The 52,753-nt window shown below is 61.0% G+C and carries 47 protein-coding genes; 12 read left to right on the top strand and 35 right to left on the bottom strand.

Features of this window, described 5'->3' with window-relative positions; all coding sequences use genetic code 11:
• The 3 genes from OKC27_RS16745 to trhA all read right to left on the bottom strand — a co-directional run.
• Positions 1-1,634: retention module-containing protein (locus tag OKC27_RS16745; RefSeq protein ID WP_270806516.1), on the bottom strand; the 1,634-nt coding region annotated here is incomplete at its 3' end.
• Between the two features lie 231 nt (positions 1,635-1,865).
• The gene (locus tag OKC27_RS16750) at positions 1,866-3,527 is read right to left on the bottom strand and encodes a putative transporter (RefSeq protein ID WP_021229463.1); all 1,662 of its coding nucleotides are present in this window, start codon (positions 3,525-3,527) and stop codon (positions 1,866-1,868) included.
• A 127-nt stretch (positions 3,528-3,654) separates the two neighbouring features.
• Positions 3,655-4,290, bottom strand: coding sequence for a PAQR family membrane homeostasis protein TrhA (trhA, locus tag OKC27_RS16755; protein ID WP_182938137.1), 636 nt, complete (start codon positions 4,288-4,290; stop codon positions 3,655-3,657).
• Between the two features lie 174 nt (positions 4,291-4,464).
• Between trhA and OKC27_RS16760 the strand changes: the two genes are divergently transcribed.
• The 3 genes from OKC27_RS16760 (at position 4,465) to OKC27_RS16770 (ending at position 6,963) form a co-directional block, all read left to right on the top strand.
• A complete protein-coding gene (locus OKC27_RS16760) occupies positions 4,465-5,988 on the top strand; it encodes an aminotransferase class V-fold PLP-dependent enzyme (RefSeq protein WP_182938138.1) in 1,524 nt (507 codons plus the stop codon).
• Positions 5,989-6,078: 90 nt separating this feature from the next.
• The gene (locus tag OKC27_RS16765; protein WP_182938139.1) at positions 6,079-6,642 is read left to right on the top strand and encodes a septation protein A; all 564 of its coding nucleotides are present in this window, start codon (positions 6,079-6,081) and stop codon (positions 6,640-6,642) included.
• Between the two features lie 24 nt (positions 6,643-6,666).
• Entirely contained in the window at positions 6,667-6,963 is a 297-nt protein-coding gene (locus tag OKC27_RS16770; protein WP_005335344.1) for a YciI family protein, read from the top strand.
• 80 nt (positions 6,964-7,043) lie between these two features.
• Here the strand turns inward: OKC27_RS16770 and cysQ are convergent, their stop codons facing one another.
• The 11 genes from cysQ to rpoE all read right to left on the bottom strand — a co-directional run bounded on the left by cysQ (position 7,044) and on the right by rpoE (position 16,775).
• Positions 7,044-7,811, bottom strand: a complete 768-nt coding sequence (gene cysQ / locus OKC27_RS16775; RefSeq protein WP_420000829.1) for a 3'(2'),5'-bisphosphate nucleotidase CysQ — start codon at positions 7,809-7,811, stop codon at positions 7,044-7,046.
• A gap of 202 nt (positions 7,812-8,013) precedes the next feature.
• Complete coding sequence (pdxJ, locus tag OKC27_RS16780; protein ID WP_005335389.1) at positions 8,014-8,751, bottom strand: pyridoxine 5'-phosphate synthase; 738 nt, start codon at positions 8,749-8,751, stop codon at positions 8,014-8,016.
• A gap of 140 nt (positions 8,752-8,891) precedes the next feature.
• Positions 8,892-9,599 carry a DNA repair protein RecO gene (gene recO, locus OKC27_RS16785; protein WP_182938140.1) on the bottom strand — a complete coding sequence of 236 codons (708 nt, stop codon included), beginning with the start codon at positions 9,597-9,599 and terminating at the stop codon, positions 8,892-8,894.
• The gene (gene era, locus OKC27_RS16790) at positions 9,600-10,499 is read right to left on the bottom strand and encodes a GTPase Era (protein WP_005335393.1); all 900 of its coding nucleotides are present in this window, start codon (positions 10,497-10,499) and stop codon (positions 9,600-9,602) included.
• Positions 10,496-11,167, bottom strand: coding sequence for a ribonuclease III (gene rnc, locus OKC27_RS16795; RefSeq protein WP_058058543.1), 672 nt, complete (start codon positions 11,165-11,167; stop codon positions 10,496-10,498). The genes era and rnc overlap by 4 nt, the downstream gene beginning before the upstream one ends.
• Entirely contained in the window at positions 11,168-12,091 is a 924-nt protein-coding gene (gene lepB, locus OKC27_RS16800) for a signal peptidase I (protein WP_182938141.1), read from the bottom strand. It abuts the gene before it with no gap.
• A gap of 3 nt (positions 12,092-12,094) precedes the next feature.
• Complete coding sequence (gene lepA / locus OKC27_RS16805) at positions 12,095-13,888, bottom strand: translation elongation factor 4 (protein WP_182938142.1); 1,794 nt, start codon at positions 13,886-13,888, stop codon at positions 12,095-12,097.
• Positions 13,889-14,004: 116 nt separating this feature from the next.
• The gene (locus OKC27_RS16810) at positions 14,005-14,466 is read right to left on the bottom strand and encodes a SoxR reducing system RseC family protein (RefSeq protein ID WP_058053241.1); all 462 of its coding nucleotides are present in this window, start codon (positions 14,464-14,466) and stop codon (positions 14,005-14,007) included.
• 100 nt (positions 14,467-14,566) lie between these two features.
• On the bottom strand, positions 14,567-15,547 hold the full coding sequence (locus tag OKC27_RS16815; RefSeq protein WP_042657248.1) for a MucB/RseB C-terminal domain-containing protein: 981 nt from the start codon (positions 15,545-15,547) through the stop codon (positions 14,567-14,569).
• Between the two features lie 21 nt (positions 15,548-15,568).
• Positions 15,569-16,171: an RseA family anti-sigma factor gene (locus OKC27_RS16820; protein ID WP_182938143.1), complete on the bottom strand. Its 603-nt coding sequence runs from the start codon at positions 16,169-16,171 to the stop codon at positions 15,569-15,571.
• Positions 16,172-16,193: 22 nt separating this feature from the next.
• Positions 16,194-16,775, bottom strand: a complete 582-nt coding sequence (gene rpoE / locus OKC27_RS16825) for an RNA polymerase sigma factor RpoE (protein ID WP_042062096.1) — start codon at positions 16,773-16,775, stop codon at positions 16,194-16,196.
• A 182-nt stretch (positions 16,776-16,957) separates the two neighbouring features.
• On the opposite strand from rpoE, the gene nadB reads away from it, so the two are divergent.
• Positions 16,958-18,565: an L-aspartate oxidase gene (gene nadB, locus OKC27_RS16830; protein WP_042062095.1), complete on the top strand. Its 1,608-nt coding sequence runs from the start codon at positions 16,958-16,960 to the stop codon at positions 18,563-18,565.
• A 169-nt stretch (positions 18,566-18,734) separates the two neighbouring features.
• Here nadB and OKC27_RS16835 read toward each other — a convergent pair whose 3' ends face one another.
• Both OKC27_RS16835 and OKC27_RS16840 read right to left on the bottom strand, forming a co-directional pair.
• On the bottom strand, positions 18,735-19,127 hold the full coding sequence (locus OKC27_RS16835) for a protein YgfX (RefSeq protein ID WP_182939789.1): 393 nt from the start codon (positions 19,125-19,127) through the stop codon (positions 18,735-18,737).
• 19 nt (positions 19,128-19,146) lie between these two features.
• Complete coding sequence (locus OKC27_RS16840; protein ID WP_033136300.1) at positions 19,147-19,416, bottom strand: FAD assembly factor SdhE; 270 nt, start codon at positions 19,414-19,416, stop codon at positions 19,147-19,149.
• Between the two features lie 111 nt (positions 19,417-19,527).
• On the opposite strand from OKC27_RS16840, the gene ygfZ reads away from it, so the two are divergent.
• A complete protein-coding gene (gene ygfZ, locus OKC27_RS16845; RefSeq protein WP_182938144.1) occupies positions 19,528-20,436 on the top strand; it encodes a tRNA-modifying protein YgfZ in 909 nt (302 codons plus the stop codon).
• Positions 20,437-20,442: 6 nt separating this feature from the next.
• Here ygfZ and OKC27_RS16850 read toward each other — a convergent pair whose 3' ends face one another.
• Positions 20,443-21,324 (bottom strand): LysR family transcriptional regulator, encoded by an 882-nt coding sequence (locus OKC27_RS16850; protein WP_042080104.1) that lies wholly within the window; start codon positions 21,322-21,324, stop codon positions 20,443-20,445.
• A 128-nt stretch (positions 21,325-21,452) separates the two neighbouring features.
• On the opposite strand from OKC27_RS16850, the gene OKC27_RS16855 reads away from it, so the two are divergent.
• On the top strand, positions 21,453-21,899 hold the full coding sequence (locus OKC27_RS16855) for a PACE efflux transporter (RefSeq protein WP_182938145.1): 447 nt from the start codon (positions 21,453-21,455) through the stop codon (positions 21,897-21,899).
• Positions 21,900-22,048: 149 nt separating this feature from the next.
• Here the strand turns inward: OKC27_RS16855 and OKC27_RS16860 are convergent, their stop codons facing one another.
• Positions 22,049-22,405 carry a hypothetical protein gene (locus OKC27_RS16860; protein WP_005362699.1) on the bottom strand — a complete coding sequence of 119 codons (357 nt, stop codon included), beginning with the start codon at positions 22,403-22,405 and terminating at the stop codon, positions 22,049-22,051.
• Positions 22,406-22,648: 243 nt separating this feature from the next.
• On the opposite strand from OKC27_RS16860, the gene cutA reads away from it, so the two are divergent.
• The 3 genes from cutA to OKC27_RS16875 all read left to right on the top strand — a co-directional run bounded on the left by cutA (position 22,649) and on the right by OKC27_RS16875 (position 25,299).
• Positions 22,649-22,966, top strand: a complete 318-nt coding sequence (cutA, locus tag OKC27_RS16865) for a divalent-cation tolerance protein CutA (RefSeq protein WP_139407258.1) — start codon at positions 22,649-22,651, stop codon at positions 22,964-22,966.
• Entirely contained in the window at positions 22,963-24,753 is a 1,791-nt protein-coding gene (locus OKC27_RS16870; RefSeq protein WP_270806517.1) for a protein-disulfide reductase DsbD, read from the top strand. The genes cutA and OKC27_RS16870 overlap by 4 nt, the downstream gene beginning before the upstream one ends.
• 132 nt (positions 24,754-24,885) lie before the next feature.
• Entirely contained in the window at positions 24,886-25,299 is a 414-nt protein-coding gene (locus OKC27_RS16875) for a hypothetical protein (RefSeq protein ID WP_182938147.1), read from the top strand.
• Between the two features lie 54 nt (positions 25,300-25,353).
• Here OKC27_RS16875 and OKC27_RS16880 read toward each other — a convergent pair whose 3' ends face one another.
• From OKC27_RS16880 to OKC27_RS16930, 11 genes are all read right to left on the bottom strand, one after another.
• On the bottom strand, positions 25,354-25,824 hold the full coding sequence (locus tag OKC27_RS16880) for a hypothetical protein (protein WP_270806518.1): 471 nt from the start codon (positions 25,822-25,824) through the stop codon (positions 25,354-25,356).
• Between the two features lie 336 nt (positions 25,825-26,160).
• Positions 26,161-27,465, bottom strand: coding sequence for an NAD(P)/FAD-dependent oxidoreductase (locus tag OKC27_RS16885; protein WP_148140687.1), 1,305 nt, complete (start codon positions 27,463-27,465; stop codon positions 26,161-26,163).
• A gap of 159 nt (positions 27,466-27,624) precedes the next feature.
• Entirely contained in the window at positions 27,625-28,704 is a 1,080-nt protein-coding gene (fbaA, locus tag OKC27_RS16890) for a class II fructose-bisphosphate aldolase (RefSeq protein WP_042062080.1), read from the bottom strand.
• Between the two features lie 115 nt (positions 28,705-28,819).
• The gene (locus OKC27_RS16895; RefSeq protein ID WP_075113155.1) at positions 28,820-29,983 is read right to left on the bottom strand and encodes a phosphoglycerate kinase; all 1,164 of its coding nucleotides are present in this window, start codon (positions 29,981-29,983) and stop codon (positions 28,820-28,822) included.
• 61 nt (positions 29,984-30,044) lie between these two features.
• Positions 30,045-31,055, bottom strand: a complete 1,011-nt coding sequence (epd, locus tag OKC27_RS16900; RefSeq protein ID WP_075113154.1) for an erythrose-4-phosphate dehydrogenase — start codon at positions 31,053-31,055, stop codon at positions 30,045-30,047.
• 60 nt (positions 31,056-31,115) lie between these two features.
• Complete coding sequence (locus OKC27_RS16905) at positions 31,116-32,045, bottom strand: ROK family protein (protein WP_075113153.1); 930 nt, start codon at positions 32,043-32,045, stop codon at positions 31,116-31,118.
• Positions 32,046-32,155: 110 nt separating this feature from the next.
• The gene (gene hemE / locus OKC27_RS16910) at positions 32,156-33,223 is read right to left on the bottom strand and encodes a uroporphyrinogen decarboxylase (RefSeq protein ID WP_075113152.1); all 1,068 of its coding nucleotides are present in this window, start codon (positions 33,221-33,223) and stop codon (positions 32,156-32,158) included.
• Positions 33,224-33,405: 182 nt separating this feature from the next.
• Positions 33,406-34,185, bottom strand: coding sequence for an NAD(+) diphosphatase (gene nudC, locus OKC27_RS16915; RefSeq protein WP_075113151.1), 780 nt, complete (start codon positions 34,183-34,185; stop codon positions 33,406-33,408).
• A 222-nt stretch (positions 34,186-34,407) separates the two neighbouring features.
• Positions 34,408-37,572, bottom strand: coding sequence for a bifunctional proline dehydrogenase/L-glutamate gamma-semialdehyde dehydrogenase PutA (gene putA / locus OKC27_RS16920; RefSeq protein WP_182938149.1), 3,165 nt, complete (start codon positions 37,570-37,572; stop codon positions 34,408-34,410).
• A gap of 324 nt (positions 37,573-37,896) precedes the next feature.
• Positions 37,897-38,502, bottom strand: a complete 606-nt coding sequence (locus tag OKC27_RS16925; RefSeq protein ID WP_005335443.1) for a TIGR04211 family SH3 domain-containing protein — start codon at positions 38,500-38,502, stop codon at positions 37,897-37,899.
• A gap of 146 nt (positions 38,503-38,648) precedes the next feature.
• Positions 38,649-39,401 carry a potassium channel family protein gene (locus OKC27_RS16930; RefSeq protein WP_232093570.1) on the bottom strand — a complete coding sequence of 251 codons (753 nt, stop codon included), beginning with the start codon at positions 39,399-39,401 and terminating at the stop codon, positions 38,649-38,651.
• Between the two features lie 101 nt (positions 39,402-39,502).
• Between OKC27_RS16930 and OKC27_RS16935 the strand changes: the two genes are divergently transcribed.
• The 3 genes from OKC27_RS16935 (at position 39,503) to glnE (ending at position 44,314) form a co-directional block, all read left to right on the top strand.
• A complete protein-coding gene (locus OKC27_RS16935; RefSeq protein WP_182938151.1) occupies positions 39,503-40,753 on the top strand; it encodes a methyl-accepting chemotaxis protein in 1,251 nt (416 codons plus the stop codon).
• An 82-nt stretch (positions 40,754-40,835) separates the two neighbouring features.
• The gene (locus tag OKC27_RS16940) at positions 40,836-41,282 is read left to right on the top strand and encodes a GNAT family N-acetyltransferase (protein WP_182938152.1); all 447 of its coding nucleotides are present in this window, start codon (positions 40,836-40,838) and stop codon (positions 41,280-41,282) included.
• Positions 41,283-41,440: 158 nt separating this feature from the next.
• The gene (glnE, locus tag OKC27_RS16945; protein ID WP_182938153.1) at positions 41,441-44,314 is read left to right on the top strand and encodes a bifunctional [glutamate--ammonia ligase]-adenylyl-L-tyrosine phosphorylase/[glutamate--ammonia-ligase] adenylyltransferase; all 2,874 of its coding nucleotides are present in this window, start codon (positions 41,441-41,443) and stop codon (positions 44,312-44,314) included.
• Between the two features lie 90 nt (positions 44,315-44,404).
• Here the strand turns inward: glnE and OKC27_RS16950 are convergent, their stop codons facing one another.
• The 6 genes from OKC27_RS16950 to OKC27_RS16975 form a co-directional block, all read right to left on the bottom strand.
• Entirely contained in the window at positions 44,405-46,606 is a 2,202-nt protein-coding gene (locus OKC27_RS16950) for a glycoside hydrolase (RefSeq protein ID WP_182938154.1), read from the bottom strand.
• A gap of 107 nt (positions 46,607-46,713) precedes the next feature.
• Positions 46,714-47,460 (bottom strand): DUF2861 family protein, encoded by a 747-nt coding sequence (locus OKC27_RS16955; protein ID WP_232093571.1) that lies wholly within the window; start codon positions 47,458-47,460, stop codon positions 46,714-46,716.
• A 50-nt stretch (positions 47,461-47,510) separates the two neighbouring features.
• On the bottom strand, positions 47,511-48,158 hold the full coding sequence (locus OKC27_RS16960; protein WP_182938156.1) for a response regulator transcription factor: 648 nt from the start codon (positions 48,156-48,158) through the stop codon (positions 47,511-47,513).
• Complete coding sequence (locus tag OKC27_RS16965; RefSeq protein ID WP_182938157.1) at positions 48,155-49,537, bottom strand: ATP-binding protein; 1,383 nt, start codon at positions 49,535-49,537, stop codon at positions 48,155-48,157. Before OKC27_RS16965 ends, OKC27_RS16960 begins: the two co-directional genes overlap by 4 nt.
• A 145-nt stretch (positions 49,538-49,682) precedes the next feature.
• Entirely contained in the window at positions 49,683-51,845 is a 2,163-nt protein-coding gene (locus OKC27_RS16970) for an AsmA family protein (protein WP_182938158.1), read from the bottom strand.
• Positions 51,846-51,996: 151 nt separating this feature from the next.
• Positions 51,997-52,500 (bottom strand): NUDIX hydrolase, encoded by a 504-nt coding sequence (locus OKC27_RS16975; RefSeq protein WP_182938159.1) that lies wholly within the window; start codon positions 52,498-52,500, stop codon positions 51,997-51,999.
• Between the last annotated feature and the right edge of the window lie 253 nt (positions 52,501-52,753).

Here is a 52,753-nt window from a genome sequence, read left to right on the forward strand (position 1 = left end):
GCACTCAGGGTCACGCCGTTGCTGAAGGTGACCTTGCTGCGGTCGAAGTCACCCTCACCCGCACTCACGCCCGCCAGGCTGAAGCTGTGACTGGTCGCCTGCTCGCTCGCCGCGCTCAGGGTCACCTTGAAGGTCAGGTCTTGGCCCTCTTCGGCTTTCGCGCCCTCGTTGTTCACCGCCACCTCTTTGATGGTCGGCAGCGCGTCGTTGTCGACGATGGTACCGATGGCGTCTTTGCCGCCGACGGCCAGCTTCAGGGTCTCGTCCGCTTCATCCACGCTGTCGTTGATGGTCGGCACGGTCACGGTGAAGCTGCTGACACCGGCCGGCACCAGCACACTCTTGCCATCCGCACTCAGGGTCACGCCGTTGCTGAAGGTGACCTTGCTGCGGTCGAAGTCACCCTCACCCGCACTCACGCCCGCCAGGCTGAAGCTGTGACTGGTCGCCTGCTCGCTCGCCGCGCTCAGGGTCACCTTGAAGGTCAGGTCTTGGCCCTCTTCGGCTTTCGCGCCCTCGTTGTTCACCGCCACCTCTTTGATGGTCGTAGGGTCAACACTACCTTGGTCAATAGCATTACCTGTGTTGCCGGCCGGATCGGTCACAGTGGCGGTGACGGTATAAGAGCCTTCCGCCAGCGGGGTGGTCACATCCACGCTGTAACCACCACCCGACTGCACGGTGACAGTCAGGGTTTGCTGAGTGCCATTGGCGTCGGTCACGACCAGAGTGACAGTGCTGCCTGGAACCGCATTGGTAGTACCTGTGATAGTCGGTGTGGTGTCATTTGTATTGTCAGGCGCATCGACAGTGATCACTGGAGCTGTTACATCCACACTCCCTGAATCAGTCGCACTTCCGGAATTACCCGCAGGATCTGTCACTGTGGCGGTCACGGTATAAGAACCCTCGGCCAGTGGGGTAACCACATCTACGGTGAAGGTGCCAGCGGGTGTGACGGTAGCGGTCAGGGTTTGTTGATTACCGTTTGCATCGGTAACCAGCAGGGTGACGATGTTGCCAACGGGAGCATCCGTGGTTCCGGTCAGGGTCGGAGTGGTGTCATTGGTATTGTCTGGCGCTACCACAGAAATGGTGGGCGGAGTCAGGTCAAATACTTCATCCTCGCCAGCAGCACCAAGCGGTAGTTCACCATTGGTGTTGTAGGTGGTATCGAAGGTAGCTTCAGCAATGGTTGCGGAACCGGTACGGTCGATGGTGACAAAACCGCCGTTGCCACTGGCACCAGCGACGCCTCCAATACCGCCACCACCGGCGGCCGGTGCACCGCCTGCGGCAGAGGCTTCAAAGGCCTGGGTCGGGTCAGCGCCACCCAAAATGGCCTGTTGCAGGGCATTGATATCATCAGGAGTGCCAGCGGCACCATTTTGCGCCAGCTGGGGAGCATCCCCCTCTTCGGCAGGCTCACTCTGCTCGCTGGCCGGTTGCACAGTGAACGACTGTCCGCCGCCCATGAAACTGGCGCCATCCGGCGACATGATCACCGCCCCTTTCGGCAGCACATCACCTTCAGCTAACAGCTTCCGGCTGCCATCTGCGGCCACCAGATAAATTTGTCCTTTAAGTTGGGTTACGGTTACGCCCTGTTCCAAGGTAACGGCATTGGTGATCATGTTCTCTCCTGAATCCTGATTTGAATGCAATAAGCCACAGCCTACTTTGCAGACTGAGGGGAAAAATAACCAGCTCGAAAATTCGAAAGGATAGACCGATTTGAGGCTGAACTGTTCAGCCAGACAGAAGTGTATAAAACGAGGTTGCGAGAATGGCAAAAACTAAAATTATCAATAAATTACAGAGTAATGACGGGAGCATGACAAAGCATGCTCCCGTCAGGATTAACCCTATACACCCGCCCAGAGGATGATAGCCAGCAGCTGTGGCGAGATGATCCGCAGGAACATCACCAGCGGGTAGACAGTGGCGTATGAGAGCGCACTGGCGCCACTGGTCGGGTGCATTGCGTTGGCAAAGGCCAGCGCGGGAGGGTCTGTCATGGAGCCGGCCAGCAAGCCGCACAGGGTCAGATAATTCATCTTGCCGTAGAGGCGCGCCAACACACCGACCACCAGCAGCGGGATCAGGGTGATCGCCATGCCGTAGAGCATCCAGGCCGGGCCATCACCATTGATCAGGGTATCGACGAAGCCGGCACCGGACTTGAAGCCGACCACCGCCAGAAACAGCACGATCCCGATCTCCCGCAGCGCCAGGTTGGCACTGGGGGGCATGAACCAGTAGAGCTTGCCGATGCTGCCGATCCGCGACAGGATCAGCGCCACCACCAGCGGCCCACCCGCCAGACCCAATTTGAGAGCGGCCGGGAAACCGGGCAGATAGAAGGGGATGGAGCCGAGCAATACGCCAAGGCCAATCCCGATAAATACCGGCAACATCTGCACCTGCTGCAGTTTTTGCTGCACGTTGCCGACCACATTGGTCACGGCCTCGATGGCATCGAGGCGCCCCACCAGGTTGAGAATATCGCCAAACTGCAGGCTGGTCTGACTGGTCGGCACCAGTTCGATACCGGCACGGTTGAGACGGGAGATAACCACGTCATAGCGCTGTTTGATGTCCAGATCGCGGATCTTCTTGCCAAGAACCTGCTCGTTGGTCACCACTACCCGCTCGACGCGCAGATCGGTGCCGCGGGTCGAGAGCGAGGTCTCCACCTCCTCCCCCAATACCAGCAACACCTTGTGCAGCGCGTGGCGCTCACCCACCAGATGTAACAAGTCACCCAGTTCGATACGGGATTCCGGCCGTGGCACCATCAGCTCGTCGCCCCGTTTGAGCCGTGAACAGATGACATCAGACTCGTCGAGACTCGGGATCTCGCTCAGCATCAGGCCGTGCATGTTGGGGTTGCGTACCGCGATGTTGATGGTCTGCAAGCTCTCCTTGGTTTTACCGGTTTGCAGCTCGAACTGGGCGGCTTCATCGTCGATCTTGATGCGAAAGAAGACCCTGACCAGCCACATGGTGAGCAAAATGCCACAGATGCCAAACGGATAGGCAACCGCATATCCCATCCCCATCAGGCCGGTAGAACCGGGCGCGGCGCCCAGCTCGGCCAGGATCTGCTGGCCCGCACCGAGGGATGGCGTATTGGTGACGGCACCGGAGAAGACCCCCAGAATGACCGGCAACGGCACATCGAAAAATTGATGCAAGCCAGCGGCCACCACGCAGCCAAGGATGACCAGCAAAGCGGCAAACGCGTTGAGTTTGAGACCCGAACTGCGCAATGACGAGAAGAAACCCGGCCCGACCTGGATGCCGATGGTATAGACAAACAGGATCAGGCCAAATTCTTGAATAAAGTGAAGCGTTTGTGCATCCAGCGCGAGATCGGAGGCGCCTGCAAAGTGACCCACTATGATGCCGCCGAACAGCACCCCCCCTATTCCCAAGCCAACGCCATAGACTCGCCAGTTTCCCAGCCAGAGTCCTAGCACTGCCACCAGCGACAACATGCTGATGGAAAGCGCGATTTCACTCATTTCGTGCATCCTTTGCGAATTGAACTGGCCCTAGCTTGTCAGCAAACGCTGATGCCAACTGTGTGATACCGCACGAATTTATCCTTTTACGCGCCAAAAATACCAATTAAGGGCTAGTTGCAAGACGTTAGGCGACGTAGCCGTAAATGGCCATAAAGTGACAAACGCTGCCACCCAGCACAAAGAGATGCCAGATGGCGTGGTTATAGGGGATCTGCTTGGCCACATAGAAGATGACCCCGAGGCTGTAGATAAGGCCGCCAAGCCCGAGCAGCAGCAGCCCCTCACCGACCAGATGGATATAGAGCTGGTAGATGACCACCAGCGACAGCCAGCCCAGCATCAGATAGGTGAACAGCGACAACTTCTTGAAGCGGTTGATGAATATCAGCTTGAACACCACCCCGGCCAGCGCCAGTCCCCAGATCACCACCATCAGCCCGCGCGCCAGCGGCGTATCGAGCGCCACCAGCAGGAAGGGGGTATAGGTACCGGCGATCAACAGATAGATGGCGCAGTGATCAAACACCTTGCACCAGCGTCGCGCCTTGCCCTCCGCCATGCTGTGGTAGAGGGTCGAGGCGAGATAGAGCAGCACCAGACTGCCACCATAGAGGCTGTAGCTCACCAGCGCTTGCGTGCCCTGCCCCCACCCCTTGATGAGCAGCAGCACCAACCCGGCAATACCCAGCAACAATCCCGCTCCGTGGCTCAGCCGGTTGGCCAGCTCTTCCCGGGGGGAGTAATCCATCACACCACTCATAACATTCACTCCGTCATCATTGGCGACACTCTACCCAGCACCATTTCAGAGTACAAGTGTTCGCTTAAAAAATGGGGTGGCTGTCACCCGCCCCCCTTTGGTGTATGCTCTGCCGCCGATGCCCGACAGAAGCGGCATAGACACCTACCCCGGTGACCTGGTCTGGAGAACCTGATGAAGTTGACTGAGCTGTTTGCACAAGCGGATCCCGCCTTTGGCGAGGCGATGAGCACCTTGCTGGAGACCTTCCACCACTCCGACGACAGTCAGGCCCCCTACCAGCGCGACCTGTTCACCCATCAGCTCGACCAGTCCAGCATGCCCGCCAGCGGCTGCTCGACCGAGGCCTATCTCGCCCGGCTGGCTACTCTGGTACCCGGCGCCTCTCACCTCACCTCGCCACGCTACATGGGTCATATGACGGCACCATTGCCGGCCTTCACTGCCGAGCTCTCCCGTCTGGTGGTGATGCTCAACCAGAATCCGATGAAGATGGAGTCCTCCCGTCTGCTCAGCTTTCTGGAGCGGGAGGTGCTGGCCAAGCTGCACCGCCTCATCTACGGCATGGACGATGCTTTCTACGGCGAACAGATGCATGCCAAGGATGCCGCCCTCGGCGTCATGACCAGCGGCGGCACCATCGCCAACGTCACCGCCCTCTGGCTGGCCCGCAACCGCGCCTGCGGCGACAACCTGTTCGCCCTCTACGAGCAGGGCTATCGCGGCGCCGTCATTCTAGGTTCACGGCTGATGCACTACTCCTTCGACAAGGGGATGGATTTGCTGGGGCTGGGCGCTCGCAGCGTCTGGCGCCTCGAGACCGACGAGCAGAACCGGCTCAGTCTGGCTGCGCTGGAACAGGCGCTGCTCCAGTGCAAAGAGCAGAAATTGAAGGTGCTGGCGCTGGTCGGCGTGGCGGGCAGCACCGACTTTGGCTCCATCGATCCGCTGCCGGAGCTGGCTGCCATCGCCGAGCGCGAGCAGATCCACTTCCACGTGGATGCCGCCTGGGGTGGCCCTACCCTCTTCTCCCCCCGCTATCAAAACCTGCTGGCCGGGATCGAGCACGCCGATACCGTCACTCTGGATGGCCACAAACAGCTGCTGGTGCCGCTCGGTACCGGCATGCTGCTCTGCCGCCAGCCCGACCTGATGATGGCGGTCAAACGGGAGGCGCCCTACGCCATTCGTGCCACCTCGTTTGATCAGGGCCGCTTTACGCTTGAGGGCACCCGCCCGGCCAATGCCCTCTATCTGGATGCCGCCTTCCAGCTGTTCGGCCAGCAAGGCTATGCCGACCTCATCGAGGCCAACTACGACCGGGCCCGACTGATGGCCGAGCTCATCACCAGTAATCCGGCCTTCGAGCTGATGTCTGCTCCGGTGATGAACCTGCTCTCCTATCGCTGCATCCCGCCCCATCTGCAGGGCAAGGTGCTGGATGAAGCGGCCAACGAGCAGATCAACGACTTCAACGTAGCGCTGCAAAAAGCCCAGCGCGCCGAGGGGCACAGCTTTGTCTCCCGTACCCAGCGCGCCGTGGTGCGCTACGGTGCCCAACCCCTCACCCTGCTGCGCGCCGTGCTGCTCAACCCCCTGATTGAAGAGCGCCATATCCGCGACCTGCTGGCCGATCAGCAGCGACTGGGGATCTCCATTGCTCGCCAACTGTTTGGCGGCAGCGCGGAACCGGCGTAAAAATGAGCGGTCTTATTCATTTGCCGTTGTCCACCGTGCAGGTAGACTGGGCAAAATTTGCAGGCCATCTTTGAGGACTAGGCGTCAGAAATGAAGCAATTTATTGAATTTATTCCACTTATCGTTTTTTTTGCGGTCTACAAGTTCTACGACATCTACATGGCGACCGGCGCCCTGGTGGTGGTCACCGGTCTGCAGCTCGCCTACAGCTGGATCCGCTATCGCAAGGTCGAGAAGATGCAGCTATTCACCTTCCTGCTGGTCGGCTTCTTTGGCGGTCTCACCGTATTCTTCCACGATGACACCTTCATCAAGTGGAAAGTGACCGTCATCAACGCCCTGTTTGCGCTGGGTCTGCTCATCAGCCGGTATGGCTTTGGCAAGAATCTGATAAAGCAGATGCTGGCCAAAGAGCTGCAGGCACCCGACGCCATCTGGGATCGGGTCAACCTCGGCTGGGCCGGTTTCTTTGCCGTCTGCGGCCTGCTCAATCTCTACGTGGCGTTCAACCTGCCGCAAGAGATGTGGGTCAACTTCAAGGTGTTCGGCCTGCTGGGGATGACGCTGGTCTTTACCCTGCTGAGCGGCGTCTATCTCTATCGCCACATCCCTGCCGAGCAGTTGTCCCAGCAAAAAGACGAACCAAAAAAATAACCCTCATCAGAAAAGGATTGTCTCATGTGGTATCTCATCTACTCAGAAGATGTTCCCGATAGCCTGCCACTGCGCAAGCAGGTTCGCCCTGCCCATCTGGCTCGCCTGCAAGCCCTGCAGGATGAAGGTCGCCTGCTGACCGCGGGTCCTAATCCTGCCATCGATGCAGAGGATCCGGCCGATGCCGGTTTTACCGGCAGCACCGTCATCGCCGAGTTTGCCTCGCAGGCGGACGCCAAAGCCTGGGCTGATGCCGACCCTTATGTGACCGCCGGTGTTTACGCCAAGGTCACCATCAAGCCGTTCAAAAAGGTCTTCTGACCACAAAGCGAATAGCGAAATAAAAAAGGCCAGACTGGAAGTTCATTCCAGTCAGGCCTTTTTGCATCCCGATATCTCGTTTATGCCTTGGCGACAAACCAGGGATTGAGGATCTCGGGCTTGTTGTAGGCAAGGGATGAGCCATCGAGTTGGGTGACGCTGCCACCCGCCCCCTCCAGCACAGCCTGCGCCGCACCGGTGTCCCACTCGCAGGTGGGGGCGAGACGTGGATAGAGCTCGGCGCCCCCCTCGGCAATGATGCAGAACTTGAGGGAGCTGCCCATGGAGACCAGCTCGATCTCGCCAAAAGGAGCCAAGAAATCGAGGGTCTCCTGCGACAGGTGGTTGCGACTGCCCACCACTCGCCACGCCTCGCCTTCACGATGAGGCCGGGTCTGGATAGGCTCGCGCTTGCCATCGGCGATGCGCCAGGCACCGAGACCCTTTCCGCCATACCAGAGCTTGTCCAGCACAGGGGCATAGACCAGCCCCCAGCGCGGCGCCCCCCCTTCAATCAGCGCGATATTGACGGTGAACTCGCCGTTGCGGGAGACAAACTCCTTGGTGCCGTCGAGGGGATCCACCAGCCAGTAGCGGGACCAGCCGTGGCGCGCCGCCATCACCTCGGGGCCCGACTCCTCTGACAATACGGGGATGTCTGGGGTCAATCGCGCCAGCGCCTGCACAATCACCTCATGAGCCCCCTTGTCGGCCGCCGTGAGCGGGCTCTCGTCGCTCTTGTACTCCACCGCGAAGGGCTGGCTATAGATGGCCATGATGGCCGCTCCCGCCGCGCGGGCGACAGGTTCAAGTTCGGTGATATCGGGGTGGTACAGGGGATGATCCATAACAATCTCGTCCAACTCACAGGGTCAACCAGTGTAACCCTTTTGACATCAACTGCTTATAGCCGATTGTGCTGGGTTATTACAGCTCGGTGGCCGCCAGCCCATTGCCCTCACTTGAACAACACCTGAAATAACAAAGGACGCCGTGGCGTCCCTTGTTATTTCTAGCGACCGGTCTCAGGCCGCGGGCCTATTTTGCAACTCAGATCCCCTGACGGGCTTCCTGCATCAGCAGGCGCATATCGCTCACGGCTTTGGCCAGACCATCGAAGGCGGCACGGCCGATGATGGCGTGGCCGATGTTGAGCTCATAGAGCTCGGGGATAGCAGCGATAGCCTTGACGTTGTGGTAGTGCAGGCCGTGGCCGGCATTGACCTTCAAGCCCTTGCCAGCGGCATAGGAGGCACCGGCGGCGATGCGCTTGAACTCGGCGTTGCGCTCGGCATCTGTGGTGGCATCGGCATAACGGCCAGTGTGGATCTCGATAAAGGGGGCACCACTCTCGGCAGCCGCATCGATCTGGATGGGATCGGCGTCGATAAAGAGGGATACCTGGGCCCCCACCGCGGAGAGACGGGCAACGGCGTCAGTCACCTTGTCCAGCTGACCGGCCACGTCCAGACCGCCCTCGGTGGTCACTTCGGTGCGCTTCTCAGGCACCAGACAGACGAAGTGGGGCTTGATGCGGCAGGCGATGCCGATCATCTCTTCGGTCACCGCCATCTCCAGGTTCATTCTGGTCTGGATAGTCTGGCGCAGGATCTCCACGTCGCGGTCGGTGATGTGGCGGCGATCTTCACGCAGATGCACGGTGATACCATCGGCCCCTGCTTGTTCAGCAACAAAAGCGGCCTGCACCGGATCCGGATACTGGGTGCCACGGGCGTTACGCAGGGTGGCAATATGGTCGATGTTCACACCCAGATAGATTTCACTCATTGAGAACTCCTTGAAAAGCTTCATCTGTTGACTGCGCGGCTACCGCGCGGATATCCATATATCAGCTAGTAGGTTCGATTAGCGCAGCGTAATCGGACGTAGGTAACATTCTTACCGTGCCGGGTAACGCAGCAGGACGGTTAACCCAAGCTATTGCGGCGTTTTAAAAACAGCTCCCGACTCTTTAACTGGCGCTTGCCCAGATAGGGTTGCAGTGCCAGTCGGCTGAAACGTTTGGCCGCCTGCAGCAAGGGAGGGGTATCGAAACGTCCCTCGGCAAAGGCGAGCAGGTGGGCACCGAGAAACAGGGTACGGGGATCCGGCGCCCGCTCGCAAGCAACAAAGCCCAATTCACGCTCGAAGCCATAGAGCAGGGTCGGCTCGATGGGCGACTCGTCGTCCGCCGTGTATTCGAAATCCACCGCATAGCCGAGCGCCTGCAACAGCAGGAACTCGAAGCGGCGCAGCGGCAGCTCCGGCATCTCGCCATCGGCCAGCGCCATGATGGCACGGGCATAGGCATCGAACACCTCGGGGAACGGTGTGTGCGCTTCCAGCAGGTAGTAAACCAGCTCGTTGAGATAGAGGCCGTAGAAGAGGCGATCGCCGCCGAGTCGCAGGGAGTGATCCGGGCATTCGACCTGGGTGAGGTTCTTGAGATCGCCCTTGCCGCGCCAGGCGATGGTGAGCAGGGTAAAGGGTTGCAACAGCCCCTTGAGAGGGGAACGTGGCCCGCGAGAACCGCGAGCCACCAGAGTAAATCGGCCACTATCCTGGGTGAAGACCTCGACCAGCTGGCTGGTCTCCCGATAGGGCCGACTGTGGATGACGAAAGCCGGGGTCAGCAATCAGTCGTCACCATACCCGAGGCTGCGCAGGGCGCGCTCATCATCAGCCCAGCCCGACTTGACCTTGACCCACAGCTCGAGGTGCACCTTGTTCTGGAACAGACGTTCCATATCGAGGCGCGCTTCGGTGCCGATGGTCTTGATCTTCTCGCCCTTGTTGCCGATGACCATCTTCTTCTGGCCATCGCGCTCGACCAGGATCAGGCCGTGGATGTGGTAGAGGCCGTTCTCTTCCACCTTGAAGCGCTCGATCTCCACCGTCACCGAGTAGGGCAGCTCCTCACCGGTGAAGCGCATCAGCTTCTCGCGGATGATTTCGGAGGCCATAAAGCGGGAGGAGCGGTCAGTCACGTAATCTTCCGGGAAGAAATGGACGTTTTCCGGCAGCAGATCCTTGGCCCACTCGCGGATCTTCTCCACGTTGGTGCCCTTTTCGGCACTGATGGGCAGAATATGGGCGAAGTTCATCTGTTGGCCCAGCCACTCGAGGTGGGGCAGCAGATCTTCTTTCTCTTTGACGTTGTCGATCTTGTTGACCGCCAGCACCACCGGGCACTTGAGATTGCGCAGCTTGCCCAGCACCATCTCGTCGTCTTTGGTCCAGTGGGTACCGTCGACCATGAACACCACCATGGCCACATCACCCAGCGAACTGGTGGCGGCACGGTTCATCAGGCGGTTGATGGCCCGTTTCTCTTCAATGTGCAGACCCGGGGTGTCGACATAGATGGTCTGGTAGTTATCCTCGGTGTCGATCCCCAAAATCCGGTGACGGGTGGTCTGGGGCTTCTTCGAGGTGATGCTGACCTTCTGGCCAAGCAGCTTGTTGAGCAGGGTGGACTTGCCCACATTCGGTCGGCCCACGATGGCAACAAAGCCGCAGTAGGTAGTATCTGTCATGACAGTTTTTCCAATGCTTGCTGCGCAGCGGCCTGTTCGGCCTTGCGACGGCTGGTGCCGACCCCTTTGATCGGACCATCCAGACCTTCCACGTCACACTGGACGGTGAACTCCTGGTTGTGGGCCTCACCCTTGACGTTGGTCACAGTGTAGGTTGGCAGGGATTTGCGGCTTCCCTGCAAAATTTCTTGCAGACGGGTCTTGGGATCTTTCTGCTCGATGCCCGGCTTGATCTCTTCCAGGCGGCTGGCGTACCAGCTCAGCAGCAGTGTCCGCACCGTCTCAAGATTGGTATCCAGATAGACGGCACCGATCACCGCCTCGACCGTGTCGGCCAGAATGGATTCACGGCGAAAACCGCCGCTCTTGAGTTCGCCGGGACCGAGGATCAGGTGATCCCCGAGGTCAAACTCCCGGCCCAGTTCGGCCAGGGTCTTCTCGCGCACCAGGGTGGCGCGCATCCGGCTGAGATCCCCTTCCGCCGCTTGCGGGAAGCGGTGGAAGAGATCGTCGGCAATCACCAGACTCAAAATCGAGTCACCCAGAAATTCCAGTCGTTCATTGTGACGGGAGCCGGCGCTGCGGTGAGTCAGCGCACGGGTCAGCAGTTCCAGATCCGCAAAAACATGCCCGAGACGGGACTGCAGTCTGTTCATCTTGATATTCATTTACTTGATTCCGCCAATGCGGTTGAAGCGCACACCTGTCGGTATCCAACTTGGCAGCAGGGAGCCTTCTTCGCGCTCGAATTCAAAACTTATCCAGATAGCGACCGCCTTGCCGACCAGATTCTGCTCGGGCACAAAGCCCCAGAAGCGGCTGTCGGTGCTGTTGTCGCGGTTGTCGCCCATCACGAAATACTGGCCTTCCGGTACGACCCATTCGTCGGGGTAGGTGCCGGGCTGGCGATAGTAACGGCCAACCATGTCGGGCATCAGCGGATTGCGCAGGGTCTCGTGGGAGACATCACCCAACTGCTCGGTATAGCGGTCAAGGGGGATCCCCATCTGGGTAAATTCGCCTCTTTGTTCAAACTTGACGTCGAGCTTCTTGAAGCCCGGGCACGTTTTCCCTTCCTGCTCCTCGCACTTGGGCCGGATCATCAGCTCCTTGTTGCGATAGATAACCCGATCACCCGGCATGCCGACCACCCGCTTGATGTAGTCAACGCGCGGTTCAAGGGGGTACTTGAACACCACCACGTCGCCGCGCTTGGGCTCGCCAGTCTCGAGGAACTTGGTGTTGGTCACCGGGTCCCGCAGACCATAGGCAAATTTTTCCACCAGGATGAAGTCGCCCACCAGCAGGGTGGGCATCATGGAACCTGACGGGATCTGGAACGGTTCAAAAATGAACGAACGCAGGATCAGCACAAAGGTGATGACCGGGAAGACCCCGGCGGTCTGCTCAATCCAGACCGGCACAGGGGCCACCTTGGCTAGGGTCTTCTCATCCAGGTGGGCACCGCCATGGGCACGAGCCACGGCAATCTTGGCGGCGCGCTGCTTGGACCAAATCATCTTGTCCAGACACCAGATAACACCGGTGATCGCGCAGACCACCACCAGGATCAGGGAAAACGTGCTTGCCATCTATTAATCCTTTCCGACGTGGAGAATCGCGAGGAAGGCTTCCTGCGGCACGTCGACACGGCCGAGGGACTTCATCCGCTTCTTACCTTCTTTCTGCTTGTTCAGCAGTTTCTTCTTACGACTCACGTCACCACCGTAGCACTTGGCGGTCACGTCTTTACGCAGCGCCTTGACGGTACTGCGGGCGATGATCTGGTTGCCGATGGAGGCCTGAATAGCGATGTCGAACATCTGGCGCGGGATCAGCTCGCGCATCTTCTCAACCACCTGGCGACCGCGATACTGGGCGTTCTCCTTGTGGGTGATGATGGCCAGCGCATCGACCCGCTCACCGTTGATCATGATGTCCAGACGGACCATGTCAGAGGTTTCGAAGCGCTTGAAGCCGTAATCCAGCGAGGCGTAACCGCGACTGGTGGATTTCAGGCGGTCGAAGAAGTCGAGTACCACTTCTGCCATCGGGATTTCATAGGTCAGTGCCACCTGCTTGCCGTGATAGACCATGTTGGTCTGCACGCCACGCTTCTCGATACAGAGGGTGATCACGTTGCCCATATACTCCTGCGGCAACAGGATATGGCACTCGGCGATCGGCTCACGCATCTCTTTGATATTGTTGACCGCAGGCATCGCCGACGGGCTATCGATGTGGATGGTCTCGCCGTTGTTCAGCTCGATTTCATAGACCACGGTCGGCGCCGTGGTGATCAGATCCAGATCGTATTCCCGCTCCAGACGCTCCTGAATGATCTCCATGTGCAGCATGCCAAGGAAGCCGCAACGGAAGCCGAAGCCCAGCGCAGTGGAGCTCTCCGGTTCGAAGAATAGGGAGGCATCGTTGAGCGACAGCTTGTCGAGGGCGTCACGGAACGACTCGTAGTCATCGCTGGAAATGGGGAACAGACCGGCATAAACCTGCGGCTTCACCTTCTTGAAACCGGCCAGCGCCTTGTCGGCACCGTTCTTGGCCTGGGTCAGGGTATCGCCCACCGGCGCGCCGTGGATGTCCTTGATACCGCAGACAACCCAACCTACCTCGCCGCAACCCAGACCCTGGGTATCCACCTGCTTGGGCGTGAAGATACCGATACGATCGACACCCCATACCTGGCCGGTACTCATCACCTTGATCTTGTCGTTCTTCTTCAGCGAACCGTTCTTGACCCGCACCAGCGAGACGACGCCCAGATAGGAGTCAAACCAGGAGTCGATGATCAACGCCTGCAGCGGGGCATCCGGATCACCTTCCGGTGCCGGGATGCGGGCAACGATCTCTTCCAGCACCAGATCGACACCGAGGCCGGTCTTGGCGGAGCAGCGTACCGCGTCCATCGCATCGATGCCGACGATATCTTCGATCTCCTCGGCAACCCGCTCCGGTTCTGCCGCAGGCAAATCAATCTTGTTCAGCACCGGCACCACTTCCAGCTCCATTTCCATGGCGGTGTAGCAGTTGGCCAGAGTCTGTGCCTCAACCCCCTGGCCGGCATCCACCACCAGCAGCGCCCCTTCACAGGCCGCCAAAGAGCGGGAGACCTCGTAGGAGAAATCCACATGGCCCGGGGTGTCGATAAAGTTCAGCTGGTAGGTGTTACCGTCTTGTGCCTGGTAGTTCAGGGTCACACTCTGTGCTTTGATGGTAATGCCGCGCTCGCGCTCCAGATCCATGGAGTCAAGCACCTGAGCCTGCATCTCGCGGTCGGACAAGCCACCGCAAGTCTGGATCAGACGGTCCGACAGGGTCGATTTACCGTGGTCGATGTGCGCAATAATCGAAAAGTTACGAATGTGTTTCATCGAGCAAGAGTCACTCAAAATTGGTTAAGGTCAGTTATGGAGGCGCGATTTTACTGGATAACCCGGCTGACGGCCATTCTTTAGTCGCCAGCGCCAGTGAAATAGCGCCTGTTCGGTCAGGGGAGGATGCGGACAGGAACCACCACGCCAAGCATCTGCGGGCCGTAGCGCCCCTGATCCAGGCGGTTGGAAAAGTAACGAACCAGTAAAAAGCCCAGCACGCCCCCCAGCAGGCAGCAGAGAATGGTGATCCCCTCCCCGCCCGAGAGCAGCGGCGCCAGCCAGAGCTGCCCCAACAGGGCCCCCACCAGCAAGCAGAACAGCGGCAGCACATAGACCAGCGCCGCCCCGCGCAGCAGACTCGCCTGCGGGATGCCGAGCCTCACTTGCTGGCCAATCCGCACCTCGACGGTCAGCCTGACCCGCAAGCGGGGAGCTTTCAGGGGAAATGCCTTGGCCACGGTGCCGGTACCGCAACTGGATTGCTGCTGGCAGCCACTGCAGGCGGAGCGCCGCTCGCACTCCACCCAGGCATGGTCACCCTCAATGGCCACCACGGTCGCCAGCTCTTCACTCATCTCGTTCACGGCAACACCTCGTGCTCATGCAATGGCAGGATCTGAACACGACTTGCAGTCTGCGGCAAGCTGGGCACCACAGTCAGCCCAGAGCATGGACTCACTGCACGGCCTCGTTGCGGGCCAGCGGCTGGACCGACTCGGCGATGCGCTTGGCGGTCTCGGCAGGCACTTCCCCGACCACTGTGATCTCGACCCCCACTTCGTTGACATAGCTCACCAGCGAGGTCGCGCCCTGGCGGATCAGCTGCTGGCGCACCGCCTGCTTGGGATCCACCCGGGAGACATAGACAGAGAGATCCACCAGCCCGTCAGAGAGCATCATGTAATCCACCGGCATACTGGTGGTCACCAGCTGGTGCCGGTCTTGCGACAGCACCTTGAAGCCATCGGGCAGCCAGGTGATCTGCCAGTTCAGCGCCTGCTGCGGCGCCGGATAGGCATCCTCCAGCGCCAGCGCCGGAGGCTGCTTGCTGTTGGCCAGCTTCACCAGCCAGGGGGCCGGTTTGCTCTGCAGATCCAGCTCGACACCGAGTACCTGCTCCACCAGATTGCCTTCCCGCTCGACCATGTCGATCCGCAGCAGTAAGTGGCTCTGCTCGTCAATCCAGAGCACGAAACCATATTTGTCGGCCTCTTTAGGCACCAGCCTTACCACCTGCGCCACCACACCGGCGACCCGGCTGCGACCGGCCAGCACCGGATCATAGCTCTCCAGCACCTGGGCCAGCGGCATCTTCACCAGGGTCGACCAGATGCCGGGGAAGCGGGCATCCTTCAGGGTGTAGGGATCGTGGCTGTTTTCAAAGAAGGTGTATTCGTTCTGGCGCTGGAGATACTCGATCGCCTTGCCATCGAGATAACTGAGGTGGGCCACTTCCTTGCCGTTGATCACGGCATGGCTGATCCGGATCGGTTCAAGACGCCCCTGACGGGCCTTGACCATGGACAACTCGAAATTCTGTTGCTGCACGGCACTCTGCATCTGCTGCAACAAGGCCTCGGCCGACTTATCGTCGGCCGAGGCCTTGGCACTGATCAGCAGGAGAGAGGCCAGCAAAATACGGCTGGACTGGCGCACGTTTGTATCCCTGACAATTCGTTATTGTTGGATCTGCCTGTCTTGCAACAGGCGCTGCTGCAACTGGTGGTCACGCAGGAAGGCGTTGATCCGCTCCCGCTGCTCCTGCATCTGCTGTTCGGTCAGCCCTTGCTGACGGGCACGGGCGCCATCCTGTTGCGGATAGTGAACACTCACCGGCGCCGCACTGCCACCGATAGGGATGGTATTGAGCACCGGATTGGCCGGAACGCCATCCTGTCCCTGATACTGCTGCACGCCGAAGATAACGGCAGCAGCCACGGATGCCGCAATGGCATATTGACCGAGTTGCTGACCGACCCGGCGGAACAACGGAACCACATTGGAATCTGTCTTGACCGGTGCAATGGCAGGTTGCTGCACAGGAGCCGTCTCAACCGGCTTGGGTGCCAGTATGGTGGGCTCATCCTCCAGCGCAGCCATGATGCTGTCACTGAGATCCAGTTGCAGATTGACCGGCAGGTCACCCCGCATGGCATCGCCGATCAGGTGGTAACGACCCCAGGTAGCTTGCAAGTCGGAGTCCATCTCCAGCTCGTTCAGTACCTCTGCGTCAATCAGGTCACCATCCATCAGGGCAGAGATTTGCTCTTTATTTGCCATAAGTTAACCCGTCTTTCCCCAGTTAATTCTCGATCAGAGGTTGCAGCTTTTTATCGATTGCTTCCCTCGCCCGGAAGATACGGGATCTGACCGTACCCACTGGGCAATCCATGATTTCGGCAATCTCTTCGTAGCTCAGCCCTTCCAGTTCGCGAAGGGTGATAGCTGTCCTCAGGTCTTCCGGCAATGCCTCTATGGCTGAAAACACCGTGCGCTTGATCTCGTCAGTCAGCGCCAGGTTTTCGGGGGTTGAGACCTCTTGCAAGGCTTCGCCACCACCATAAGACTCCGCTTCGTCAGCCTCCACATCACTGCTGGGCGGCCTGCGCCCCTGGGAGGTCAGATAATTCTTCGCCGTGTTCACGGCAATTCGGTACAACCAGGTATAAAAAGCACTTTCGCCACGGAATGTCGGCAATGCACGGTAGGCTTTTATGAAGGCCTCTTGCGCCACATCGGGCACATCACCGGGATTGTTGACATACCTGGCAACCAGGTTGACCACCTTTTGCTGGTATTTTTTTACCAACAGGTTGAAAGCTGCTTTATCGCCGCGCTGGACCCGTTCAACCAGCTGTTCGTCCAGTAGATTCTGGTCGCTCATCAGAGCCGTAAAACCCCCATCAGGTTATCGTTCTTCTTTTCCGGCCCTTCCTAAGCGCACAAGTTCAGACAGGGAGAATCAGAGAAAGTTCGCTTCAATTGAAAAAAATGTGATGCAGGCTGCATCCTCGCCCTCGCTTGGGCTACCATGGTGCCAGTTCTTAATCCAGGCTAATGATACTTATGAAAGCAAGTGTTGAATACCTTTGCGATGTACTGATCATTGGCAGCGGTGCCGCTGGTCTGTCCCTCGCGTTGCGATTGGCAGACCACGCCAAAGTCCTGGTTCTGAGCAAGGGGCCCATCAGTGAAGGGGCCACTTTCTATGCGCAAGGAGGCATCGCTGCCGTTTTCGACGAAACCGACAGCATCGAATCCCACGTGAGCGACACGCTCAACGCTGGCGCCGGGTTGTGTGACCCGGCAGTGGTAGAGTTCACCGCTCGCCACGCCCGCGAATCCATCCAGTGGCTCATTCAGCAAGGCGTCCCCTTCGATCAGGAGGAGAACGCCGACGGTGAATCCCACTATCACCTGACCCGCGAAGGGGGCCACAGCCATCGCCGCATCTTCCACGCGGCGGATGCCACCGGCAAGGCGGTGCAGCTCACCCTGATCGATCAGGTCCGTGCCCACCCCAATATCCAGCTGATGGAGCGCTTCAACGCGGTCGACCTCATCACCACCCGCAAGCTCAATCTGCCGGGCAACAAGGTGCTGGGTGCCTACGTCTGGAACCGCAACGCCGAGCAGGTCGAGGTGATCCGCGCCCGTTTCGTGGCACTGGCCACCGGTGGCGCTTCCAAAGTCTACCAGTACACCTCCAACCCGGATGTGAGCTCTGGCGATGGCATCGCCATGGCGTGGCGGGCCGGTTGCCGGGTGGCGAACCTGGAGTTCAACCAGTTCCACCCCACCAGCCTGTTCCACCCCGATGATCCCAACTTCCTGCTGACCGAAGCGCTGCGTGGCGAGGGGGCCTATCTGCGCCGCCCGGACGGCAGCCGCTTTATGCCGGAGTTTGACGAGCGGGCCGAGCTGGCACCGCGCGATATCGTCGCCCGCGCCATCGACCACGAGATGAAGCGGCTCGGGGCGGATTGCATGTATCTGGACATCAGCCACAAACCGGCCGATTTCATCATCAAGCACTTCCCGACCATCTACGAGCGTTGCCTCGCGGTCGGTATCGACATCACCAAGGAGCCGATGCCCATCGTCCCTGCCGCTCACTACACCTGCGGCGGCGTGATGATCGACAACAACGGCCAGACCGACATCCCCGGCCTCTACGCAATCGGCGAAGTGACCTATACCGGTCTGCACGGCGCCAACCGCATGGCCTCCAACTCCCTGCTGGAATGCGTGGTCTATGCCCATCAGGCGGGGGCCGACATTCTGGCCAAGCTGCCGATGAGCGTGGAGCCGCCGCACCTGCCGGTGTGGGACGAGAGCAAGGTGGAAGATTCCGACGAACTGGTGGTGATCCAGCATAACTGGCACGAACTGCGGTTGATGATGTGGGACTACGTGGGAATCGTGCGTACCAACAAACGCCTGGCCCGCGCCAAGCGCCGCATCGACCTGCTCAAACAGGAGGTGCAGGAGTACTACGCCAACTTCCGCGTCTCCAACAACCTGCTGGAGCTGCGCAACCTGCTGCAGGTGGCCGAGCTTATCGTCAACTGCGCCCTGCAGCGCAAGGAGTCTCGCGGCCTGCACTACAACCTGGATCATCCGGATATGCTGCCGGACTCCAAACCGACCGTGCTGACCCCGGAGCGGGATTAATCCCCTTCCCGCCAAGCATTACAGCAATCAGTGACCCCGCCCCGGCGGGGTCACTTTTTTCAGCCGATTTTTTACAGCCACTTTTTTCAGCAACAAAAATAGTGCCACCAGCCATATGGCCGCCGCTCACCACGATAAATCAGCGCATGATCATCACGGGAAACGGGTGTCAGCGCCGGGACGGCAGAAAGTGGATGGCTCGCGCCAGCAGGCGGTAGTGTTCGGGGGGAAGGGCGTCGGAGAAGAGCCACAGTTGCCGTGGCGACACTGGTTCACTCTCTTGCGGCTCGGGGCAAAGCGCCAGTCTGAGCACGCCGGGCAGAATGCGGCTTTTCTTGCCGAGCTGATAGCGGCGACCTTGCCACTGCAGCCACTGGCCATCCCAGATAAGCTCGAACGGGGGCTCGGCGAGCGCGCGCCAGCTCAGCCAGAGCGACACCAACCAGACAGGCAGCAACAGCGCCCACTGCCAACCGGCAATCAGGCCCGCCACCGGCCAGAGCAGCAACAGAAAGAGGGCCACCAGCAAACATTGCTGATGGCGGGAGAGGCGAACCGTCATGATCACCCGCTCCACGGTATTACCCCTGGCGGTCGTGGCGCGCCTGATTGCGCTCCAGGATCATCGGGATCATGGCGGCAAATGCGGGATCGGCAGGGACACCATGACCCATGCACCATTTGAACAGATCCGGATCGTCGCTCGCCAGCAGGCGGATGAAGGTCTGCTGATCGGCGTCGCTCAGGGAGTCGAACTCGTGTTCGAAAAAGGGCATAAAGATCACATCCAGCTCGAGCATACCGCGACGGCAGGCCCACTTCAGGCGGGATTTTTCAACTGGGCTCAACATGGCACTCTCCTTACAAAGACCGGGGGATGGTACCAGCTGGATTTTCCGGCTGACAAACATTAGTTACGTCTTTACCATGCAGCTCACATACTTTCTCTCTGGAATACCATCGTGAGCCTGCAACCACCTGTTTTTCCTGCCGAGCCGACCCGCTTCCCCCTGACCAAGCTGGCCATCACCCGTATCAGCGGCCAGGATCGCGTCAAATATCTGCAAGGTCAGATCACCTGTGATGTCAACGCCCTGCAACCGGGGCAACAGACCCCGGGTGGCCATTGTGATCCCAAGGGCAAGTTGTGGAGCAATTTCCGCCTGCTCTGCCTCGAGGACAGCCTGCTGCTGCTGACCAGCCCCTCGGTGCTGGAGCGTCAGCTGCCGGAGCTGAAGAAATTTGCCGTCTTCTCCAAGGTCGAGATCGCCGCCGACGAACGCCACGCCACAGGTCTGGCTGGCAAGGGCACAGATGCGTGGATCGCCGCGCAGTTTGGCCTTGAGCAGAGCGGTCTTATCGACGGCGGCATGGCGGTGAAGATCGAACAGGATCGCTGGCTGCTGGTGAGCAATCAGCAAGCCGACGCCCTGCCGCAAGGTGACGAGTCACTCTGGTGGGGGCTCGAGATCAAGGCGGGCCTGCCGCACATGGAAGCAGTGCATCAGGGGGAGTTCATCCCGCAGATGCTCAACCTGCAGGCGCTGGATGGCATCTGCTTCAACAAGGGTTGCTACATGGGGCAGGAGACGGTGGCACGCGCCAAATATCGCGGCGCCAACAACCGCGCTATGTTTCTGCTGGCAGGCACTACCGGCGAGCCGGTCGCCAGCGGCGATACCCTTGAACTGCAACTGGGTGACAACTGGCGTCGTAGCGGTATGGTGCTCAACGCCTGGCAACAGGCCGGGCAGGTGTGGCTCACCGCCGTGCTGCCGAAAGATACCGAGGCTGACGCCCAATTCCGCCTCAAGCAGGACGAAGGCTCCCGCCTCACCCTGCAACCCCTGCCTTACACCCTGACCGAGTAAGGTCGGCTAGCGAGGCACGCGTGCCAGCAGTGCCTCCTTCAGCCAGCGCCCCGCCTGCCCAAGCGGGCGGGCGCGATGCCACTGCAGCTCCAGCGCCAGCGCGTGGCTGGCGATAAAGTCCGGCTCCAGCACCACCACTTCGCCCCGCTTCAGCGGCTGATGCAGCAGAAATTCCGGAATGGCGGACCAGCCGAGGCCCCGCTTGACCAGCTCCAGCACCCCGAGATCCCCCTCGACCCACCACACCTGAGCCGAGATACGAAAGCGCTGACGCTCGCTCCCTTCCCGTCGGCCGGTCACCATCAGCTGGCGCGCGCCCTGCAGATCGACCTCCCGCAGCGGCTGCTTGCGGGCCAGCGGATGATCCGGTGACACCACCAGCGGCATGGTCACCTCCCCCAGCGAACGGGCGACGATCTCCCGCTGAGGGTGCACCTTCTGATAACTGATGCCAAGCTGGGCGCGGCCGGTCACCAGCATCTCGGTCACATCCTCCATCAACGGGAAGAGCAGCTCCAGCTCCACGGTCGGATAGCGGGTGGCGAACTCCTCCAGCAGGGTGCCGAGCCAGGGAAGGTGAGAATCATCATCGATGGCCAGGGTGAGGCGCGTCTCCACCCCGGCCGCCAGCTCCCCGGCAATGGATTGCAACCGTTCACTCTGTGCCAGCAGGATCCCCGCCTCCTGCACCATGCGAGCGCCCGCCTCCGTCAGCTGCGGATAGCGGCCGCTGCGGTCAAACAGGGTGAGCGCCAGATCGATCTCCAGATTAGCGATGGCGCTGCTCACCACCGACTGCGCCTTGCCCAGCTTGCGGGCGGCGGCAGAAAAAGAGCCGGTTTCGGCAGCCGCCAGCAAAATCCTCAATTGTTCCAGTGATGGCGTCATCCTATGGCCCTCCAACAAGCCACCTTGTCATCTATCTGTTTTAGCGATGGATACCAACATGAATCTATCGCGAAAGTTCTATAGATTAACCTGCAATTCGTGAATGAACCTGATTGAGAGAGTGACTTATGCGTACCCGTAACGATCGACTGCGCCATGCTATCGGCTTTGAATTGATCGGCCTGTTCATCGCCGCCCCACTGGCCAGCTGGGCGACCGGCATTCATCTCAGCCACATGGGACCGCTGGCGATCTTCTTCTCGATCCTCGCCACGGTCTGGAACTACATCTACAACGTCGGCGTCGACAAGCTGCTGCTGAAGTTTCAGGGCCATGCCCACAAGAGCATGTGGCAACGGGTGATCCATGCGATTGGTTTCGAGGGGGGGTTATTGCTGGCCGCCATGCCAATTATGTCTTTGTGGCTTGGCATTACACTGCTGGAGGCTTTCTTCCTGGATCTCGGCTTTGCGATCTTCTATCTGGTTTATGCCTTCGTCTACAACCTGAGCTATGACAAGATCTTCCCCATTCCCCGCGAAGTGCCGAACGGCATGCCGCAAGGTGCCCGCTAAAGCGCGAATCGGGTGGACCGGAACCAAGAAGTAAAGGTCAATAGAGGTAACAATACGGCCCCATCATGGCAGACATGATGGGGCCGCAAGAGGGATTAGCGGGGGCAGGCCGGCTGATTCAGAAGTAAGGATTCAGACCTGCCCGTCACTCATGCCTGGGCCTTGAGCTCTTCGCCGCTCTCGTCGGCAGCGGCAGCCTCTTCAGGCTGCGCCTGGGCGGCCTGCAGCGCTTCCAGTTCGCTCTGATAATCGCTCAGGATCTGCTGGGCAACCGCCATATCGCCCTTGTGTTTGCGCTCGAACAGATGGTGCTGCACCACGCCGTTGAGATACTCCACCGTGATAGGCTGCTCCAGGGTGGCCATCAGCTCCTCTTTCTCCAGCTCGGCATTGATTTCATCGGCGGTCGTGCGCAGCAGCCCGGCCAATTGAACCAACATGCGGCGCTCACCTTCGCGCAGCAGGCTCAACATGCGGTTTCTCTGCTGCTCATTCTGTTGGGTCATACATTTCCTTACGTCAATTGGGAACAAGCCCGCTCATTCTGCCCTGTCCCCATGACAGCGTCTATCTCATGCCCCCCACTAATTTTTGGCGCTGGCTCACAAATGGCTACAGATGCTATTTGAAGCGGCTCTGGGGTATAGTAGCCGCTGATTTTCGGGCGCTTTTTCACCTTCATCCGCAAGAGAGGGATGACACGGCAAGGGCGCCTCCCGGTTTACCCCAACGAGGTGAAGATCCGCTTTATGACCGACGCCATTGTGGTGCTCTGCACCTGCCCAGATCAAACCAGTGCCGACCTTCTCTGCGAACAGCTGCTGAACCAGCGGTTGGCCGCCTGCATCAATCAGCTGCCGGGCGTCACCTCCGTCTATCGCTGGCAAGGCAAGGTGGAGCGCGCCACCGAAATTCAGCTCATCATCAAATCCCGCCAGTCGCGCTTTGCCGAGCTGCAGGCATGCATTCAAGCCCATCACCCCTATGAGGTGCCCGAGCTGCTGGCCCTGCCGGTGAGTGCCGGACTGCCCGCCTATCTCGACTGGCTAAACGGGGAGACCGCATGACATTCGCCCGCTTGCTCTCTCCCCTGTTGCTGCTCTGTGCCCTGCTGATGACAGCGGTGGGCAGCTTTCCTGCCCACGCCAGCGGCGCCGATCTGCTCAGCTCGCTGGGCATTGAAGCCAATGCCAAACCCAAATTTTTGCAGGTCGATGAGGCCTTTCAGATCGAGAGCGAACAGCGCGGCGATCAGCTGCTGCTGACCCTCCACATCGCCGACGATTACTATCTCTATCGCCACAGCCTGCGCTTCAAGGGGAACAACCTCACCTTCAGCGAGCCGACCCTGCCGGAAGGCACCGAGCACGAGGATGACTTCTTCGGCAAGACCCGGGTCTACTACCAGCAGGTAAGCATCGCGGTACCGCTAAAAGAAGTGGGCGACGGCGCCACCCTGCGGGTGCGCTATCAGGGCTGCACCGACGGCCTCTGCTACCCGCCGACCGACAAGCTGATCGATGTGACCCCGCTGGTCACGGCAACCACAGCGTCCACGGTTGAAACGGCACAAAGCGTCGCCCCCGTGAGTCAGCAGGATCAGCTGGCGGCAGCCCTCGGCCATCAGGGGTTCTGGCTCAGCATCGTCGCCTTCTTCGCGCTGGGGCTGGGGCTCGCCTTTACCCCCTGCGTCTTCCCCATGTACCCGATCCTGACCGGCATCATCGCCGGCGCCGGTCATCACCTCTCCACCGGCCGCGCCTTTCTGCTCTCCCTGGTCTATGTACAGGGGATGGCGGTGACCTACACCTTGCTGGGGTTGGTGGTCGCCTCGGCGGGTCTGAAATTTCAGGCGGCGCTGCAACACCCCTATGTGCTGATCGGCCTCTCGCTGATGTTCGTGCTGCTGGCCCTCTCCATGTTCGGACTCTACACCCTGCAACTGCCGAGCAGCCTGCAAACCCGCCTCTCCGGCCTCTCCAACCGCCAGCAAGGCGGCTCTGTGGTCGGGGTCACCATCATGGGGATGATCTCCGGGCTGGTTTGCTCCCCCTGCACCACGGCACCACTTTCGGGGGCGCTGATCTATGTGGCCCAGAGCGGCGATCTCTGGCTCGGCGGCGCGGCGCTCTATGCCCTGTCGCTGGGGATGGGGCTGCCGCTGCTGCTACTCGGCACCTCGGGCGGTAAACTGCTGCCCAAGGCAGGCGCCTGGATGGACGTGATCAAGCAGTTGTTTGGCTTTGCCCTGCTGGCGGTGCCGATCCTGCTGATGTCACGGCTCTGGAGCGATCAGATTGCGGCCCTCGCATGGCTCGGCTGGGGTCTGCTGCTGTGCGGCTACCTCTTTCACCACAACCAGCACCAGCCCCACTCGGTGGCCAAAAGCGTGCGCGGTTTCGTGCTGTTGCTGGCGATGATCAGTGCCGTGGTGGTGGGCAAGGATCTGCTGCAACCGGCTGCCCCTGCTGCTGTCACGGCGGATGCCAGTCAAACGGCGCCGCAGTTTGTCCGCATCAAGACGCTGGATGATCTCAAGGTGCAGCTGGCCGCCGCCCGCGGCAAGCCGGTGCTGCTCGACCTCTACGCCGACTGGTGCGTCGCCTGCAAGGAGTTCGAACACAAGACCTTCAGCGACCCCGCGGTGCGGGAGCGCTTCGGTCAGATGGTGTTGCTGCAGGCGGATGTCACCGCCAACGACGATGCCGATATCGAGCTGCTCAACAGCCTCAATGTACTGGGGTTGCCGACCCTAATCTTCTTCGACCGCGAGGGCAAAGAGCTGACAGGCCAGCGGGTCACCGGCTTTATGGGGCCGACCGAGTTTCTGGGCAAGCTCGATCAGCTACGCTGACCAGTGGCGCCCCTTGTCGACAGACAGGGGTCGCCTTATGCGTTACGCGCTGATTTTTCTGGCAATCCCTTGTATATGACCGGCAGCATGGCAAAATTTGCCCTTCGATTGTCTCGCCCGTCCGGAGTTTTGATGAAAAAGTGGTTCATCCCCCTGCTAGCCCTCTGGCTTTTTGGCTGCAGTGCAGGGCCCGGTGAAGAGGATATCCGGAGCCAAGTTACCGCCAGGCTGCTGGCCGAGACAGACGCCAACCTGTTCGAGATCAGCGACTTCACCATCATCGGCAAGGAGGAGCGGATGGAGGGGGTCTATCTGGTCAAGGTGAGTTACCAGCTGCACTTCAAGCAGGGGCTCGATCAGTTGCAGGTGTTGCACGATGAGGATCTGGTCTACGACCGGGTTGGCCCCTTCCAGCAGGAGATGGGTCTGATGGAGCTCGAGCGTAAATATGGCGAGTTCGAGGCGGGCCAGGTGCTGCCGCAAGAGGCAGAGGTGTGGATGATGAAAGACGAACAGGGCTGGCGGTTGGCCGAACCGGCCCAATAAATGGCTTCCCGCCCCTTACGCTCTGCAACGACGGGGCTGCCGTTGCCAACCAGATCAGACCTGGGTATCGACCCGATACCCTTTTCGCTCGGCGGGTTCGTTCGGTAACTTGCTGGCCAACCCTGACAGCACCTCCTTGAGGGTGACCCCGCGCTCTGCCGCACCGCTGCTCTCCAATAGCTTGGTCAGCTGGCTCTGCAAGGGGTTCACCGCTTCGATCTCGGCTCCTTGCTCGCTCGCTTTTCCCTGCCCGCCCTGTTGATCCAGCTTGTCCAGCAGGCCCATTACATCCCTCTTTAACGGGCTCTCACTACCGGTGTTGAAGGCAGCCTTGCGCTGTGCCTGCTCTTGCATCTGCTGTTGTTGCAGCGCTTGCTGTTGCTCTTGCTGCTGTTGCAGGGCTCCCATCATGGTATTGATGAACGCCTCCATTGAATCCCTGATTGAGATGCTGCTCCCGCCGCTGTTCTCCCCTGCCGGCGACAGCCCGAGGTTGGCCAGCACAGAGCCCAGATCGCGCACCATCCGGCTATCACCGCCAGCCAATGACGACGGCGTAGCCCTCTCCGCGACCTGCCCAGCGGGAGAACGTTGCCGTTGCGCAAATGGGCTGAGCCCACCTGACGCGACCACATTTATCTCCATCTCAGCCCTCCTTCACTCCTTTTCTGGCCAGCGGACCCGCCCTTGTCCGCCAGGCAGAGAATCACTCTCCTACCTAAAAGATAGCGCCAACCGGAAGGGATTGGCGTGAATGCATCTTTTGGTCTATCAGGCGGGATGATAGTGCCAAGCCGCTATAAACAAGGGGCTGGCAAGGGGGCCACGCTCAGCCATCACTGCGCAGGCTGAAAATGGGAGTCAGAAGATATCCTTCATCCGGTGCCACAACATTCCCAGGGCCAGCAGCGGGGAGCGCAGCGCCGGACCGCCGGGGAAGGTGATATGGGGCACGCTGGCGAAGAGATCGAAACCCCGGCTCTCGCCACGGATCGCCTCGGCCACCAGTTTGCCCGCCATATGGGTGGCGTTGAGGCCATGACCGGAGTAGGCCTGGGCGTAGAGCACGTTGGGGTGTTCCTTCAAGCGGCCAATCTGCGGCAGCCGATTGGCGCCGATCCCGATCATCCCGCCCCACTGGAACTCGATGGCAGTCTCGGCCAGCTCGGGGAAGACCCGCAGCAGCTTGGGCAACATAAAGGCCTTGATATCCTTCGGGTCTCGCCCCGAATAGTTGCAGGCGCCGCCAAACAGCAGGCGGCCATCGGCGGAGAGGCGGTAGTAGTCGAGCGCCACGTTCTGGTCGCACACTGCCATGTTTTGCGGCAGCAGTCGCTGGCGCAAGCGGCGATCGAGCACCTCGGTGGCGAGGATGTAAGAACCGGCGGGCAGCACCCGTCCTCCCAGCTCCGGATTAAGATCATTGAGATAAGCGTTGCAGCCAATCACCAGATAATCGGCAGTGACCCGGCCGTGGGCGGTGGTCACCTCGACCTGCTTGCCGTAGTCGATATGAGTCACTCTGGAGTGTTCAAACAGGGAAACCCCGAGGCTGGCGGCGGCGCGCGCCTCGCCCAGCGCCAGATTGAGGGGATGCAGATGGCCGGAGCCCATGTCGATGAGGCCGCCGATATAGCGATCCGATCCCACCACGCTATGGATATCTTCGCGCGGGACCAGTCTCAGCTCGTGTTCATAGCCGAGGCTCGCCAGATGCGCGAGATCCTCCTCGAAGCTGGCCAGATGACGCTGACGAGTCGCGAGGTCGCAGTAGCCCCAGGTGAGATCGCAGTCGATATTGAAGCGCTCGACCCGCTCGCGCACCAGTTGCACCGCCTCCAGCCCCATCAGATCCAGCTCGCGCACTCCTTGCTCGCCAATCCAGCGGGCAAACTGGCTGGTGTCGTGGCCGATACCGCGAATAAGCTGGCCGCCGTTGCGCCCGGAAGCGCCCCAGCCGATGCGATTGGCCTCCAGCAAGGCGACCTTGTAACCGGCATCCGCCAGATTGATGGCGGTATTGAGACCGGTAAAGCCGCCACCGATGATGCAGACGTCAGCCTTGTACTCCCCCTCCAGCTCGGGCCACTGTTGCGAGTCGTTGCGGGTGGCCGCGTAGTAGGAGGCGACGTGCTCCTGATATCCGTTGTGCTTTCCTGCCTGCATACTCAGCATCCTGCTTTGGTGGCAAATTGTTTAATAAAATAAGCAAAGTTGTTTCGATAATACCCACCTCTTCACCCACTCGCCAACCTGCGCGGATCACAGAAATGCAAAAGGCGCCCCGAAGGGCGCCTTTTCATGCAATCAAGGTACGGTAACGAATTACAGTACGTCGATGGCGTTCAGGTCGGAGAATGCTTTCTCCAGACGAGCGATCATAGAAGTCTGACCTTCACGCAGCCATACGCGCGGATCGTAGAACTTCTTGTTCGGCTTGTCGGCGCCTTCCGGGTTGCCCAGCTGGCCTTGCAGGTAAGCTTCGTTCTTCTTGTAGAAGTTCAGCAGACCTTCCCAAGTTGCCCACTGGGTGTCGGTGTCGATGTTCATCTTCACTACGCCGTAGGAGATGGACTCGCGGATCTCTTCCAGAGTGGAACCTGAACCACCGTGGAATACGAAGTCCAGAGACTTGGCAGGGATGCCAAACTTCTCGGAAACGTACTTCTGGGAAGCGTCCAGGATGGACGGGGTCAGCTTGACGTTACCCGGCTTGTAGACACCGTGTACGTTGCCGAAGGAGGCAGCGATGGTGAAACGCGGACTGATCTTGGACAGACGCTCGTAAGCGTAAGCCACATCTTCCGGCTGGGTGTACAGAGCAGATTGATCCATGTGGCTGTTGTCGACGCCGTCTTCTTCGCCACCGGTGCAACCCAGTTCCAGCTCCAGAGTCATGTTCATCTTGGCCATGCGGGTCAGGTACTCGCAGCAGATGTCGATGTTCTCTTCCAGAGACTCTTCGGACAGGTCCAGCATGTGGGAGGAGAACAGCGGCTTGCCGGTTTCAGCAAAGTGCTTCTCGCCCGCGTCCAGCAGACCGTCGATCCACGGCAGCAGCTTCTTGGCAGCATGGTCGGTGTGCAGGATAACCGGAACACCGTAGGCTTCGGCAACGGCGTGAACGTGCTTGGCACCGGAGATAGCACCCAGGATGGCGGCTTTCTGGCCTTCCAGCTTCAGGCCCTTACCGGCGGTGAACACGGCACCACCGTTGGAGAACTGAACGATAACCGGCGCTTTAACCTTGGCGGCAGCTTCCAGTACGGCGTTAACGGAGTCGGTACCAACGCAGTTTACGGCCGGCAGAGCAAAGCCGTTCTCTTTAGCGATGGCGAACACTTTCTGAACGTCATCACCAGTGATCACGCCGGGTTTTACGAAGTCGAAAATTTTCTTAGACATGTTTAATCGTCCTGTCTCGTATGCCGTTAATAAAAAATGGGGGGTTCATCATGAACCGGCACAGCGGGCACATGATAAACGAAACGGGAGGCTTTTGCCCCCCGTCTCGGGTCAATTAGGCTTTGGCGCGCTGTTCCAGAATCTCAACAGCCGGCAGAACCTTGCCTTCTACGAACTCCAGGAAGGCGCCGCCGCCAGTGGAGATGTAGGAGACTTTGTCAGCGATGCCGAACTTGTCGATGGCAGCCAGGGTGTCACCACCGCCAGCGATGGAGAAGGCCGGAGAAGCAGCGATGGCTTCGGCGATGATCTTGGTGCCTTCAGCGAACTGGTCGAACTCGAATACACCGACCGGGCCGTTCCACAGGATGGTCTTGGCGTTCATGATGATGTCAGCCAGGGCCTTGGCAGAGTCAGGGCCGATGTCGAAGATCATGTCGCCGTCGGTCACATCAGCAACAGACTTGATGGTAGCCGGAGTGGACTCGGAGAACTCGGCACCGACAACCACGTCGGTGGTCACCGGAATGTTAGTCTCGGCAGCCAGTTTCTTGGCGGTGTCGATCAGGTCGTGCTCGCACAGGGACTTGCCGACGTTGTGACCGGCAGCAGCGATGAAGGTGTTGGCGATGCCACCACCGACAACCAGCTGGTCAGCGATCTTGGAGAGGGATTCCAGAACGGTCAGCTTGGTGGAGACCTTGGAGCCGCCAACGATGGCAACCATCGGGCGCTCGGGCTTCAGCATGGCTTTGCCCAGGGCTTCCAGTTCACCCGCCAACAGCGGACCGGCACAAGCAACCGGCGCGAACTGGGCCACACCGTAGGTGGAACCTTCGGCGCGGTGAGCTGTACCGAACGCATCCATTACAAAGACGTCACACAGGGCGGCGTATTTTTTGGCCAGCTCTTCGGTGTTCTTCTTCTCGCCTTTGTTGAAACGGCAGTTTTCCAGCACAACCAGCTCACCGGCGGCGACTTCTACGCCATCCAGGTAATCCTTGGCCAGGCGAACCGGGCAGGACAGAGCGTCTTTCAGATAGTTGACAACCGGAGCCAGGGAGAATTCTTCGTTGTATTCACCCTCGGTCGGACGACCCAGGTGGGAGGTGATCATCAGCTTGGCGCCTTTTTCCAGAGCCAGCTTGATGGTCGGCAGAGTCGCAACGATACGTGCATCGGAGGTGACCTTGCCGTCTTTTACCGGTACGTTCAGGTCAGCACGGATCAGAACGCGTTTACCCGCCAGATCCAGGTCAGTCATCTTGATAACAGACATATTCAGTCCTCTATATTTTCAGGTAATGTTAAAAACAGTAACCTATTCGCCCGGGGCAGGCTCAGCCTGCGGCCATCATGGCCCGGGTGGTATCCAGCATCCGGTTTGCGAAGCCCCATTCGTTATCGCACCACATCAACATCTTGACGAGGTTGGCATCGCTCACCCGGGTCTGGGTACCATCAATGATGCAGGAGTGTGCATCATGATTGAAGTCTACGGAGACCAAAGGCTCTTCCGTGTAATCCAGAATACCGTGTAATGTACCTCTGGATGCCCGTTGCAGGGCTTGATTTACGTCAGTAACTGTCACTTTTTTACGAACAGTAATACTGAGATCCATCGCTGTTACATTGATGGTCGGCACCCGTACCGCAATCGCCTCGAACTTGCCGGCGAAGTGGGGCAGGATACGCTCCAGCCCCTTTGCCAGCTTGGTATCCACCGGAATGATGGACTGACTGGCAGCGCGGGTTCGGCGCAAGTCACTGTGGTAGGCATCGATGACTTGCTGATCATGCATGGCCGAATGAATTGTCGTAATAGTACCACAATTTATCTCAAATTCTCGATGCAATGTTTCAATCACCGGCACCACGCAGTTGGTGGTACAGGAGGCGTTGGAGACGATCCGCTCACGCCCCGTCAGCACCTGATGGTTGACCCCGTAGACCACGGTGGCATCCACATCCGCATCGGCCGGATGGGAGAAGAGCACCTTGCCCGCCCCCGCCGCCAGATGCAGCTCGGCATCGGCCCGCGAGCCGAACACCCCGGTGCAATCGAGCACCACATCCACCCCCAGCGCCCGCCACGGCAGCTTTGACGGATCCCGCTCGGCAAACAGGGAGATGAGATCCTCCCCCACCAGCATGCTGCTGCCCGCCAGTTGCACCGGATGGTGGAAGCGACCGTGACTGGTATCGTAACGGGTCAGGTGCACCATGGCCTCGGGGGCCGCCAGCTCGTTGATGGCGACGATCTTGATGGTCTCGTCGCGCCCGCTTTCATAGAGGGCTCGCAACACGTTGCGACCGATCCGCCCGTAACCATTGATGGCAATCTTGATCATCGAGAATCCGTTTCCTTGAACCAGCAACAGGGCGACGCACCGGCCGCCCGGGAGCCCCGGCTACGACAGCAGGGCCTCCTTGAATTCACCGCGGGCCAGCAGTGCGGCCCCGAATACCCCGGCACTGTCGCCAAGGGCAGGAGCAATAATGGGGGTTGCGAAGCGGGGATTAAAGAGGAAGGGCAAAATAGTCTGCCGTCCGGCGCTGTAAAGGCTCTGCACATTGCCCACCCCGCCGCCGATGACGATCACATCCGGGTCGAGAATGTTGACCACGTTGGCCAGCGCCTGACCAAACAACAGGTGCAGCCGGTCGATGGTGAGCTTGGCCACATGATCGTAAGCGGTGGCCGCCGCGATTTGGGCCAGCGAAAGATGACGCTTGGCCTTGGCTTCGTACCAGGCCTCCAGCGCCGGGCCGCTGATCAGGGTCTCGACGCAGCCACGCTTGCCGCAGTAGCACTCGGGACCATCGGGGGAGAGCACGTTGTGGCCCCACTCACCGGCGATGCCGTGGTGGCCGTTGAGGATCTGGCCGTTGATGACGATGCCGGAGCCAACTCCGGTGCCCATGATGATGCCGAATACCACTTTCGCATCGGGATGGTGCTGGCGCACTGCACCCAGATGGGTTTCTGCCAGCGCGAAGCAGTTGGCGTCGTTGGCAATCAGCACCGGCACGCCCAGCTTGCGCTCCAGATCCTCCTTGAACGGCTTGCCGTTGAGCTCGGTGGTATTGCAGTTCTTCATCAGACCGGTCTGCGGATCCCGCGCCCCCGGCGTGCCCATGCCGATGACGGTCGGGCGCTGGCCAATCTTCTCGGCGCACTGCGCTACCAGCTTGGCGATCTGGCCGATCATGTGCTCATAACCACCAGCCCGCTCGGTGGGGATGCGGTGGCGCAGCAGCACCTCGTCGCCATCCAGCACCACACATTCACACTTGGTACCGCCAAGATCGATACCCCAATCCAGTGACTTGCTGCTCATCTTGCCTCCTGCACAGGCGCCATGCTCTCGTCGTCGCGGCGCCTTTTTAAATGTAAAACGGGGCCTTGCGGCCCCGGATATCAATCAGTTTCTCTTCGCTCGCCCCGGCCTTAGCGGCCGTGGTACTGGGCGGAGAGCTCATGTACCGCGTTGACGAACACGCCGGCGTGCTCCGGGTTCACATCCTGATGGATGCCGTGACCCAGGTTGAAGACGTGGCCGTTGCCCTGACCGAAACCGGCCAGAATGGAGGCGACCTCTTCACGGATACGAGCGGGAGTGGCGTAGAGCATGGAGGGATCCATGTTGCCCTGCAGCGCCACCTTGTCACCGACCCGACGCTTGGCGTCGGCAATGTCGGTGGTCCAGTCCAGACCCAGCGCATCGCAACCGGTGGCGGCGATCTGCTCCAGCCACTGACCGCCGTTCTTGGTAAACAGGGTGACCGGCACGCGGCGACCATCGTGCTCGCGGATCAGGCCATCGACGATCTTGTGCATGTACTGCAGGGAGAAGTCGCGGTAATCGCGCGGGGTGAGCACGCCGCCCCAGGTGTCGAACACCATGACCGCCTGGGCACCCGCCTTGATCTGGGCGTTGAGATAGGCGATCACGCTGTCCGCCAGCTTGTCCAGCAGCAGGTGCAGGGTCTGCGGCTCTGCATACATCATCTGTTTGATCTTGGTGAACGCCTTGGAGCTGCCCCCCTCCACCATGTAGGTGGCCAGGGTCCAGGGGCTGCCGGAGAAGCCGATCAGCGGCACTTCACCCTTCAGCTCGCGGCGAATGGTGCGCACCGCGTTCATCACGTAGCCGAGCTCGTCTTCCGGATCCGGGATGGGTAGCGCCTGCACGTCCGCCATGGACTTGATGGGGCGCTCGAAGCGCGGGCCTTCGCCCTGCTCGAAGCAGAGACCCAGCCCCATGGCATCGGGCACGGTGAGGATGTCGGAGAAGAGGATGGCGGCATCGAGCGGGTAGCGGCGCAGCGGCTGCAGGGTGACTTCACAGGCCAGCTCGGCATTGCGGCACAGGGACATGAAATCCCCCGCCTGGGCGCGAGTCGCCTTGTATTCCGGCAGATAACGGCCAGCCTGGCGCATCATCCATACCGGGGTCATGTCCACGTCCTGACGCAGCAAAGCGCGCAGGTATCGATCGTTCTTCAGCTCTTTCATCCCAGTTCCTGAGTTCGTATCACGCATAAAATGGCGGCCATAATACCACTTTGCCCACCGGAGCGGACTGCCCAAAACGTGGCAAATGGGCGTGCGGTTGCAAAGATGTGAAGGGGCGCAAACCAGCGCGTCCCGCTTGTAACAATAAGTGCAAAAATGTTGGCGAAAATATAAGCGCCTCGTTATCCCTCGCCCGCCAGCGAACGCTCAATCAAGCGTCGAGCGATGGTGCCGTGGGGCGGCAAACGCGGCAGCCGCTCTGCGGCAAAGAAATCGGCGGCCACCAGTTCGTCATCCTGCACCCTGATCTCGCCGCTCTCATAATCGGCGGTGAAGCCCATCATCAGGCTGTGGGGGAAGGGCCAGGGCTGGCTCGCCACATAACGCACATTGCGTACCCGGATGCCGCTCTCCTCGAACACCTCCCGCGCCACGCACTGCTCGAGGTTCTCCCCCGCCTCGACAAAGCCGGCCAGCACGGTATACATGGGATCGTCCGCCTGATAGTGACGGCGATGGGCCGCCAAGAGGATCTCCGGCCCCTTGCGCACCGCCACGATAATGCAGGGGGAGATGCGCGGATAGGCCGTGTGACCGTGGTGGCACACCTGCGCCCACTCCCCCGCCTTCGGGGTCATGGGGGCGCCGCACTCGCCGCAGAAACGGTGGGTGCGACGGAAGGTGACCAGCTGCCAGGCGCGGCCAGCGAGGCGAAAGCCCTCCTCGTCCCCCGCCACCATCAGCTGGCGCAGCGGGCTCATGGCGTTCGTGTCGGCATCATCACCCAGATCCAGCAGATAGCAGGGCAATCCCTGCCACTCGTCGAAACGCTCGAAAGGGGCGTCAGCCAGCGCAGCAGGCAGACACGCTTTACTGCCCTGTGGCACCTGACCCTGATGATCGAGCAGTACCAGATGATCGCCCCCCAGCACGAACCAGCGGGCTTGTTCGGTTAATGACATCAGATGAACACTCTCGTTTAAACAAAACCCTGGCTACGGCGGGCCCCAGCAGAGGCCAAAAGCCGTGCGAATGATTCCCATCTTACGACCAGCACAGGTCGCTGACGACCCCGCCGTGGCCGATTGTCCCATTCGTAAAAAACGGATGGCGCAAATAAAAAGGCCGCCCGAAGGCGGCCCGCTGTTATCCGGCATCCAGTATCCGGCCTCTAGCGACGCGGATCAGGCATCGCCCATCGCCAGCAGGGAGGCGTTGCCACCCACCGCCGTGGTGTTGATGGTGCGGGTCTTCTCGGTAACAAACCGCCCGAGATAGTGGGGGCCACCCGCCTTCGGGCCGGTGCCGGAGAGCCCCTGCCCGCCGAACGGCTGCACCCCGACCATGGCGCCGATCTGGTTGCGGTTGATATAGACGTTGCCGACATTGATGCGGCTTGCCAGCTCCTCGGCGTGGGATTCGTTGCGGCTGTGGATCCCGAGCGTCAGGCCGTAACCGGTGCCATTGATGTCGCCGATCACCTTGTCCAGATCCCGGGTGGCGTAGCGCACCACGTGCAGGATGGGGCCGAATTGCTCTTTAGCCAGCTCGCGGATGGAGCCGATCTCCAGCGCGGTCGGCTGGACGAAGTGCCCTTCCATGGTCGTGGCGGGCATCGGAGCCTGGGCGATCAGGCGAGCACGCGGCATCATGTAGGCGAGGTGAGCATCGAGACCGGCCTTGGCCTCGGCATCGATCACCGGACCGACGTCGGTATTGTGCTCGGCCGGATTGCCCACTTTTAGCTCCTGCATGGCACCGGTCAGGATCTCCAGCACCCGCGGCGCGATCTCTTCCTGCAGGTAGAGCACCCGCAGGGCCGAGCAGCGCTGACCGGCGCTCTGGAAGGCGGCGCTCACCACATCGCGCACCACCTGCTCCGGCAGGGCGGTGGAGTCGACGATCATGGCATTCTGGCCGCCAGTTTCGGCGATAAGCGGCAAAATCGCGCCATCGCGCTTAGCCAGCGTCATGTTGATGAGCTTGGCGGTCTCGGTGGAGCCGGTGAAGCAGACGCCGCCGATGCGCGAGTCCGCCGTCAGCTTGGCGCCGACGGTGGCGCCGTCACCGGGCAGCAGCTGCAGCACGTCGCCCGGAATACCGGCCTGATGGGCCAGAGTCACCGCCAGATGGGCGATAAGGCCGGTCTGCTCCGCCGGTTTGGCGATGACGGTGTTGCCGGTAGCCAGCGCAGCTGCGATTTGGCCGAGGAAAATCGCCAGCGGGAAGTTCCATGGGCTGATGCAGACGAACACCCCGCGCCCCTGCAGGAACAGCTCGTTCTGCTCGCCGGTGTACCCGGGCAGCAGGGTCGCCTGCCCCATCAGGCTGCGCGCTTGCACCGCGTAGTAGCGGCAGAAATCGACCGCCTCGCGCACCTCGTCGATGCCATCTTGCAGCAGCTTGCCCGCCTCGCGGGTACAGAGGGAGACGAACTGCTCGCGGTGCGCTTCCAGCAGATCCGCCAGCTTCTCCAGCGCCGCAGCACGCTCGCTCACCGGGGTTTCACGCCAGCGCGGGAAGGCGGCGTGAGCGGATGCCAAAGCCTGCTCCACCGCCTGTTCGTCAGCCCAGTGGATCTTGCCGACAGTCAGGCTCACATCCTGCGGGCTCAGCACGGTGCGCGCCTCGCTGCGCTTGAGGGTCTCGCCATCGACGATGGGACCCGCCAGCCACTGCTTGCTCTCCAGCTCTTTCAAGCGGGCGAAGAAGGGGCGCTGGATGGAGAGGATATTCATGTTGACGCCGCTGGAGTTCTTGCGGTCGCTGAAGAGGTTTACCGGCTGCGGAATGCGGTCGTTGGCAAAGCCGGAGTAACGCTTGAGGGTACGCAGCGGGTGCTCGGCCAGTGAATCCACCGGGGTGTTGGGGTCCACCAGCTTGTGGACGAAGGAGGTATTTGCCCCGTTTTCCAGCAGGCGGCGCACCAGATAGGGCAGCAAGTCCTTGTGGGCACCGACCGGTGCATAGATGCGGCAGTGCAGGCCGGGATTGTCGTTCAGCACGGCGTTGTGCAGCTCCTCCCCCATGCCGTGCAGGCGCTGGAACTCGAACTGGCGATCGCCCGCCATCTCCAGAATGCTGACCACGGTATTGGCATTGTGGGTGGCGAACTGGGGGGCGATAAAGCCGCGAGTCGGCTCGCTCAGCAGATAGCGGGCGCAGGCGAGGTAAGAGATGTCGGTGCCCGCCTTGCGGGTAAAGAGCGGATAGCCAGGCAGACCCGCCTGCTGGGCATATTTCAGTTCGCTGTCCCAGTAGGCCCCTTTTACCAGTCGCACCGGAATGAGGTCACCCTGTTCGCGGGCCAGCGCGGTGAGCCAGCAGAGTACCGGCAACGCGCGCTTGGAGTAGGCCTGCACTACCATGCCGAGCTTGCCCCAGCCACGGTTGGCGTCGGAGCGGTAGAGCTGCTCGAACAAGTCCAGCGACAGCTCGAGTCGGTCCATCTCCTCGGCATCGATGCTGATGGCCACGTCCTTGTCGCGGGCCAGACGCACCAGCCCCACCAGCCGCTCGCACATCTCGCCGAGCACCCGCTCGCGGTTGGCCACGTCATAGCGCGGATGCAGCGCCGAGAGCTTGATGGAGATGGAGGGGGCCGGGCCGCCGTCGCTGATGCGCTCGTTACCGACCGCCTCGATGGCATTGCGGTAATCGGTCAGATACTTGTCGGCATCCTGCAAGGTCAGCGCCGATTCGCCCAGCATATCGTAGGTGTGGGTGTAACCCAGCTCGCGGGATTTGCGGCTCGCCTTGAGCGCCTCTTTCATGTCGCGCCCCAGCACGAACTGCTTGCCCATGATCTTCATGGCGGCGTACATGGCGGAGCGCACCACCGGCTCCCCCAGCTTGTTGACCATGCGCCCCAGCAGGTTGGCCGGGTTGCCGTCGAGCTTCTTGTCCAGCTTGATGATCTTGCCGGTCAGCATCAGCCCCCAGGTAGAGGCGTTGACCAGGGTGGAGTCGCTCTTGCGAAAATGAGATGACCAGTTGGCACCGGAGAGTTTGTCCTTGATCAGGGCGTCGGCGGTCTCGGCATCGGGAATGCGCAGCAGCGCCTCGGCCAGACACATCAAGATGATCCCCTCCTGGGTATCGAGGCTGTACTCCTGCAGGAAGGCGTCGATACCGTCACCGGAGCCGCTCTCCTTGCGCACCTTGGTCACCAGAGTACGGGCACGCTGGGTCACCTGCTCCAGCGCGGCGCCATCCCCCGGCAACATGGCCGACAGTTCGGCCAGATAGGCATTTTCATCCACCACGTAGTTTTGAGTGATGGCTTCGCGCAGGGCGGCCAGATCGGAGGGGATATAGTCAGCAGCAAGCACTTGAGTAGCTTTGAACATAGGGGGTCTTCCTGTACGCCCGAGGGCTGATATCGACAAAGGCGGACGCGCCGCCGAAACGCCGATAATGTATACAATGTTGCACCCTATATGAAATGAATTTGTTGCCACTCTTTAACAAAGATCGCTAATTCTGCGCCGCGATCCCTCTGCGAGCCACCTGGCCGACTGTGACGAGGGTCATCTGGCATCATTTTGTATACAATCCTGCCGCCATGCATCCCGCCTCCCGACCCACCGCCAGCGGCAACCGACGCGGCCGCAAACCGGGATAAAAAAGAAGGGCCGCCACGGCGACCCTTCGATTCGTTCAGACAACTATTGTCAGTTCATCCAGCGATCGCCGCGGCTGCGACGACGGGGCAGCATGGGCAGCAGGATACCAAGCAGGATACCGGCACCCACCATGGCACCACCACGGATAAACCAGTCCATCTGCATGTCGTGCTCCTGGTTGTCGTAGCTCTGGGTCAGGGCATCATTCTGCTCTTTGAGATTGCTCATCTCCTCACCCTGACTGACCAGCTGGGCCTTGAGAGCAGCGATCTCCTTGCTCTGGGCAGCGATCTGGCCATCCTTCTCGGTGAAGCGTTTCTCGTTGTCACCGTTAAGGTTCTGCAGGCGATCTTTAAGCTCATCGCGCTCTTTTTCCACCTGGGGAAGACGCTCGCGTAGGCTGATCTGGCTCTGCAGTTCGCTGTTCTTGATCCACCCCTCGCGACCACGACCGTCCACCACCTGGGTGAAACCGGCCTCACTGTTCACCGCCTTTACCTCCAGCGGTTCACCAGCCTTGACGCTACCAAGGATCCGGTACTGGGTACCCGGGCCATTGTGGATATAGGTAAAGATGTTGTCTGAAACATAACGGGTATCGGCCAGTGCCTGTTGGGCACACAAGCAGATCAAAATCCCGAGAAGGGCGCGCATGGTCGATCGGTTCTCTTTTTCAGGTTTGGACAAGAGGTTGAATGTTAAGCCGCCAGCAGGTTAAAGGACAAGCAAAGAAAAAGCACCTCCCCCGGATTAAAGAGCGCAGAGTTGCGAGTCAACTCGCAACTTGCCCGTCTGCGGCCTCACTTGTTTTTCAGCTCCTGCACTTCGCTGCGCAGGGCGCGGATCTCCCGCAGCAGCTCCTCTTGCTGGTTGTTGTAGTGATGACGCCACTTGTCGGTCTCGCCATCCCCCTTGTTGGGCTGCAAAAACAGGCTGGCCATAAAACCGCTGATGGCACCGAACAGACCGACCCCGAACAGGATCAGCAGGCTGGCGACAAACCGCCCCTCCTCGGTCTTGGGCACCAGATCCCCGTAACCCACTGTCGAGAGGGTCACCAGCGTCCACCAGAACGCGTCATAGGGTGTCGCAATCTGGCTGCCGGGCTGGCCTGACTCAATCCAGTACATGACGCCGGAACCCACCCCCAGCAGCAGGAAGAACAGAAACAGGATGCCGGAGAGAGTGGTCTCGTTGCGCTCGCGACGGAACATGGCCCAGAGATCCGGGTGCTCCTTGAACAACTGATAGACCCGCCACAGCTGGAGCAGACGGGCCCAGCGCAGCTGCTCCACCATCGGCAGACTACCCGGCAGATAGATCCAGTTGGTCATGAAAAATGCCTTGCGATCGGGCGCCCGGATCCAGCCATAAGCAAAGTGCGCGAGGAAGAAGTAGCAGATCAGACTGTCGAGGTCATAGAAGAGCTGCAGAGTCTGTGGTGTCAGGCTCTCATGGCCCCACCAGCGGGCCGTCACCAGCACAACCGAGATAATCGACAGAAATGCCATCAGCAGATCCATCGCCCGCAGATGAGTTAAGTGATGTCGCATACATTTTCCAACTTTAAGCACAGTGCAAATTAATAAAAGAGAAGATAATGCCGATAGTCCTGAGGGCAAAGGAAAAAACGGCTTTTAAAAGGAGAATGACAATGCAGCTGAACCTGCTGGAGAAAAGAATGAGCAACATCCGGTTGGTACCCAAAGTGGTGCTGCTGATGGTGTTCAGTACCCTCCTGCTACTGACAAAACTCTGGTTTGACGCCAACAATCTGGAAGCGACCCTGCTCAGCGAAGGGCTCGATCCCGCCAAGGCGGATGCGATCTCCAATCGCCTGCTCTGGACCGGTCTGATGGAGACCGCCATCATGGGGCTGCTGTTCGTGATCCTGCTGCTCACCGGCTCCCGCCTGATGGTCAAGCAGGTGCACTATCTGGTGGGCCTGCTGGAACGCTTCGCCAAGCGGGACCTCAGCCACAAGGTACTGCTCAAGTCTCGTGACGAATTCGGTGACATCGCCAAGGCGGTCTCACACTCGCAGGAGAATCTCAAAGAGGTGTTTGGCAACCAGCGCGCCGCCTGCAAGGAGCTCAACGACATCGCCTCCCAGGTGACCCTTTGCATGGAAGAGGCCAACGAAGCGATCAACGAAGAGTTCACCCAGATCGAACAGCTGGCCAGCGCCATGAGCCAGATGGTCGGCGCCATTCGCGAGGTGGCCGCCCATGCGGATCAGGCCTCTCACGCCACCGCCGAGACCAGCCAACTGGCGGAAGAGGGGAGCCGCTGCGTCGCCGACACCGTCAGCACCATAGACACCCTCTCCGGCAACATCCAGCGCTCCGCCACCGTGGTCAACGAGGTGGAGCAGGGGGTCGAGCGCATTGGCTCGGTAGTCGACACCATTCGCGGCATCTCGGAACAGACCAACCTGTTGGCACTGAACGCCGCCATCGAAGCGGCCCGCGCCGGTGAAGCGGGTCGTGGTTTTGCCGTGGTGGCCTCCGAAGTGCGCGAGCTGGCCAACCGGGCCCAGGCTGCCACCGTCGAGATCCAGAAGATGATCGAGCAGTTGCAGGGCAATGCCGCTCAGGCCGCCGAACTGATGGCCCAGAGCGTACGTCAGGCTGACAAGGGAGTGGAACAGGTCACCCAGGCCGGTACCCAGCTCGCCACCATAGTGCAGCGAGTACAGGGCGTGGCCGACATGAACCGCCACATCGCCGCCGCCTCCGAGCAGCAGAGTTCGGTCGCCGAAGAGATGCGCGGCAATCTGGAACAGGTCAAGCAGATCGCCGAAGGCTCCGTCGTGGTGCTACGCGAGCTGCAAGAGGCCTCCGAGCTGGTCGAGCAGCACAGCAAGGATCTCGACAGCCAGATCCACTCCTTCAAGCTTGCCTGACTGTTTTCGCGTCCCAATCCGGTTAGACTGGAAGGCCCCTTGTGGGGCCTTTCTCATTTCCAGCGCACGGCAAGGAGCCAACATGCAGCAGAACGCAACGCACCCACCACTCGAGATCAGTGACGACAAAGGGCGGCTCGACGTGCCGCTGATCCACCGTTTTCTCTCCGAAGAGGCCTACTGGTGTCGCGGCATTCCGCACAGTACGGTGGTGCGGGCCATCAACCACTCCCTCTGCGTTGGCGGCTATATAAGCGGTCAGCAGGTTGCCTTTGCCCGAGTAATCACAGACAAGGCCACCTTCGGCTATCTAGCTGATGTGTTTGTGCTGCCTGAGTATCGCGGCCGCGGTTACAGCAAGGCGTTGGTGGCGGCCATTGTCGACCATCCCGAGTTGCAGGGATTACGCCGCCTCGCCCTCGCGACCTCCGATGCCCACGGCCTCTACGCCGGTTTTGGCTTTGCGCCGCCCGCCAGCCCGGGCAGCCTGATGGAGATCTACCACCCCACCATCTACCAGCGCACCTGAACCGCCAGCTGCCGAATATTCCCGCCTGATCATGCTTCTCGCCCCTGCGCTGTGACGCGGGGGCCTGACAATGCTAGATTGGCAGCCACCATTTTGAACCGGCAGTTTCGTTAACCCGTGTCGTTAACCAGCTGTCGTGAACCACAAGGACGGCAACCGTGGCCCAGCACTCTCCCTCTTTCTCCGCTCTCTCTCCCTTGCTGCAAGAACAGGCCGAACGTCAGTGGCAGCGACTGATCGAGCTGGCCCCCGACTATGGCGACCTGCCCGAACCGATTCGCCACACCCTGCTGACCCTGCTCGGTCTCTCTGATTTTGTCGCCGATTCCCTCTTCAAGCAGCCGGAGTTGCTGACCGAGCTGCTCGCCTCCGGGGATCTCGAACGGGCCGAACGCTGGCCTGCCTACCAGAGTGACCTCAGCGCCCTGCTGGCCGAGGTGAGCGATGAAGAGGCGCTCAAGCGCATCCTGCGCCAGTTCCGCCGCAGCCGCATGCTGGTGATCGCCTGGCGCGAGCTGCTGGGCCATGCGGCGGTGGAAGAGAGCTTTATCCACCTCACCAAGCTGGCGGATGCCCTCATCTGCTCCGCCCGCGACTGGCTCTACGCCAAGCAGTGCAGCGAGCTGGGCACTCCGATGGACGGCAACGGCAACCCGCAGCCGCTGCTCATTCTCGGCATGGGCAAGCTCGGGGGCGGCGAGCTCAACTTCTCCTCGGACATCGACCTAATCTTCACCTTCCCCGAGAACGGCTACACGGTCGGCGGGCGGCGCGAACTCGCCAACCAGCAGTTCTTTATCAAGCTGGGCCAGCGCATCATCAACGCCCTCCACCAGCCCACCCAGGATGGTCAGGTGTTCCGGGTCGACATGCGGCTGCGCCCCTTTGGCGATGCGGGGCCACTGGCCATCTCCTTCGCCGCCATGGAGGATTACTACCAGCATCACGGCCGCAACTGGGAGCGCTACGCCATGGTCAAGGCACGGGTACTGGGCCCCCAGTGCGAACACGCGGTGGAACTGGCTGAGATGCTGCGCCCCTTCGTGTTTCGCCGCTATATCGACTTCGGCGTTATCGACGGTCTGCGCCAGATGAAGGCGATGATCGCCGCCGAGGTACGCCGCAAGGGGCTGGAGGGCAACATCAAGCTGGGCGCCGGTGGCATCCGTGAAGTGGAGTTTATCGCCCAGGCGCTGCAACTGATCCGCGGCGGGCGCGAACCGGCGCTGCGGGTGCGTCACCTGCCCGAAGCGCTGGCCGCCATCGCCCAGTGCGGCGCCCTCGAATCCGCCCATTGCGATCGCTTGCTGGATGCCTATCGCTTCCTGCGCCGGGTCGAAAACATCTTGCAGGAGATCGGCGATCAACAGACCCAGACCCTGCCCACCGAGGAGCGGGATCGCCAGCGGCTGATCGCGGCTCTGGGTTTTGCCGACTGGAGCGCCTTTATGGCTCATCTCGATGAGGAGATGGCCGCCGTCCATCAGGAGTTCGCCGCCGTGGTGGGGGAAGAGAAAGAGGCACCCGCCCATCTGGAGCAGCTCTGGCTCGATCTCTGGCGCACCGAGCTCGACGCCGCCGAGCTGGAAAAACTGCTGACCGCACAGGGGGTGGCCGAGCCCGCCCCGCTCTGCGCTGCGCTGCTGCGTTTCAAGGAGGAGTACAAGCGCCGTCAGGTGGGCCCGCAGGGGCGCATCGCGCTGGACTGGCTGATGCCTGAGCTGCTGCGACTGGTGGTGGCCAGTGAGCAACCCGCCCGCCTGTTCGAGCGGGTATGCGAGCTGCTGACCCGCATCTTCACCCGCAGCGCCTATCTGCAACTGCTGGCGGAAAACCCGGGCGCCCTACGCCAGCTGGTGCGGCTGTGCGATGCCAGCCATCTGGTGAGCGAGCAGCTGGCCCGCTACCCCATCCTGCTGGACGAGCTGCTCGATCCCCAGCACCTCTACCACCCCACCCCGCTCGATCAGTACAAGCCCCAGTTGCGCCAGTTCCTGCTGCGCATCCCCGAAGAGGATGTGGAGCAGCAGATGGAGGCACTGCGCCAGTTCAAGCAGGTGCAGCTGCTGCGCATCGTGGCGGCCGACATCGCCGGCGCCCTGCCGCTGATGAAGGTGAGCGACCACCTCACCTGGCTGGCGGAGGCGATCACCGAGGAGGTGGTCAATCAGGCGTGGGCCCAGATGAGCGAGCGCTACGGGGTGCCACCCGAGGTGGCGGTGAGCGGCCAGCGCGGCTTTGCTGTGGTGGCCTACGGCAAGCTGGGCGGCATCGAGCTCGGCTACGGCTCGGATCTCGATCTGGTGTTCCTGCATGGCGGCGACCCCAACAGCTACACCGACGGTCGCAAACCCATCGACAGCCGCCAGTTCTACCTGCGCCTGGCCCAGCGGATCCTGCACCTGTTCAGCACCCGCACCCCGTCCGGCATCCTCTACGAGATCGACATGCGGCTGCGCCCCTCCGGCGACTCAGGCCTGCTGGTCTCGTCCCTCTCGGCCTACGAGCAGTATCAGCAAAACGAGGCGTGGACCTGGGAGCATCAGGCGCTGGTGCGGGCCCGTCCCATCTATGGTGACGATGCCATCATTGCCGAGTTTGCCCGCATCCGCCGCGATGTGCTGGCCAAGGAGCGGGAGCTGCCGACCCTGGCCGGCGAGGTGCGCGAGATGCGCCACAAGATGCGGGATCACCTGCTCAAGGCGGGTGCCGGCGAGTTTGACCTCAAGCAGTCACCCGGCGGCATGGTGGATATCGAGTTTATCGCCCAGTATCTGGTGCTGGCCCACGCTTGTAGCGAACCCGATGCCCTCACCCGCTGGTCCGATAACGTGCGCATCTTCGATGAGTGCGTGATGGCAGGGGTACTGACCCTGGAGCAGGCAGAGGGGCTGAAACAGGCCTATCTGGAGATCCGCAACCTCGGCCATCGCCTCAACCTCTCGGAGATCTCCCGCAAGGTGAGCGACGATCAGCTGCAGAGTGAACGCAGCCATGTGCTGAACGTCTGGCAACAGCTGCTGGGAGAGTAATTCCCGCCGACAGCAATGAAAATGGGCCCGCCTGAAGCAATTCAGGCGGGCCCTTGTTGTCTCTGCTAGAGCCGATGAGTGATCCGCCAATCAATCAGCTTGCGATAAAAACTGCAACTTCCTGCCATCGGGCAATAGCGCCAACACGCTTTGAGCGGCCAGTTTGATCCCCGCCAGCTCGGTGGCCGGGCCGAAGTTGGCTATCAGTCGAGTGCTATCGGCAAACTCGCTCTGCTGCACCACACCTCTTTTATCGAGCCAGCGAAAACCGGTGAGCGGCTGGTTGTAGAGCCTCTCATGCAGCGGACGGAAGAAGGCATCGAGCCCCTTGAGGTAGGGAATGCGCACGCTGGCGCTATCCAGACTGAGGTTGAGCAGGGGCGGCACGTTGTAGAGCTGCTGCAACAGTTCGGTGACCTGACGGCTCTCCCTGAACTTCAGGCTGTCTATCGTCCAGTGGTGGGTGGTCACTATGCTGTCGTGAAAGACGCTCTGGAACAGCGGCAGCCGCAGCGCCGGATCGAAGTAGAGCCCCTGATACTCAGGTTTTAGGTGGCTCTGGCGAAAGAAAAATGCAGGCTGATAGTCGGGATACCAGGCCCCCAGATAGTAGGGAGAGCGCTTGTTGCGGCGCATATCGGGATCCTGCCAGCCAAAACCGCTGGTCTGGGGGCCGTGGGCAAAGGCCGCGGTGCGGTTGGCAACCGCGCCGCCCTCCTCGGAGCCCACCAGCACACCCTGACTCTTGGCAATCCACGCCATCCCCGCCATCCGGTTGTCCGCATCCTGCGCCTGAGTGGTTGGCTTGGCCGGGTCGAAGTCGTCAAACACCATGCCGGTCGCCGCCACATCGAGGAACCAGCTGTTGTAGTGGCTCGCCTGCTGCAATTTTGGCACTCGCTGCTCCATCACCGGGCGCACGCAGGCCTGATTGGTGTAGACGCCGCTGCTTTGAAAACCGCTCTTGCGCCGACCGTTCTCCTGCATGATGCCGCAGCGCAGGTAGATATCCTGCCCCATCTGGGCGGTGAGCCAGCTCTGCTGCCGATTCTCCTCCGGCAGCGCGGTATCGTAGGAGTCGTAAGGTGCGATGAGATAGCCCGCCGCTTTGGCAAGTTCAATCCCCTCTGGCGCAGCAAAGCCCGCCGTCCACTGGGGCAGACCCAGCCAGAGTTTTGGTAGTCCAGCTTGCTTGAGAGCGGCGATCATCTTGGCCGAGCTACCATCCCCCCAACTCTGCGGGTCATTGAGCGCAGCGCCCAGTTGCGTGGCCGCCCGCGCACGCCGGGCGGTGAAATCGGCCAGTTGCTGACCCGGGTGGCGCAGCGCAAGCGCCTGCTCAACTCCGGCCAACACCAGATTTTGCAGGTAGCGGTTGCGCTCGAGATCGGACGCTTGCAGCGCACGCTTGCTCTCCCCCTTGAGCCAGTCGGCAGGGATCAGGCGGCGCAACGCGGGCCAGCTCTTCACATCCTGTGGCACCAGCAGTCGCTCGCCCCAGAGGTAGAGGTGAGAGGCGCCAATCAGCCGTTTGCCATCCGGCACCGCCGCCAGCTTGCTCTCGAGCGAGACCAGCTCGCCCCGCTCCTGCAACCAGCTGCGATAGGCCTTGCCCGCCGCCAGCCAGTCATTGCCCGGTTGCAGCGACACCGCCACCTCATAGGGGGCGGTAAGATTGAGACGATTGACGCTATGGGTCGCGGTGAGGGCAATGCCATCTTGCTTCGGGGCAAAGGTGAGGCGGTTGTTGAAGGGATTGGCAAAGAGGATCGCCAGCTGCTGATCGCCGTGATCCAGCCCGACCAGCGGCAGAGTGAGATCCTCGGTGGTGTTGATCCCCTGATACTCGCCAGCCAGCGCTTTGCGCCACGCGGGATGATCAACCGGGATGCGAAAACCCTCGTGGATCGGCAGCATCAGCGCCTGCGCCCCTGCCGGCACCCGCGGCCACACCAGCTCGCCAGCACTCGCACGGCTCAAGCTGAGGATCAGGCGATTGCCCTCGAGACGGGCCGAGGCTCGCACCTCGCCATCGGCACGGGTCAGCCAGCTGGCACGCTCCCCCTTCTGCTGCAAGGCGGTAACCAGCTGACGCGGGCTGGGGGCAGAGATGGCAAGGTGCCTGCCCGATGGCAGCACAGCCTCGGCCGCTAGGGTGGCGGGATCCAGCTCGATGCGCCACTGATCGTTGGCCAGGGTCAGCGCCTCGGCAGGCAGTGAGAGCAAAGATAGCAGCGGCGCCAACAGCAGCAGCGGGCGGATCCGGCTCGCCAGCACGGGGAAAGAAGTCATGGTCGGTGATTCCTGATAAAAACGGGAATCGCCATTTCAGCAGATCGGCGGCCTGCGATTGTCAGGCCAATGTCAGGATTGCGTGCAACTGCCTATCACGATGCGCATTAATCCACCGGCCCCGCCTGACTGTGACTCAGCTGCAACACCAGCTGGCCACGCTGGCTGGTCTGCACCAGCGAGAGGGTGCGCCAGCTGTCGGGCGTGGCGGTTGGCCAGTTCACCGGCTCATTAGGCGCAATCCGGTGCCACCAGAGCAGTGAGTATTGCGGGCGGGCCAGCACAGTCTGCTCAAGCCAGAGCGGAGTGCACGAAGCGGGATTGGCGGGAGGATTGGCTACCGCCTGCGGCGAGCGGGAGAGCCAGTCCAGATCCTGCACCGCAGGCAGCGGCAACGCCACCTGCCAGCGCTGGCCCGCCACCGTCAGCCGCAGCTGATAGAGCCCAGCTGGCAAAGGCATCGGTAGATCGGCCCCCACGACCCTGACTCCGGAGTTCTCCTCCGCCTCCCACTGGGCGCCAGCCAGTCGGTCACTACCAGCGGGATCGATAAGTTCAGCGGCGGTAATGGGCCCCTCCCCAGTCAGCTGCACCCGATAATCCCGCAGCAGCGGCGCATCGCGCTGGATCAGCTCAAGGCGCAGCTCGCTCACCCCATCAGACAGAGTGAGCGGGAAATCCTTGCCGCAATGCTGGGCACTCAGCGCAGCCAGCATTCCCTGCCAGCTGCGGCGCTCGGCATCGCTGTTGAGCGCAGGCCATGCCTGCTGCAAAGATTGCCAGGCGTGCCGGTTATCCCCCTGCAACAGCGCCAGGGTAGCCGGTTGCAGTGGATCGGCACGTTCAGTTGCCATAACGCAGCCAGTGCTTAGAGCCAACAGCAGCGCGGCCAGTATTGCGCGCTTCACTGCTCTACCTCCAGTCGGTAGCCGATGCCGCGCACCGTCTCGATGGCCAGCCCGGGCAGCTTCTGGCGCAGTTGCAGAATATGGGTATCAACCGTGCGGGTGGAGGGGAACGCCTGATAGCCCCACACCCGATTGAGGATCTCCTCCCGGCTCAGCACCCGCCCCGCCATCCGCACCAGCAGGGTGAGCAGGGCAAACTCGGTGGGGGTGAAGCTCACCTCCGCAGCCTGCCAGCTCGCCTGCATCCGGGCGGGATGAAGCTGCAAGCCGCCCACCGCCTGAGTGCCATCCCCCAACTGGCGCAGCTGGGCCCGGATCCGCGCCAGCAGCTCGTCGTGGGAGAAGGGCTTGGTGAGGTAGTCGCGCGCCCCCGCATCGAGCCCGGCCACCCGATCGCTCACCTCCACCCGGGCGGTCAGCACGATCACCGGCAGTGCCTTGCGCGCCAGCCACTGGGGCAACCAGTCGAGGGCATCCCCCTCTGGCATGGTGCGATCCAGCAGCACCAGATCCGCCGCCAGCCACTGTCGCTCCGCCGCAGTGAGGGTGTCGCACCAGAGGCAGTGATACCCCTCGCGGGTCAGATAGCGTTGCAGATTCTCCGCCAGCAGCGCCTCGTCTTCGACAAGCAGGATGGTCTTCATGATTCGGTGTCGCTCCAGAGTTGGCAGGGCAGCGTCAGGGTGAAGGTGGTGGGCGGGCCGGAAAGGGTGAAGTGCCCGCCCAGACGGCGCAACAGATGGCGCACTATGGCAAGCCCCAGCCCCAGCCCATCGGCACGGGCACCGCGGCGCAGCAGGGTGGCGAGCCGGTAACCCGACAGCTCGCCACCATCGCTGACCGCGAGGATCAAGCGCCCCGCCTGCCAGCTGGCACAGACGCGAACCGGTGCGCGGCCATGCTGGCTGGCGTTGCGCAGCAGGTTGTCGAGGGCGAGATCGAGCCAGTAGAAGGGGAGCGCCAGAGTTATCTCACGCTCAAGGCAGAAGGTGGCGCCATGGCGCCCGCAAGCCAGGGTGAGCCACTCGGCCAGACTGACCGCCACCCGCTCATCTTCGAGAGCCTCTGCCGCCAGATAGTGGCGACTGGCCTGCGCCAGTTGATGCAGACGGGCGACACTGCCCAGCAGTTGCCCCACGCTCTGCTGGGCGGAAGGGGGCAGCCGGTCGAAATCGTGGCGCAGCTCCTCGCTGATGCCGGAGAGCGCCATGATGGGAGTGCGCAGCTCGTGGGTCAGCATCTGCAATGCGACGCGCCGCTCCTGCAGCAGACGCCAGCGCTGCCAACTGGCCCACCCCAGCAGCGAGATGAAACCAAGCGAGCTGGCCAGCGCCAGCCACTGCCAATGGATCGTTGGGCGCTCGTTGATGCAGAGCGCGCCGACCCGTTCCTGACAGGGGCCATCGACCCGACTATCCAGCATCACGCCGAGCCGCTCGGCCAGCGGTTGCCACTGCCCGGCACTGTAACGACGCCACTGCTGATCTGCGAGCAGCCAGAGCTGGCCGGATTGCAGCAACCAGCGCTCACCCCGCAGCAGGGCATCGAGGTTGTCATCATCAAGCTCGCCAAGCTGCCCCAGCTGATCGCGCCGCTCCCGCACATGGAGCAGAGCGTCGAGCCCAGCCGCCGGATGGCCAGCCTGCCAGCGGGCGGCGCTACTTCCCCCCAGCGGATAGACGGGGTGAGCGGCAAACCAGCTGGCCGAGGGCACAGGCCCCTCTTTGCAAAGCGCCCCCAGCAGCGGCAGCCACTCGGCGGGCAAGGCGTTATCTGTCCCGCACTCCTGCTGATAGCGATAGATAGCCTGCAACTGGCGCAGCGGGTAGCTCTGCCAGGCAGGATGAAGGGAGTCGGGAGCAATCAGGCGACGGTCGAGCCGCTGCACCTCGTCAAGAGGCAGCGCCTGTTCGGGTGCCTGTTTGGCCAGCTCACCCGCCAGGCGATCCGCCAGCGACCCGGCCAGCACGGGAGAAGCCATGCCGTAGCAGATCAGGGAGCAGAGCAGCAGGATCAGGCGCATGGGTTCAACTCGAGATGACTCCGGATCAAGGCACAGCAGATCACTGCGCCATAAAAAATGTCAGCGCCATTTTTCAATGGCGCTGACATCCGGTCAACCGCTAACGGCATTGGCGCGGCTCGCGCCAGCCCATATGAACCGTCACCTATTTGAACAGTCCCTTGAGCAGCTGGTCAGCCACCCCTTTGACGGCCTCGTTGTCGGCCTTGTCACCCAGCAGCTTCTTGAGTCCGCGCTCGGCCTCCTTGCGGGCCTTCTCCTCCAGCAGCTTGTTGTTGCTGAGCAGCGCCTTTACGTCAAGCTGATAGCTCGGCGCCTGCCAGTGGCCGCCGATCCGTACCGGAATGGTGATCTCCTTCAGCTCGTCCACATCCTTGCCCCCCTGCCCCTTGCTGCTCTCGACGATGGAGGTGAGGAACAGGAAGTCGAGGCTCTCCGGCACCAGCGCAGTCTGCCCCTCCCCCTTGACCCGCAAGGCCGGGGCAAAGAGCTGGATGTCGTTGCTGCGAGCGATGCCGTCGGCAATCTGGAAGCTGGCGGTCAGGGCGCTGAAGTCGGTCTTGCGCGCCTCCTTCACCTGCTCGGCCCCCTTGCCGGTGAGGGTAGCCCGCGCCTCGCGGATCATCTCCGGCAGGTTGATGCCGTGCAGGGCGCCATCGCTCAGCTTCAATGTGACTTTGCCCTGCATCCCGTTGCGCAGAGCCAGCGCGGAGAGACCACGGCCCTGCACCTGCACATCCAGATCGCCCTTGCCCTCCAGCAGATCACTCTGGGCCAGAGTCTGCAGCAAGGGACGAATGTTCACTCCGGCCACCTGCTTGTGCACCTTGTAGGTGGCGGGTTGCTGGCGCGCGTCGAGTACCCCGTTCGCGTTGACCTGACCGCCAGCCACGGTCGCGCTGAACTGCTTGAGCGTGAGCAGCCCCTTGGCCAGAACCACCTGAAGATCGACAGCGCCGAGATCCAGCCCTTTCAGGCGCAAGCTGCCGAGTTGCAGCCGACCATCCAGATCCACCCCTTTGAGCGCGCCCAGATCCGGTTCAACCGCGGAGAGGGCTTCGCTCTTGCCGCTTACTGCTTTATTGCCACTTGCCGCGGCATTGGAGGCACCGGTCGCCGGTTTGCTCTCTTTCGCCTGTGCGGTCGTGGTCGGTGTCGCTTTGGCGAGCCAGCTGTCGAGATCCAGCTTCTCACCCTTGAGATCGAAAGTGATCGCGGGAACAGCTCCAAGCTGCACGGTTCCATCACCACTCAACAGCGCCTCATCGGCACTCATCACCAGCTTGCTCAGGGTAATCAACTGCTTGTCGAGCTCGGCACGGGCAAAACCGGCCAGTTTCAGCTTCATTTGCGGGCGCGGCAGCGCATCACCTTCCAACGCGGCGGTCAGCACCATATCGGAGAGCTCGGCCAGCTTCATCTCTTTATCGAGCCGCCCCTTGAGCGTTCCTTCCAGCGAACCAGCCAGTGAAGGTTGCTGCCCCTCGCCTTTGGCCCCCTTGAGTGCCAGCGTGAGGTTGCTCCACTCACCTAGGGCCAGTCGGTCTCCCTTGATGGAGAAACTCTCGAGTCGCAGGGACGAGTCACTCAGGCTGCCACTGAGGCTCAGATCTTTCAGTTCGCTGGCCATGGTCTCCTGCGCCAGCTTGATCTGGGTTTGTCCCTTGATATCGAAAGCGAGCTTGTCGGCACTCCCCTTGGCGGCAAGCGTCACGGGCACCCACTCACCGGTAGCCAGCTGCCCCATATCGAGATCGAGGCGCTCCAGCCGCAACGAGGCGCCGCTGCGATCATCCTGCACCAGCGCACTGGCCTGGGAGAGCGCCACACCCTGCAAACTGATCTGCCAAGGCTTGCTATCAGCGGCTGGCGCAGGGGTTGCAGGGATGACCGGTTCGCTTGTATCAGCAGTGGTATCCTTGATCAGTCCACTCAGATTGGAGCTGCCATCCGCTTTGGTCTGGATAAAGAGATGGGCACCGCTCAGGGTCACCTTGCCGATCTCCAGTCGATGGGAGAGCAGCGGCAACAGTGCCACTGAGGCCTCCCCCTGATCGAAACGAACGAGATCCGGCTCGGCAAAACCGGTCGGATTGCGCAGGGCGACCTGCTCCAGCGAGAGACCGAGACTCGGCCAGAAGCGCCAGTCAATCTCCCCCGCCATCACCAGTTCGCGGCCCGTGCTCTTGCGCACCTGTTCAGCCAGTTGGGGCTTGAATTGATTGGGGTCGATAAGGCTGACCAGCGCCACAATGGCCACCACTGCCGCCACGGCAAGGCCCAGCAAGATGTAGATGATCTTCTTCACGATGAACTCCTTGAATAGGGATCCTGACCGTGACTATATCACCCGGGGCAATGCAGAGGGGGCATGGCGGCAAAAAGGACGAGAGCACCGGACAGGGATAGTCGCGAACTCTGGCATCTGCGCTCAACAGAGGCCCCGAAGGCCCTCAAGTTCAGGGATGAGCAGACTGCTGCAATAGCGTCACGGCAGAGCGGGTCGAGGTGAAAGCAAAACGGGACAAGCAGAGCGTATCGAGCTTCACCCACTGACAATCAGCTACATCATCGGCGGGCTGGATAACCGGTTTTTCGCTCAGCCTGATGGCGAAAAAGGTGTCACAGGTGTGGTATATGATGCCGTCATAGGGATAGGTATTGGCGAACGAGCCAAGATAACGGCATGGCTGACCGACCATATCGAACCCCAACTCCTCCTGCAACTCGCGACGCAGCGCGACTTCCAGCGACTCGCCGGGGTCGACGAATCCCCCCGGCAGATCCAGTAACCCCTTGCCCGGATTGCGGGCGCGCACCGCAACCAGCACCTCGTCCTGCCAGCAGATCGCCACCATCACAGCCGCTGCAACATTCTGGAAAAAATGAAAACCGCAGTCACAACGACACTCTTTATGACTGATGCTCAGCAGGGTTTGACCGCCGCATTTTGGACAAAACATGGGCTATCTCCGACGAAATAAAGCGCCATTTTACGCCGCTAACGCCGATTTTTATGAGTAAAACAGAAGGGAAGATAAAGAGTTCAGGGGAAATAGGGGTAAAACAGGTCAATTATCAGACGACTTTCTGAATATCAGGCAATAAAAAACCCCGCTCATCGAGCGGGGTTTCTTGGATTGGGTGCCTGGCAGTGTCCTACTCTCGCATGGCGAATGCCACACTACCATCGGCGCTACCGCGTTTCACTTCTGA

This window comes from Aeromonas sp. QDB62 (assembly GCF_027705695.1).
Classification (GTDB): domain Bacteria; phylum Pseudomonadota; class Gammaproteobacteria; order Enterobacterales; family Aeromonadaceae; genus Aeromonas; species Aeromonas allosaccharophila.

Bases quoted from the DNA above. Each gene is read 5' to 3' on its own strand.
- OKC27_RS16855 (WP_182938145.1), top strand. From the start codon at position 21,453: ATGCGTACCCGTAACGATCGACTGCGCCATGCTATCGGCTTTGAATTG.
- OKC27_RS16940 (WP_182938152.1), top strand. From the start codon at position 40,836: ATGCAGCAGAACGCAACGCACCCACCACTCGAGATCAGTGACGACAAA.
- OKC27_RS16860 (WP_005362699.1), bottom strand. From the start codon at position 22,405: ATGACCCAACAGAATGAGCAGCAGAGAAACCGCATGTTGAGCCTGCTG.
- OKC27_RS16820 (WP_182938143.1), bottom strand. From the start codon at position 16,171: ATGGCAAATAAAGAGCAAATCTCTGCCCTGATGGATGGTGACCTGATT.
- OKC27_RS16835 (WP_182939789.1), bottom strand. From the start codon at position 19,127: ATGACGGTTCGCCTCTCCCGCCATCAGCAATGTTTGCTGGTGGCCCTC.
- OKC27_RS16850 (WP_042080104.1), bottom strand. From the start codon at position 21,324: ATGACGCCATCACTGGAACAATTGAGGATTTTGCTGGCGGCTGCCGAA.
- OKC27_RS16930 (WP_232093570.1), bottom strand. From the start codon at position 39,401: ATGCGACATCACTTAACTCATCTGCGGGCGATGGATCTGCTGATGGCA.
- OKC27_RS16960 (WP_182938156.1), bottom strand. From the start codon at position 48,158: ATGAAGACCATCCTGCTTGTCGAAGACGAGGCGCTGCTGGCGGAGAAT.
- pdxJ (WP_005335389.1), bottom strand. From the start codon at position 8,751: ATGAGTGAAATCTATCTGGGTGTGAACATCGACCATATTGCCACCCTG.
- OKC27_RS16955 (WP_232093571.1), bottom strand. From the start codon at position 47,460: ATGGCAACTGAACGTGCCGATCCACTGCAACCGGCTACCCTGGCGCTG.
- cysQ (WP_420000829.1), bottom strand. From the start codon at position 7,811: ATGGATCATCCCCTGTACCACCCCGATATCACCGAACTTGAACCTGTC.
- OKC27_RS16975 (WP_182938159.1), bottom strand. From the start codon at position 52,500: ATGTTTTGTCCAAAATGCGGCGGTCAAACCCTGCTGAGCATCAGTCAT.
- OKC27_RS16925 (WP_005335443.1), bottom strand. From the start codon at position 38,502: ATGCGCGCCCTTCTCGGGATTTTGATCTGCTTGTGTGCCCAACAGGCA.
- putA (WP_182938149.1), bottom strand. From the start codon at position 37,572: ATGTTCAAAGCTACTCAAGTGCTTGCTGCTGACTATATCCCCTCCGAT.
- OKC27_RS16905 (WP_075113153.1), bottom strand. From the start codon at position 32,045: ATGAGCAGCAAGTCACTGGATTGGGGTATCGATCTTGGCGGTACCAAG.
- OKC27_RS16950 (WP_182938154.1), bottom strand. From the start codon at position 46,606: ATGACTTCTTTCCCCGTGCTGGCGAGCCGGATCCGCCCGCTGCTGCTG.
- lepB (WP_182938141.1), bottom strand. From the start codon at position 12,091: ATGGCAAGCACGTTTTCCCTGATCCTGGTGGTGGTCTGCGCGATCACC.
- OKC27_RS16880 (WP_270806518.1), bottom strand. From the start codon at position 25,824: ATGGTGCGCGATCTGGGCTCTGTGCTGGCCAACCTCGGGCTGTCGCCG.
- OKC27_RS16885 (WP_148140687.1), bottom strand. From the start codon at position 27,465: ATGCAGGCAGGAAAGCACAACGGATATCAGGAGCACGTCGCCTCCTAC.
- OKC27_RS16935 (WP_182938151.1), top strand. From the start codon at position 39,503: ATGCAGCTGAACCTGCTGGAGAAAAGAATGAGCAACATCCGGTTGGTA.
- OKC27_RS16760 (WP_182938138.1), top strand. From the start codon at position 4,465: ATGAAGTTGACTGAGCTGTTTGCACAAGCGGATCCCGCCTTTGGCGAG.
- lepA (WP_182938142.1), bottom strand. From the start codon at position 13,888: ATGAAACACATTCGTAACTTTTCGATTATTGCGCACATCGACCACGGT.
- OKC27_RS16965 (WP_182938157.1), bottom strand. From the start codon at position 49,537: ATGCGCCTGATCCTGCTGCTCTGCTCCCTGATCTGCTACGGCATGGCT.
- OKC27_RS16770 (WP_005335344.1), top strand. From the start codon at position 6,667: ATGTGGTATCTCATCTACTCAGAAGATGTTCCCGATAGCCTGCCACTG.
- OKC27_RS16875 (WP_182938147.1), top strand. From the start codon at position 24,886: ATGAAAAAGTGGTTCATCCCCCTGCTAGCCCTCTGGCTTTTTGGCTGC.
- rpoE (WP_042062096.1), bottom strand. From the start codon at position 16,775: ATGAGCGACCAGAATCTACTGGACGAACAGCTGGTTGAACGGGTCCAG.
- fbaA (WP_042062080.1), bottom strand. From the start codon at position 28,704: ATGTCTAAGAAAATTTTCGACTTCGTAAAACCCGGCGTGATCACTGGT.
- epd (WP_075113154.1), bottom strand. From the start codon at position 31,055: ATGATCAAGATTGCCATCAATGGTTACGGGCGGATCGGTCGCAACGTG.
- OKC27_RS16810 (WP_058053241.1), bottom strand. From the start codon at position 14,466: ATGAGTGAAGAGCTGGCGACCGTGGTGGCCATTGAGGGTGACCATGCC.
- era (WP_005335393.1), bottom strand. From the start codon at position 10,499: ATGACAGATACTACCTACTGCGGCTTTGTTGCCATCGTGGGCCGACCG.
- nudC (WP_075113151.1), bottom strand. From the start codon at position 34,185: ATGTCATTAACCGAACAAGCCCGCTGGTTCGTGCTGGGGGGCGATCAT.
- cutA (WP_139407258.1), top strand. From the start codon at position 22,649: ATGACCGACGCCATTGTGGTGCTCTGCACCTGCCCAGATCAAACCAGT.
- trhA (WP_182938137.1), bottom strand. From the start codon at position 4,290: ATGAGTGGTGTGATGGATTACTCCCCCCGGGAAGAGCTGGCCAACCGG.
- OKC27_RS16870 (WP_270806517.1), top strand. From the start codon at position 22,963: ATGACATTCGCCCGCTTGCTCTCTCCCCTGTTGCTGCTCTGTGCCCTG.
- rnc (WP_058058543.1), bottom strand. From the start codon at position 11,167: ATGAATATCAAGATGAACAGACTGCAGTCCCGTCTCGGGCATGTTTTT.
- hemE (WP_075113152.1), bottom strand. From the start codon at position 33,223: ATGAAAGAGCTGAAGAACGATCGATACCTGCGCGCTTTGCTGCGTCAG.
- OKC27_RS16840 (WP_033136300.1), bottom strand. From the start codon at position 19,416: ATGTTGAGCCCAGTTGAAAAATCCCGCCTGAAGTGGGCCTGCCGTCGC.
- OKC27_RS16765 (WP_182938139.1), top strand. From the start codon at position 6,079: ATGAAGCAATTTATTGAATTTATTCCACTTATCGTTTTTTTTGCGGTC.
- OKC27_RS16750 (WP_021229463.1), bottom strand. From the start codon at position 3,527: ATGAGTGAAATCGCGCTTTCCATCAGCATGTTGTCGCTGGTGGCAGTG.
- nadB (WP_042062095.1), top strand. From the start codon at position 16,958: ATGAAAGCAAGTGTTGAATACCTTTGCGATGTACTGATCATTGGCAGC.
- OKC27_RS16895 (WP_075113155.1), bottom strand. From the start codon at position 29,983: ATGTCTGTTATCAAGATGACTGACCTGGATCTGGCGGGTAAACGCGTT.